At 73.0% G+C, this 42564-nt stretch carries 37 protein-coding genes; 16 read left to right on the top strand and 21 right to left on the bottom strand.

Features of this window, described 5'->3' with window-relative positions:
- Positions 1 to 729 (bottom strand): hypothetical protein (locus tag ABZS51_RS31965; RefSeq protein WP_355448807.1); only part of this gene is annotated, 729 nt, incomplete at its 3' end.
- Between the two features lie 178 nt (positions 730 to 907).
- On the opposite strand from ABZS51_RS31965, the gene ABZS51_RS31960 reads away from it, so the two are divergent.
- Positions 908 to 2665, top strand: a complete 1758-nt coding sequence (locus ABZS51_RS31960) for a long-chain fatty acid--CoA ligase (RefSeq protein WP_355448804.1) — start codon at positions 908 to 910, stop codon at positions 2663 to 2665.
- 9 nt (positions 2666 to 2674) lie between these two features.
- Here the strand turns inward: ABZS51_RS31960 and ABZS51_RS31955 are convergent, their stop codons facing one another.
- From ABZS51_RS31955 to meaB, 4 genes are all read right to left on the bottom strand, one after another.
- Positions 2675 to 3799, bottom strand: coding sequence for an acyltransferase (locus ABZS51_RS31955; RefSeq protein WP_355448801.1), 1125 nt, complete (start codon positions 3797 to 3799; stop codon positions 2675 to 2677).
- On the bottom strand, positions 3796 to 4413 hold the full coding sequence (locus tag ABZS51_RS31950) for a TetR/AcrR family transcriptional regulator (RefSeq protein ID WP_355448798.1): 618 nt from the start codon (positions 4411 to 4413) through the stop codon (positions 3796 to 3798). Before ABZS51_RS31950 ends, ABZS51_RS31955 begins: the two co-directional genes overlap by 4 nt.
- Before the next feature lie 47 nt (positions 4414 to 4460).
- The gene (locus ABZS51_RS31945; RefSeq protein ID WP_355448795.1) at positions 4461 to 5405 is read right to left on the bottom strand and encodes an acyltransferase domain-containing protein; all 945 of its coding nucleotides are present in this window, start codon (positions 5403 to 5405) and stop codon (positions 4461 to 4463) included.
- Between the two features lie 80 nt (positions 5406 to 5485).
- Positions 5486 to 6466 (bottom strand): methylmalonyl Co-A mutase-associated GTPase MeaB, encoded by a 981-nt coding sequence (gene meaB, locus ABZS51_RS31940; protein ID WP_355448792.1) that lies wholly within the window; start codon positions 6464 to 6466, stop codon positions 5486 to 5488.
- Between the two features lie 135 nt (positions 6467 to 6601).
- Between meaB and ABZS51_RS31935 the strand changes: the two genes are divergently transcribed.
- Positions 6602 to 8650, top strand: coding sequence for a protein kinase (locus ABZS51_RS31935; RefSeq protein ID WP_355448789.1), 2049 nt, complete (start codon positions 6602 to 6604; stop codon positions 8648 to 8650).
- Positions 8651 to 8741: 91 nt separating this feature from the next.
- On the opposite strand, the gene scpA is transcribed toward ABZS51_RS31935, so the two are convergent.
- The 5 genes from scpA to ABZS51_RS31910 form a co-directional block, all read right to left on the bottom strand.
- The gene (gene scpA / locus ABZS51_RS31930; protein ID WP_355448786.1) at positions 8742 to 10889 is read right to left on the bottom strand and encodes a methylmalonyl-CoA mutase; all 2148 of its coding nucleotides are present in this window, start codon (positions 10887 to 10889) and stop codon (positions 8742 to 8744) included.
- Positions 10886 to 12664 (bottom strand): methylmalonyl-CoA mutase subunit beta, encoded by a 1779-nt coding sequence (locus tag ABZS51_RS31925; protein ID WP_355448783.1) that lies wholly within the window; start codon positions 12662 to 12664, stop codon positions 10886 to 10888. Before ABZS51_RS31925 ends, scpA begins: the two co-directional genes overlap by 4 nt.
- An 83-nt stretch (positions 12665 to 12747) precedes the next feature.
- Positions 12748 to 13506 carry a peptidoglycan-binding domain-containing protein gene (locus ABZS51_RS31920; protein WP_355448780.1) on the bottom strand — a complete coding sequence of 253 codons (759 nt, stop codon included), beginning with the start codon at positions 13504 to 13506 and terminating at the stop codon, positions 12748 to 12750.
- A 1221-nt stretch (positions 13507 to 14727) separates the two neighbouring features.
- A complete protein-coding gene (mtnA, locus tag ABZS51_RS31915; protein ID WP_355448777.1) occupies positions 14728 to 15678 on the bottom strand; it encodes an S-methyl-5-thioribose-1-phosphate isomerase in 951 nt (316 codons plus the stop codon).
- A 68-nt stretch (positions 15679 to 15746) separates the two neighbouring features.
- Positions 15747 to 17600, bottom strand: a complete 1854-nt coding sequence (locus ABZS51_RS31910; protein ID WP_355448774.1) for a potassium transporter TrkA — start codon at positions 17598 to 17600, stop codon at positions 15747 to 15749.
- Positions 17601 to 17836: 236 nt separating this feature from the next.
- On the opposite strand from ABZS51_RS31910, the gene ABZS51_RS31905 reads away from it, so the two are divergent.
- The 5 genes from ABZS51_RS31905 (at position 17837) to ABZS51_RS31885 (ending at position 23924) form a co-directional block, all read left to right on the top strand.
- Entirely contained in the window at positions 17837 to 18946 is a 1110-nt protein-coding gene (locus ABZS51_RS31905) for a DUF5925 domain-containing protein (RefSeq protein ID WP_355448771.1), read from the top strand.
- 70 nt (positions 18947 to 19016) lie between these two features.
- Entirely contained in the window at positions 19017 to 20093 is a 1077-nt protein-coding gene (locus tag ABZS51_RS31900; RefSeq protein WP_355448768.1) for a C39 family peptidase, read from the top strand.
- A gap of 4 nt (positions 20094 to 20097) precedes the next feature.
- Positions 20098 to 21954 (top strand): prolyl oligopeptidase family serine peptidase, encoded by a 1857-nt coding sequence (locus ABZS51_RS31895; protein WP_355448765.1) that lies wholly within the window; start codon positions 20098 to 20100, stop codon positions 21952 to 21954.
- Positions 21951 to 23213, top strand: coding sequence for a M20/M25/M40 family metallo-hydrolase (locus tag ABZS51_RS31890; RefSeq protein ID WP_355448762.1), 1263 nt, complete (start codon positions 21951 to 21953; stop codon positions 23211 to 23213). The genes ABZS51_RS31895 and ABZS51_RS31890 overlap by 4 nt, the downstream gene beginning before the upstream one ends.
- Positions 23214 to 23321: 108 nt before the next feature.
- Positions 23322 to 23924, top strand: coding sequence for a TIGR03086 family metal-binding protein (locus ABZS51_RS31885; RefSeq protein WP_355448759.1), 603 nt, complete (start codon positions 23322 to 23324; stop codon positions 23922 to 23924).
- Between the two features lie 87 nt (positions 23925 to 24011).
- Here ABZS51_RS31885 and ABZS51_RS31880 read toward each other — a convergent pair whose 3' ends face one another.
- The 5 genes from ABZS51_RS31880 to ABZS51_RS31860 all read right to left on the bottom strand — a co-directional run bounded on the left by ABZS51_RS31880 (position 24012) and on the right by ABZS51_RS31860 (position 28106).
- Entirely contained in the window at positions 24012 to 24506 is a 495-nt protein-coding gene (locus tag ABZS51_RS31880) for a GNAT family N-acetyltransferase (RefSeq protein ID WP_355448756.1), read from the bottom strand.
- Between the two features lie 75 nt (positions 24507 to 24581).
- Entirely contained in the window at positions 24582 to 25304 is a 723-nt protein-coding gene (locus tag ABZS51_RS31875) for a hypothetical protein (protein ID WP_355448753.1), read from the bottom strand.
- 144 nt (positions 25305 to 25448) lie between these two features.
- Entirely contained in the window at positions 25449 to 26045 is a 597-nt protein-coding gene (locus ABZS51_RS31870) for a hypothetical protein (protein ID WP_355448750.1), read from the bottom strand.
- A 101-nt stretch (positions 26046 to 26146) separates the two neighbouring features.
- Positions 26147 to 26998: a response regulator gene (locus ABZS51_RS31865; protein ID WP_355448747.1), complete on the bottom strand. Its 852-nt coding sequence runs from the start codon at positions 26996 to 26998 to the stop codon at positions 26147 to 26149.
- Complete coding sequence (locus ABZS51_RS31860; protein ID WP_355448744.1) at positions 26988 to 28106, bottom strand: ATP-binding protein; 1119 nt, start codon at positions 28104 to 28106, stop codon at positions 26988 to 26990. The genes ABZS51_RS31865 and ABZS51_RS31860 overlap by 11 nt, the downstream gene beginning before the upstream one ends.
- Before the next feature lie 284 nt (positions 28107 to 28390).
- On the opposite strand from ABZS51_RS31860, the gene ABZS51_RS31855 reads away from it, so the two are divergent.
- Positions 28391 to 29251 carry a glycerophosphodiester phosphodiesterase family protein gene (locus ABZS51_RS31855; protein ID WP_355448741.1) on the top strand — a complete coding sequence of 287 codons (861 nt, stop codon included), beginning with the start codon at positions 28391 to 28393 and terminating at the stop codon, positions 29249 to 29251.
- Between the two features lie 35 nt (positions 29252 to 29286).
- Here the strand turns inward: ABZS51_RS31855 and ABZS51_RS31850 are convergent, their stop codons facing one another.
- Positions 29287 to 29874 carry a hypothetical protein gene (locus tag ABZS51_RS31850; protein WP_355448738.1) on the bottom strand — a complete coding sequence of 196 codons (588 nt, stop codon included), beginning with the start codon at positions 29872 to 29874 and terminating at the stop codon, positions 29287 to 29289.
- A 119-nt stretch (positions 29875 to 29993) separates the two neighbouring features.
- Between ABZS51_RS31850 and ABZS51_RS31845 the strand changes: the two genes are divergently transcribed.
- A complete protein-coding gene (locus ABZS51_RS31845; RefSeq protein ID WP_310713987.1) occupies positions 29994 to 30965 on the top strand; it encodes a LuxR C-terminal-related transcriptional regulator in 972 nt (323 codons plus the stop codon).
- 10 nt (positions 30966 to 30975) lie between these two features.
- On the opposite strand, the gene ABZS51_RS31840 is transcribed toward ABZS51_RS31845, so the two are convergent.
- Positions 30976 to 31458, bottom strand: coding sequence for an ATP-binding protein (locus ABZS51_RS31840; RefSeq protein WP_355448735.1), 483 nt, complete (start codon positions 31456 to 31458; stop codon positions 30976 to 30978).
- A 158-nt stretch (positions 31459 to 31616) separates the two neighbouring features.
- Between ABZS51_RS31840 and ABZS51_RS31835 the strand changes: the two genes are divergently transcribed.
- The 4 genes from ABZS51_RS31835 (at position 31617) to ABZS51_RS31820 (ending at position 35757) form a co-directional block, all read left to right on the top strand.
- A complete protein-coding gene (locus ABZS51_RS31835; RefSeq protein WP_355448732.1) occupies positions 31617 to 32084 on the top strand; it encodes an adenylyltransferase/cytidyltransferase family protein in 468 nt (155 codons plus the stop codon).
- 216 nt (positions 32085 to 32300) lie between these two features.
- Complete coding sequence (locus tag ABZS51_RS31830) at positions 32301 to 34262, top strand: TRAP transporter fused permease subunit (RefSeq protein ID WP_355448729.1); 1962 nt, start codon at positions 32301 to 32303, stop codon at positions 34260 to 34262.
- Entirely contained in the window at positions 34259 to 35212 is a 954-nt protein-coding gene (locus ABZS51_RS31825; RefSeq protein WP_355448726.1) for a TAXI family TRAP transporter solute-binding subunit, read from the top strand. The genes ABZS51_RS31830 and ABZS51_RS31825 overlap by 4 nt, the downstream gene beginning before the upstream one ends.
- A 47-nt stretch (positions 35213 to 35259) precedes the next feature.
- On the top strand, positions 35260 to 35757 hold the full coding sequence (locus ABZS51_RS31820; protein WP_355448723.1) for a DUF1850 domain-containing protein: 498 nt from the start codon (positions 35260 to 35262) through the stop codon (positions 35755 to 35757).
- On the opposite strand, the gene ABZS51_RS31815 is transcribed toward ABZS51_RS31820, so the two are convergent.
- Together ABZS51_RS31815 and ABZS51_RS31810 are read right to left on the bottom strand one after the other, a co-directional pair.
- On the bottom strand, positions 35735 to 36709 hold the full coding sequence (locus ABZS51_RS31815) for a magnesium transporter CorA family protein (RefSeq protein WP_355448721.1): 975 nt from the start codon (positions 36707 to 36709) through the stop codon (positions 35735 to 35737). The genes ABZS51_RS31820 and ABZS51_RS31815 overlap by 23 nt on opposite strands.
- The gene (locus ABZS51_RS31810; RefSeq protein ID WP_355448718.1) at positions 36710 to 37423 is read right to left on the bottom strand and encodes a DUF72 domain-containing protein; all 714 of its coding nucleotides are present in this window, start codon (positions 37421 to 37423) and stop codon (positions 36710 to 36712) included.
- 38 nt (positions 37424 to 37461) lie between these two features.
- Between ABZS51_RS31810 and ABZS51_RS31805 the strand changes: the two genes are divergently transcribed.
- Positions 37462 to 38790 carry a YibE/F family protein gene (locus tag ABZS51_RS31805; RefSeq protein WP_355448715.1) on the top strand — a complete coding sequence of 443 codons (1329 nt, stop codon included), beginning with the start codon at positions 37462 to 37464 and terminating at the stop codon, positions 38788 to 38790.
- Here ABZS51_RS31805 and ABZS51_RS31800 read toward each other — a convergent pair.
- Positions 38736 to 39593 (bottom strand): NAD(+)/NADH kinase, encoded by an 858-nt coding sequence (locus tag ABZS51_RS31800; RefSeq protein ID WP_355448712.1) that lies wholly within the window; start codon positions 39591 to 39593, stop codon positions 38736 to 38738. The two genes, ABZS51_RS31805 and ABZS51_RS31800, sit on opposite strands and share 55 nt — an antisense overlap.
- A gap of 164 nt (positions 39594 to 39757) precedes the next feature.
- On the opposite strand from ABZS51_RS31800, the gene ABZS51_RS31795 reads away from it, so the two are divergent.
- On the top strand, positions 39758 to 41113 hold the full coding sequence (locus tag ABZS51_RS31795) for an MFS transporter (RefSeq protein WP_355448709.1): 1356 nt from the start codon (positions 39758 to 39760) through the stop codon (positions 41111 to 41113).
- Positions 41114 to 41180: 67 nt separating this feature from the next.
- Here the strand turns inward: ABZS51_RS31795 and ABZS51_RS31790 are convergent, their stop codons facing one another.
- Complete coding sequence (locus ABZS51_RS31790) at positions 41181 to 41651, bottom strand: hypothetical protein (protein WP_355448706.1); 471 nt, start codon at positions 41649 to 41651, stop codon at positions 41181 to 41183.
- 527 nt (positions 41652 to 42178) lie between these two features.
- Between ABZS51_RS31790 and ABZS51_RS31785 the strand changes: the two genes are divergently transcribed.
- Complete coding sequence (locus ABZS51_RS31785) at positions 42179 to 42529, top strand: hypothetical protein (RefSeq protein WP_355448704.1); 351 nt, start codon at positions 42179 to 42181, stop codon at positions 42527 to 42529.
- Positions 42530 to 42564 lie beyond the last annotated feature (35 nt).

Genomic DNA, 42564 nt, shown 5'->3' with positions numbered 1-42564 from the left:
CGTCTTCGAGCCGCCCTTGACCATGGTGACGACCGCGTCGCGGGTGCCGCCGTTGTCGATCTGCAGCGAGCTGCGGCCGTTCAGGGTGCTCCGGCGGATGAACGTGCCGTTGCCGAGGCGCCGGGTCTTCTTGGCGCCGGCCTTCACGGTGACCACGTCGGCCGGGTAGTCGCCCGCTTGCTGCAGGGCCTGGCCGGCCTGGTCCAGGGCCTTGAGCGCGCCGCCGACGTCGGTGAGGGCGGCCGAGGAGGTGCACAGGTCGCGGCTGCCGACCTTGCCGGCGGTGCCGCCGAGCGCGGTGGCGAAGTCGCGCAGGCTCGCCACGTACGCGTCGTGCTGGGCGCGCACCTGGTCGGGCGGGGTGACCGCGGCCAGCGCGGCGGCGCCGTCCTCGATCGCCTCGGTGGCCCGCTGGGCGCGCTGGCCGAGGGTCTTGGGCTTCCGCGCCGCCACCATGGAGTCGAGGGCGCCGGCCATGGCCTTACGCCGCGTCGCCAGCTCCGTCTTGTACGCGGCGGGGTCGAGGGCGGACGCGCTGGGCGCGGCGGTCTGGGAGGGGCCCGTCGCGGTGCCGGAGGAGGGGGCGCCGGAGGAGGAGGTTCCTGAGCCGCCGCCCACGCCGCTGACCACGGGCTGGCCGCCCGAGGGCCGGGGAGTGGCGGCTGAGCAGGCGCCGAGCGTCAAGGTCGCCAGGGCGAGGACGCAGGAGATCATCCGGGGGGCTGCCACCTGTCCCACTATCGCCGTCTTGATCCCCCATCGTCAATCGCGGTCCCCTCCCCCGCGCCGCCCGCCCCGCCCCCGCGTCCCGTCGCCGTCGCCCGCACCGACACGGGACGATCACGACTGTCGACTCGCGCGGTGCGCTCCGCCTAGAGTCGGCTGCATCACACCCAGGAGGACAGGCATGTCGAGCATTCCCTCCCTGCTGCGCGACCGGATCGCCGCCACCCCTGACGCCGAGGCGTACCGGACGCCGTCGGACGACGGCTGGGCCTCGCTGTCCTGGCGGGAGGTGGGCGAGCGGGTCCGCCGGTTGGCCCTCGGCCTGGCGCAGATCGGCGCGGGCCCCGGCACACGGGTGGCCATCCTCAGCTCCACCCGCATCGAATGGATCCTCGCCGACCTGGCGGTGCTGTCGACGGGCGCCGCCACCACCACGATCTACCCGTCCAACACGGCCGCCGAGTCGGCGTTCGTCATCACCGACTCCGGCAGCACGATCGTCATCGTCGAGGACGACGACCAGGTGGCCAAGGTCAGGTCGGTGCGCGAGGAGCTGCCCGACGTCAAGCACGTGGTCGTCATCGACGGCACCCCCGACCAGGACGGCTGGGTGGTGCGGCTCGACTCGCTGAGCGGCGAGGGCGACTACGACGCGATGGTCGACGCCATCGGCCAGGACGACCTGGCGACGCTCATCTACACCTCCGGCACGACCGGCCGGCCCAAGGGCGTGGAGCTGACCCACGACAACTGGCTGTACGCCGGCGGCGCGGTCCGCGAGCTCGGCATCATCTCGGAGGAGGACCTGCACTTCCTGTGGCTGCCGCTGTCGCACTCGTTCGGCAAGCTGCTCCAGGTCGTGATGATCGACATCGGCGTCCCGACGGCGGTGGACGGCCGGCTCGACCGGATCGCCGAGAACCTGGGCGTGCTCAGGCCGACGTTCATGGCCGCGGCGCCGCGCATCTTCGAGAAGATCCACAACACGGTGGCCGCCACCGTGCAGCGCGAGGGCGGGGCCAAGCTGCGCATCTTCCGGTGGGCCCGCCAGACGGGCCTGCGGGTGGTGCGGGCGCGCCAGCGCGGCGCCGCCGTGCCGCTCACGACACGGGTCGAGTACGCGCTGGCGGACCGGCTCGTGTTCGCCAAGCTGCGCGAACGGTTCGGCGGCCGGATCCGCTTCTTCATCTCGGGCTCCGCGCCCCTGTCGCGCGACATGGCCGAGTTCTTCGACGCGGCCGGGCTGACGATCCTGGAGGGCTACGGGCTGACCGAGTCCTCGGCGGGCAGCTTCTTCAACCGGCCGGAGTCGGTGAAGTTCGGCACGGTCGGCCCGCCGCTGCCGGGGACGCTGGTGCGCATCGCCGACGACGGCGAGGTGCTGATCGGCGGCCGGGGCATCATGCGCGGCTACCACGGGCTGCCGAAGGAGACGTCGGAGGCGCTGGAGGACGGCTGGCTGCGCACCGGCGACATCGGCGAGCTCGACGACCAGGGCCGGCTGACCATCACCGACCGCAAGAAGGAGCTGATCAAGACCTCGGGCGGCAAGTACGTGGCCCCGACGTACCTGGAGGGCCGGGTCAAGGCGGCCTGCCCGTACGTGTCGCACGTGTTCGTCCACGGGGACCGGCGCAACTACTGCACGGCGCTGGTGACGCTGGACATGGAGGTCGTCAGGCCCTGGGCCGAGTCCGAGGGCCTGCCCGCCGACCCCGCGGAGCTGCGGGAGCACCCGCGGATGCGCGAGGAGGTGAGCAGGGCGATCGACCAGGTGAACGCGGGAGAGGCGAGCTACGCGACGATCAAGAAGTTCGTCATCCTGGGCGAGGACTTCACGGTCGAGTCGGGCGAGCTGACGCCGAGCCTGAAGATCAAGCGCAAGGCCGTCGAGGAGCGCCACGGCGACGTCCTCGACGCCTTCTACGACCAACCATGAGGACGGCCCCTACAGGACGCGCCTGGCGCCGGGGATCGACCTGACGAGGTAGGCGAGCCCCCAGCACAGCGGCAGGGAGACGGCGGTCACCAGCGCGAACTTGACGACGGCCGCCGCCTCCAGCCCGCGCAGCGCCACGGCGACGCCGACGAGCACGACTGGGTGGACGACGTACACCGTGTAGGCGTGCGCCGACAGGAACCGGCCGAGCGGGCCCTGCCCGTCGAAGCGCTCCCGGAAGAGCACCACGAGACCGGCGATGAGCCCCACGGCGAAGAACGACTGCCAGAGCGCCGTGGCGGCCCAGGACGGCGCGCCCGTGGTGAGCACCGACAGCGGCAGCGGCACGGCCACCGCGACGGCCGCGATGACGAAGCCCAGGCGGCCGGTACGGCGCGGCAGGCTCTCGAACCAGCCGCGCCGGAAGGCCACGGCGCCGGCGGCGAACATCGCCACGTACTGCGGCAGGTAGTCGGGGCTGGGCAGCCCGAGGAAGGGGACGTACGTGCCGGTGGGCACCGCGAGCCGCCACAGGAACGTGACCGCGGCGAGCCCGGCGGCGAACAGCGCGAGCGACCGGACACTCGGCGGCGACTGCCGCGCCGTCACCTCGGGCCTGCCCTCCGGCGCGCCCTCCCGGTCGCCCTCCCGCCCGGCGCGCATGCGCCGCCACAGCGCGTACGCCAGCGCGAAGACGATCAGCACCTCGGCGAACCACATCGGCCCCGGGTCCCAGGTGCGCAGGTAGAACTCGGCGTACGACATGTCCCGGCCCTGGGCCAGGTACTGCGGCAGCGTGACCAGCGGGCGCAGCAGCACGAGGAAGACGAGCAGCGGAATCCCCAGCCGGACCAGCCGGTCGCGGACGAACGCCCGCCCGCCCTTGCGGTCGTGGGAGCCGGGGCTGAAGAAGCCGGAGACGAGGAAGAACAAGCCCATGAAGAACGCCTGGTTCAGCGTGACCAGGATGTCGAGGGCCAGCCCGGAGGGGTCGCGGGCGGGCTCGACGTAGAACCACACCGGGATGTTGCCGTAGGTCACGGCCACGTGGTGGATCACGACGAGCGCGGTGAGGACGACGCGGAGGTTGTCGACCGCTAACAGGCGGGTGGCGGATCGGGTCTCGGTGGTCATGTGCAGGCCCTTTCGAGGAGGTCGGCGAGCTGCCTGGCGTGGGCGTCCAGATCGTGGTCCGGGTGGGCCTGCCAGTAGGCGAACATGGAGTCCACGGCCGCCTGGTGGGTGACGGCCATGACGCGGACGTCGAAGACGCGGAACTCCCCGCGTTCCTGCCCGTGGCGGTAGATCCCCTCCAGCGCCTGGTAGAGCTCGTCGCTGGTCAGGACGCCGTAGCGGGGAGTGCCGTCGGCCGCGCGCAGGTTCGTGAAGATCTCACCGAGGGCCCGGAGCTGGACGCGGTTGGACCGCATGTGCTCGGCCACGGACAGGACGTGCGTCCTGAGCAGGTCGGTGGCGGACTCGGCGCCCTCCATCCGAGCGACGACGAACTCGGCGATCTGCGTGTAGACGCGGGTGACCACTTCCTCCATCAGCTCCTCCTTGCCGGCGAAGTGGTAGGAGATGACGCCCTTGCTGATGCCGGCGTGCTGGGCGATCCGGGCGAGCGACGCGCGGGCGAAGCCCACCTCGGCGATCACCTCGACGGCGGAGCGGACGATCTGGTCCCGCCGCGCCTCCTCGATGAACGACCGCGCTTTCTGGCCGCTCGGCTTGTTTTCTGACCGCATGGCCAAAAATTAGCACAGGCGGACAGAAGATCGGTAGGACCGGGGAGTCAGAGGGGCAGCCAGCCGGCGCGGCCGTACCAGGTGCCGCCAGCCGCGAGGTGGTCGGCGATCGCCCGCTCCAGCCGCGTGCGGCGCGGCAGCTCCGGCCCGTACGCGTCGGCCCCGAGGACGAACGCCAGCATGTCGCTGCCCTCGAACCGGTGCAGCAGGTGGAAGCGGCGCTGGAAGGCGACGATGTTGGAGCCGGCCGGCAGGTAGCGGGCGAGCTGGTCGTCCAGCAGCCACGAGTGGCAGGTGACGACCCGGGGGCGCTCCTCGGGGAAGTGCCGGGCGAAGAAGGCGCGGGCCCGCGCGAACGCCGCGTCGCACGCCTCGGGCGTCATCGGCCCCTTGGAGTCGGGGACGTGCACGGCGAGCGCGGCGTCTCCCGGGGCGACGGGCAGCCCGGCCCGGGAGACGCCCTCGGCGGTGGTGCGGCCCAGACGGGTGCGCTCGAACTGGAGGCGGCCCAGGTCGTACATGAGGCCGCGGGCGTGCAGGGCGAACCACCAGGGCGCGTGCAGGCCGGGCCCGCCGTGGCGCCTGCGGTGGGCGGCCATGGTGCGGCCCAGGTCGGTGAACGTCGCCCACGACACCGCTTCGGGGACGCCGCGCTCCCGGTGGTAGCCCCTCGTGTACGGCAGGGCGCCCAGGAAGACGTGCGTGAACACGTACGGGCCCAGCTCAGGGGGCAGCCGGTCGGGGAACGCGGGGCCGCGCTCGACCAGGCCCATCGCGGCGACGAGCGAGTGGACGCACCGCTCGACCAGCCACCACTGCGGGGTGCCGCGCTCGGGCAGGGTGGAGACGACGCCGTTGACGTCCTCGTGCGGGACGGCCAGCCGCAGCAGCTCGGCGACGGGATCGCGGGGGAACTGCACGTCGATGCCGCCGAGGGACTCCAGGTGGTCCAGCCAGCCGGGATGGTCCCGGAGCAGCGCCTTGATGTCCATCGCCGTCCAGCGTAGCCCCGAGCCCTGCGATGACCGGCGGACGAGGCGTGGCACGGCGACGAGCGACGTTCAGGGGCTGATCAGGAGCGTTCAGGGGCTGATCGGGGACGGGTGAAGGCGGACAGGAGGCGGTCGGCGGCGAGCGACGGGGTGAGGGTGCCCGCGAGGACCTCCTTCTCCACCTCCTCCGCGATGGCCGCGACCCGCGGGTCGTGACGCAGCTCCGACAGCAGCCGGTCGCGCACCAGCGTCCACGTCCACCCCACCTGCTGGCGGCGGCGCTTGTCGTCCAGGTCCAGGCCCTCCTGGTGCGCCAGCACGTGCTCCCACAGCTCCGCCAGCCCGTCGCCGGTGAGCCCGCTGCACGTCAGCACGGGCGGCGGAGTGCTGTCGGAGCGCAGCATGCGCAGCGCCCCGGCCAGCTCGCGCGCCGCCTTGCGCGCCGCCGTCGCGTGCTCGCCGTCCGCCTTGTTCACCGCGATGACGTCCGCCAGCTCCAGCACGCCCTTCTTGATGCCCTGCAGCTGGTCTCCGGTACGGGCCAGCGTGAGCAGCAGGAACGTGTCCACCATGTCGGCGACCGCCGTCTCCGACTGCCCCACGCCCACGGTCTCGACCAGGACGACGTCGTACCCGGCCGCCTCGACGACGACCATGGCCTCCCGGGTGGCCTTGGCGACGCCGCCCAGGGTTCCGGAGGTGGGCGAGGGCCGGATGAACGCGGCCGGGTCGGCCGCCAGGCGCGACATGCGGGTCTTGTCGCCCAGGATGCTGCCACCCGTACGCGTCGAGGACGGGTCCACGGCCAGAACGGCGACCCGGTGACTCTGTCCGGTGAGCATGGTGCCGAGGGCGTCCACGAATGTGGACTTCCCCACACCCGGCACGCCGGAGACCCCGACGCGGCGCGCCCGGCCGGACAGCGGGGTCAGCTCCACCAGCAGGCGTTGCGCAAGGGCGGCGTGGTCGGGCCGGGTGGACTCGACCAGCGTGATCGCGCGGGCCGTCCAGGTGCGGGAGCCGTCGCGCACACCCTCGGCGTAGTCCTCCAGCGACCGCACGCGCCCTCCCTGCCCCTGCCGGCCCAACCTGCTAGGAGTTTCCCGTTTGATCAGCTTAACTCCCGCCAAGTCATAACTTTTGACGCTAAGGTGCAGAGCGTAGTCGTCCCACCCGTCACAGGAGTCACTCCCCTCATGCCCCATGTCGAACCCCTGCGCGAGGGCGACCCGGCATCGGTGGGGCGCTACCGGCTCGCCGGCCGTCTCGGCGCCGGCGCCCAGGGCGTCGTCTATCTCGCCCAGGCGCCGAACGGCGCTCCGGTGGCTGTCAAGGTGCTGCACGAGGGACTCGCCGGCGACGACCGCCTGGCCCGGGAGATGGCCGCCGCCCGCCAGGTCGACCCGGTCAACGTCGCCCAGGTGCTCGACGCGTCCGTCAGCGGCCGGCCGTACGTGGTGAGCGAGTACGTGGACGGGCCGTCGCTGCAGCAGGCGGGACCGCAGGCGGGCGCGGAGCTTCAGCGGCTCGCCGTCGCCACCGCCACGGCGCTCGCGGCGATCCACCGGGCGGGCCTCGTCCACCGCGACTTCAAGCCGGCCGGCGTGCTGCTGGGGCCCGGGGGGCCGCGCGTGATCGGGTTCGGCGTCACGGGCGCGCTCGACTCCAAGCTCTCGGCCACCAGCAACGTGGTCGGCACCCCCGCGTACATGGCGCCTGAGCAGCTCGCGGGACAGGCGGTGGGGCCGGCGGCGGACGTGTTCGCGTGGGGGTCGGTGATCGTCTTCGCGGCCACGGGGGTGCCGCCGTTCGGCGACGACTCGCTGCCCGCGGTGATCAACCGCATCCTGCGGGCGGAGCCGCACCTCGGGGAGCTGCCGCAGCCGCTGCGCGCGGCGGTGGCCCGCTGCCTGACCAAGGCCCCGGCCGGGCGCCCGACCATGCACGAGGTCCTGCTCCACCTCCTCGGCGACCCTGCGTCCTCATCCAGCTCTCACGGCTCACCCGGCTCTCCGGTCTCCGCCGGCTCGCCGGGCTCTCCCGGTACGGACCCGCACGGGACGCACGGGGACGCGTGGCACACGGCGCCGCAGACCGCGGTCCGGCAGGAGCCGATCTCCCAGTCCACTGACCCGGTCCGCCCGGTGACGGGCCCTCAGGCCCCCGTCTGGCCACCCGCCGCCACCACCCAGGACCACTCCTTCGACACCCCCCAGCCCTCGGCCGCACCGGGCGCGCCCCGCCCGAGCGCGTCCGGCCCGAGCGCGTCCGGCCCGAGCACATGGGGTCAGAACGCACCCGCCACGGGCGCGGCCGGTTCCGCTGGGACGGGTGTCGCGCAGGCGGCCTCGTGGGCCCGTACCGCCGATCATGGTGAGCGGTGGCCGGCCGACGGAGGCCCCGAGGACCCGTGGCCCCAGGACGGAACGCGACGCGGCCCGCGGCCCCAGGACGAAGCCCGGCGTGACTCCTGGCCGCAGGACGGAGCCGGGCGTGACTCCTGGCCGCAGGACGGACCCCGGCGCGAGCCGTGGTCCCAGGAAGGACCCCGACGTGACTCCTGGTCCCAGGACGATTCGGTGGCCGGGCCGGGTATGGCCGGGGAGCGGCAGCCGGAGCCCGGCGGGAAGCCGGCCCCCGCGGCGCCACGGAGGCGGCGCGGCAAGACGATGGTCATCGCCGCGGCCTCCGGCCTGACCGCGCTCGCCCTGGGGGCGGCCATCGTCTGGCTGACCCCTTCCTCACCGCAGCCGAGGTCGCAGAGCCTGGTCGGCACCTCCTCCAGCACCTCCCCCACCGCGTCGCCGTCCCCGTCGCGCAAGCGGCCCACCAGGACCCGCACCCCCGCCCCGGCCCACCCCGGCACCGCCGACCCGGTCACCACCCGCTCCGCCGATCCCGACGGCACCGACTCTCCCACCGCAGGTCCGGTGACGGGACGGCTCACCCTCACGTACGTGCGCGCCGTCGGCACCAGGGAGGGCACCTGCTGGGCCGGTGACCACGTGGCTCTGACCGCGCTGGTGGAGCGCGCCGGCGACCAGCTTCCGTTCGGCTACGTGTGGATGGTCGACGGGCGCGTCACCGGCCGCGCGACGACCATCGTGGCCCCGGACGGCCGGCTCGTCCTGAACGCGCCCCGCACCCTGGCGGCCGACGGCGGCACCCACCTGGTCACGCTGCGCATCACCACCCCGGTGAGCCGCCAGCGCTCGCTGTCCGTGACGTTCTGCCGGCAGCCGTAGAGGGGCGCCTCCCCACCCGCGGCCGGACGTCACGCCGGCCGTACGACGACGTCCTGTTCAGTCCCACCCGTCCGACCGGCCCGGGAAACACCTACGCGTGGCGCTCGCGGAGGTCGTTCAGCAGGTCCAGGGCCGCGTCGGCGATCACGGTGCCGGGCGGGAAGATGGCCGCGGCCCCGGCGGTTCGCAGGGCGGCGAAGTCGTCCGGCGGGATCACCCCGCCCACCACGATCATGACGTCGGAGGCGTCCAGGTCCGCCAGGGCCCGCCGGAGCGCCGGCACCAGCGTCAGGTGGCCGGCCGCCAGCGACGACACGCCGACGATGTGCACGTCGGCCTCCACCGCCTGCCGCGCCACCTCCTCCGGCGTCTGGAACAGCGGACCGACGTCCACGTCGAACCCCAGGTCGGCGAAGGCCGTGGCGATCACCTTCTGGCCCCGGTCGTGGCCGTCCTGGCCGATCTTGGCCACCAGGATGCGCGGGCGGCGGCCCTCGGCGCGCTCGAAGTCGGCGCACGCCTGCCGTACCCGCTCGATGTTCCCGGCCGGGCCGGCCTCGTCGCGGTACACGCCGGAAATGGTACGGATCTGACCGGCGTGGCGCCCGAAGACCCGCTCCAGCGCGTCGGAGATCTCGCCCACGGTGGCCTTGGCCCGCGCCGCGTCGACGGCCAGCTTGAGCAGGTTGTGGTCGAGCCCCGGCCGGGGGTCGGCCGCGGCCTCGGTGAGCGCCTCCAGCGCGCGGCCCACCGCCTCGGAGTCGCGTTCGGCGCGCAGGCGGCGCAGCTTGTCGAGCTGGCTGGCCCGTACGGCGCTGTTGTCGACCTTGAGCACCTCGATCGGCTCGTCGGCGTCGGGCCGGTACTTGTTCACGCCGATGACCGGCTGGCGGCCCGAGTCGATACGGGCCTGGGTGCGGGCCGCGGCCTCCTCGATGCGCAGCTTCGGCAGCCCCGCCTCGATGGCGCGGGCCATGCCGCCGGCGGCCTCGACCTCCTCGATGTGCGCCCAGGCGCGCTCCGCCAGATCGTGGGTGAGCCGCTCGACGTAGTAGGAGCCGCCCCACGGGTCGATGACCTTGGTCGTGCCGGACTCCTGCTGGAGCAGGATCTGGGTGTTGCGGGCGATGCGGGCGGAGAAGTCGGTGGGCAGCGCGAGCGCCTCGTCCAGCGCGTTGGTGTGCAGCGACTGCGTGTGGCCCTGCGTGGCGGCCATGGCCTCGACGCAGGTGCGGGCGACGTTGGTGAAGACGTCCTGCGCGGTCAGCGACCAGCCGGACGTCTGCGAGTGCGTGCGCAGCGACAGCGACCTCGGGTTCGTCGCCCCGAAGCCGGACACCAGCTTCGCCCAGAGCAGCCGCGCGGCGCGGAGCTTGGCGACCTCCATGAAGAAGTTCATGCCGATGCACCAGAAGAACGACAGCCGGGGCGCGAACCGGTCGACGTCCATGCCGGCCGCGATGCCGGCCCGGAGGTACTCCACGCCGTCGGCCAGCGTGTAGGCGAGCTCCAGGTCGAGCGTGGCCCCGGCCTCCTGGATGTGGTAGCCGGAGATGCTGATCGAGTTGAACTTCGGCATCTTCTCGCTGGTGTAGGCGAAGATGTCCGAGATGATCCGCATGGACGGCGCCGGCGGGTAGATGTAGGTGTTGCGGACCATGAACTCCTTGAGGATGTCGTTCTGGATGGTCCCGGCGAGCTGCTCCGGCTCCACCCCCTGCTCCTCGGCCGCCACGATGTAGAGCGCCAGGACGGGCAGCACGGCCCCGTTCATGGTCATCGACACCGACATGCGGTCCAGCGGGATCCCGTCGAAGAGCTGCCGCATGTCGTAGATCGAGTCGATCGCCACCCCGGCCATGCCCACGTCGCCTTCGACGCGCGGGTGGTCGGAGTCGTAGCCGCGGTGCGTGGCCAGGTCGAACGCCACCGACAGGCCCTTCTGACCGGCCGCGAGGTTGCGCCGGTAGAAGGCGTTGGAGTCCTCGGCGGTGGAGAAGCCCGCGTACTGGCGGATGGTCCACGGCTGGTTGACGTACATGGTCGGGTACGGGCCGCGCAGGTACGGGGCCGCGCCCGGGTAGGTGCGCAGGAAGTCGAGGCCGTCGAGGTCGGCGGCCGTGTAGAGCGGCCGGACGCCGATGCCCTCGGGCGTCTCCCACACCCGCCCCTCCGCCGGCGGGGACGCCTCGGGCGGCGCCTTGCCCTCCAGCGGCACGCCGGTGAAGTCGGGGATCATCGGGCCACCTCCAGGACGTCGAAGGTCGTGCGGAGCACGCCGAGCGCGTCGCACCCGGTGTGGAGGCAGGCGTCCACGCCGTCGTACGAGCCCTGGCCGGCCAGCCAGACCAGGCGCGCACCAGCCTTCCTGAGCGCGGCGGCCACGGCCTCGGCGTGCTGGGCGTACAGGCGGTCGGTCGAGCACAGGCAGGCGACGGTGGTGCCGCTGACGGCGAACGCCGTGGCGATCTGGTCGGGCTCCGCCCCGGGCCCGGCGGTCTCGGTGGCCAGCCCGCCGGCGTGGAAGAGGTTCGCGGCGAACGCGGCGCGGGCCGAGTGGGCGGCGACGGGGCCGATCGTGGCGAGGAACACCTTGGGCCGTTCGGGCAGCGCGTCGGCCACGTCACGCAGCTCCTCGAACTCCTGGGCGTACCGGATCACCGGCAGACCCGCGGGAGTCCCCTCCCGGGAGGAGGCCGGCCACGGGCCGTCCCGCCGGGGGCGGCGCGGGGGCCTCTCGCCGGGCTGCGGGTACTCGCTGACGCCCGTGATCGGGAAGCGGCGGTGCGCGACGTCGGCGGCGCGGCGCTCGCGGGTGGCGGCGACCCGCCGCGCCACCAGGCCGGCCGCCGGGTCGATGCCGCCCGCCGCCTCGATGTCCTGGAACCACTCCCAGGCCCGCTCGGCCAGGTCGGCCGTGCGCCGCTCGACGTACCAGGACCCGCCGGCGGGGTCGGCCACCCGGCCGACCCCGGCCTCCTCCAGCAGCAGCGCCTGCGTGTTGCGGGCGATGCGGCGGGAGAACGCGTCGGGCGGCCCCAGGCAGGCGTCGAACGGCTGCGCGGTGACCGCGTCGGCCCCGCCCACCCCGGCGGCGAAGCAGGCCACGGTGGTGCGGAGCATGTTCACGTACGGGTCCCGCGCGGTCATCATCGCGGAGCTGGTCACCACGTGCTGGAGCTGCGCCCCGGACGCCCCGGCCGCCGGGGTGCCCGTCTCGACCCCGCACAGCTCGGCGATGCGCGCCCACAGGCGGCGCGCGGCCCGCAGCTTGGCGATCGTGGCGAACTGGTCGTCGGTCGCGGCGTAGCGGAACTCCAGCTGCCCGAACGCCTCCTCGACGCTCAGCCCGGCGTCGGTGAGCGCGCGCAGGCAGGCGACGCCCAGCGCGATCGAGCAGCCCAGCTCGTCGGCGTCGCCGCCGCCCGCGTCGTGGTACGGCGTGGCGTCCACGGTGACGGCCCGCAGCCCCGGGAACTCGGCGGCGCACCGCCGGGCGAGCCGCACGGCGGTGTCACGGCCGCCGGCCGTACCGGCTCCGAGGTTGCCCCGGGCGGGGGTGCCGCGCTCGGCGGCCAGCGCGAGCAGCGCCTCGGCCGCCTCGGCGGTGCGGTGACCGGCGTCCAGCGTGATCGGCGCGAGGTCGAGGTGGACACCCTTCAGCACCCGGCCCAGCTCGCCCACGGGGATCGCGCCGTCGCCGACGGCCAGCCACAGCGAGGTGACGCCGTTCTCCAGGTCGGCCAGCACGGCCTCCGGGTCGGGGACGGCGTGGCGCTGCCGCACGTCCCAGCCCCCGGCGGCCCGCGCCGCGTGCGCGGCGCGGTCGAAGGGCGGGGCGGCCGGCAGGTCGTCGGCGTCGTACAGCGGGGAGAGCGTCACCCCGTCGTACGTCGGGCCGGACAGGGCCTCCTCCGGGGACGCGGCCTCCACCCCCGACCTGCGCAGGACGGCGAGCGCGAGCGCCCGCCAGTCGTCGCGAGTGGTCGCGGGAAAACCGGCTGCCAGGTCCATGATTCGGATAGTAGGCGGAACGCCGCGAACCGGGTAACCCCAGGGGTCCCCCAGCGAAACGCCCGGCCGCCCCGGTGGGCCGGTCAGGAGCCGGGGGCCTCCCAGGCCAGGCGCCAGGTGACCGGGCCGACGACGCCGTCCGCGTCCACCCCCTGCTCGCGCTGGAAGCGGAGGCAGACGTCGCGCGACGCCGCCCCGTACGCGCCGTCCACGTCGAGGTCCCACCCGCGGGCCTTCATCTGCTGCTGCCAGGTGCGCACGTCCTCCCCGCGTGTCACCGGCGGATAGCGCAGCAGCCGGCCGGGGAACGGGGGCGCCTCTGGCTGCTCGCCGTCGCCGCCGTTCTCCCCGTCGCCGCCGTCACCGTCGCCGCCGTCACCGCCGGGCCGCGGCGCGCCCCGGCGCACCCACGCGTACAGCGGCTCCCCGGGGCAGTCGGTCGCGTACCCGTCGCGGTGCCCCTTGATCTCCAGGCCCGCGTCGCCGTGCTGACGGACGTACTCGACGGCGTCCAGGATGGCGTGCAGCACCCCGTCGGGCGGCTCCACCAGCCCGGCGTTGCCCACGAGGCCGAGCACGGCGTAGTGCCCGGAGTTGAGGCCAGGACCGTTGGCGGCGGGCAGGTGGTGCAGGCCCCGCCCCTCGAACACCTTCCTGTGCGGACAGGCAATGTAGGTGTTACCGGTGAAGTAGACCGTCCCGTCGCGGCGCGCCAACCAGGTCTGGTTGTCGGTCCGTGGACACCAGATCTCTCCTTGATACTCCTCACGAGTGATCGTGAAGCTGGCCTGGCGCTGAGCCGCCGAGCGAGGAGCCAGGTACCGCTGCTTCCTGATCGTCACTTGCCACATGTCCGTTTTGCAGCTGTTCGTGGGCGGTCTCACACGCAGCGAGGCTCCGTTACCCGCGAGGATAACCGCGAACATGAACGCCTCTGCTGCTGCTCTGCTCTTCTGCGCGAGCTTGTCCTTGCCTGCGTTGTCGGCTGCAAGAGAGGTTTCGATGAAGAGAGATAACTGCGCCCTGGTGAGAGTGAGAAGGAAGTCAAACGACGGAACCCGGCCTGGAGCGGCTTCGACAAGCCGCCTACCGGCATCGGCGGAAAGATGGAACTCCACGAGGTGTCTGTTCTGCGTCTCTCTCCAGCGTGGGACTCCGTCAGTTCGTCGGCCGAGGCGCGGGAATGCCTCGCTCGGGGGACCGAACACTTCCCTCAGCGCGGCACGGATCCTGGCCACGTTGGCGCCGTTGACCGAAGACTGATACAAAGCCGCGCTTGTGGCCGCTCTCCCTCCGCGAAGGGACATGATGTGGCCCTCGGTCCAGAACCACGCCACGAGCTCGACAAAAGCGTCGGACCACTTCGGCTCTGCTGGAAGATCCACGCACGGCGCTGCGAGCGGAATCCTGTCCCAGTAGCCAAGTGTGTCGGTGGTGGCCCATAGACGCTCGTACCCGGTGACGTCACGCTTGGCACGCCCGGTGCCCAACCACTGCCCGGCCGGTCCTCGCTGCCGGATGGTCCCTGTCCGTCTCCGGGATCTTTCCACCGGCCATCGATGGTGAGGCGTGGTGAGCGACGAATGCGAAAACCCCCGCATCCGCACCATCTCGCGAGGCTGGGCAGGAAAGACACACACCTCCAGCACGGGCTGCCACTCCGAGGCACCATGTTCATGGTTCAGAGTGAGTGCGACATCTCCAACCCGCAGATCCCGGTACGATTTCCATCCTTGCTGCGTGAGGATCTCTGTCTCCTCATCCACGCAATAACCGATGTCCAGCCAACCGTTCCCGTCCATGTGGGAGCCCTGGATGGACTGCACGAGCGACACACAGCCGGCGTGGTCGTCCACGATGCCGGGCTGCACCAGTCCGCCCGTGTAGTGGACCTTGACTCCTCTTGTGGAGCCCAACTGGGTATAGGCACCGCGGGGCGCTCTGGCGCCCCAATCACGCCGTAGTACGAGGTCAATGGCCACGTCTACTCTCCGGGGATCGAAACGGACCACCGAGCGTAACGTGTCCTATCCGCGCAGGAACGCCTTTCCCGAAATTTCGCTTTATGGACGGATCACTCGCTTGTCGGTGACGATGGCGGTGATCAGGTCGTGCGGGGTCACGTCGAACGCGGGGTTGACCGCGTCCGTGCCTTCCGGCGCCAGCCGCATCCCCCGGACCGTGACGATCTCCTCGGCGCCCCTGTCCTCGATCTCGATCCCGTCGCCCGTGAGAGTGGCGAAGTCGATCGTCGTCTCGGGCGCCACCACGACGAACGGCACCCCGGCCCGCGCCGCGCCGAGCGCCAGGGCGTACGTGCCGATCTTGTTGGCGGTGTCGCCGTTGGCGGCGATGCGGTCCGCGCCGACGAGCACCGCGTCCACGCCGCCCCTCGCCAGCAGGTACGGGCCCGCGCCGTCGGCGACCAGCCGGTGCGGCGCGCCCATGCGGGCCAGCTCCCACGCGGTGAGCCGGGCGCCCTGGAGCAGCGGGCGGGTCTCCAGTGCCAGCACCTCGGCCAGCCGGCCGCGTTCGAGCAGCGTCTGTGCGACGCCGAGCGCCGTGCCCCGCTCCACGGCCGCGAGGCCGCCGGCGTTGCACACCGTCATGATGCGCAGCCCGCCGCCGGGACGGCCCTCGGTGAGCAGGTCGGCTCCCCGCTCCCCCATGGCCAGGCAGGCCGCGATGTCCTCGTCGCGGATGCGCAGGGCGGTCTCCAGGACCGCCTCGCGGCCCTTCGGCAGCCAGGCGGCGGCCTGGTCCACACCCCAGGCGAGGTTGACGGCCGTGGGCCGGGCGGCCCGCAGCCTGGCGATGGCGTCGCGGTCCCCGCCCGCCAGGACGACGCCGAGCGCTCCGGCGACGCCCAGCGCGGGCGCCCCGCGCACGGCCAGCCGCCGGATCGCGTCGATCAGCCGGTCGACGGTGGTGATCCTGACCATGACGCACTCGTCGGGCAGCCGCGTCTGATCGACCAGCTCGACCGCCCCGTCCACCCAGTCAATGGTCCGCACTCTCCGCACGCTAACCGACTACGGTCGATTCGCCACCATTCCGGGATCAAACGGCTCGGATCGGGTGGTCAGTGTTCGGCGAGGACGATGACCGAGTCGCCGTCCGCGAGCACGAGAGCCTGCGACTTCGGCGGGTTGAGGACGATGCCGTAGTGCGGCGGCGTGTTGCGCTCGCCCGCGTCCCGGTAGCCGATCGCCGTCTCCCCGCGCCGCCGCGCCGCCTCGATGATCGTCGAGAACGTCACCTCGGTGCCCGTCTTCACGTAGTCGCCCGCCGGCCGGGGGTAGATCTCCGAGCCGTGCGAGTCGAACAGGTAGCTGAAGACGTCCGCCAGGTGCCGGTTCTCGGCGAGCTGGGCGAGGAGCAGGCCGATGACCGTGTCGCTGATGACGATGTCGTCGGCCTCGGTGACCTCGGCGAGGACGCGGTTGCTCTCGTCGTGCATCTCGCTGACGATCGAGTAGTGCTCGCCCCGCGCGGTCTGCATGTCGCGCAGCTGCAGCAGCGTCATGAGGGTGCGGGTGTCGGCGTGGTGGGGGTCGAAGCGGTCGTCCGACAGGACGATGACGTGCTGGAACAGGCCGAGGCCGAGCGCCTCCAGCTGGTAGCGGTCGGTGGTGTCGCACTCCTTGACGTTGACCGTGAGGTTGGCCAGGCCGTCCAGGCCCGCCCCGGCCTTGGGGTGGTCGGCGGCCACCTCCAGGGCCGAGCCGGGAGCGACGTAGCCGTCGAGGTAGCGGACGATGTGCTCGGCCCGGCCGTTCCAGTTGAGCACCAGCGTGCGCTCGGGTTCGGGCGCGGTCGGCGGGGCGCAGACGACGGCCTCCTCGTCGACGACGGGCTCGCCGGTGGCCAGGCGGACGTGGGAGTCGTCGTGGGCGATGACGACGACCTGGTCGTCGCCGCCGATGACGGTGTCCGGCGGCGGGTTGAGCACGACGCCCGATCGCCCGCGCAGGCCGAGGACGCTGGCCGTCTCGTAGGCGTGCAGCGCCTCGCCGTAGGTCCGCCCGGCCAGCTCGGCGCCGGAGCGCAGGTAGATCTCCCCGCCGTCGAAGTTGAGCAGGTCCATGCAGACGACGGACATGCCGGACTGGCGCGAGGACTGGACGATGAGCCGGGAGGCGGTGTCGTCGGCGTCGACGAGGTGGACCTCTCCCCCGCCGGCCAGGCGGGCGGCGGGGATGTTGCCGGAGGCGGCGACGGCGGCCACGACCGGCGGGTGCGCCCCGGCCCGCTTGGCCAGCGCGAGCAGGATCTTGATGACGTGGGCGTCGGGGTCCTCGCCGTCGGGCGAGAGCACGACGACGGAGCGGGCGCTCTGGAGGTTCATGAGCGCGAGGTCGCGCGGCTCGGTGGGCCGCCCGGTGCGGCAGACCAGCCGGGTGCGCCCGAGCTCGACGTGCTCGCGGATCTCCTCCTCCATGTCGAGCTTGTCGCGGTCGGCGAGGACGGCGATGACGGAGCCCGGCTGGCTGGCGTGCGCCTTGACCAGCTCGCCCACGATCGTGAACACCTGGTCCGACCAGCCGAGCACGACCGTGTGGCCCTTCTCGACGATGCGCGAGCGCCCCCGGCGCAGGCGGTCGACCTTCAGCTTGAGGCCGTTGGACAGCAGGCCGACGAGCATGCTGACGACGAACAGCCCGCCGAGGGAGCCCGCGAACATGACGGTCATGTACGCCGTGGAGCCCTTGTCGCCGGCGACCTTGCCGGGGTTGAGGGCGTGCATGAGCGCGACCCACAGCACCTCGCCGGCTCCGCCGACGCCCTCGGGCTCGTGGGGGGCCAGCCAGAGCGTCAGGCCCGCGACCGCCACGACCAGGGCCACGGACAGGACGGCCAGCAGGCCGACGAGCGAGGCGGTCCCCCGGGACATCGTGTTGTCGAACCAGTAACGCGCACGCTCGCGGAACGTCACCCCTGCCACCCCGGTTTACCTCCACCATTCGCACACGTGACCGACACAACACCGACGCAACAAGGTACCGGTGGATCGGCCCGTCCGCAGCGTTACCGGTGACCTGGCGATATGCCCCGCCCCGGTGTCCCCCCCGCTCCGGGGCCGGGCGCCATGACATATCGGTATGGCTCCGGGATGGCGCCAGATCGCAAAACCCTTCGACAGACCGCCACCCTGAGTGGATCATTATCCTCATGTCCGTGATGAAGGAGGTGCCGTTCCCGAGCCCGGAGTCGCCAGACCTCCCGATGAACATCTGGATCGACGACGCCGACTCCGCGATCGACGTCATCGACGCGCTGGCGCTGTCGCCGTTCGCGACCGGCGTGCAGCCCTGGTCGCGCCTGGCCAACCTGGAGCGGGTGCGCCCCGACGCCACGCTGAGCCCGGCCGAGGGCCGGCTCGTGCGCACCGCGCAGGTCCAGGACGGCTCGGAGTCGCGCCTGATCTGCGGTGAGGGCTGGACGTTGCGGATCGTACGGCACCGCAACCGCACCGCGACCGTGAGCGTCACCGCCGTCACCGAGGAGCTGGCCCGGTCGGTGCTCAAGGAGAGCACGGACGGCGCCGTGGAGCCGGAGCCGGAGACCGACCACGTCGACATGGGCTTCTGGTGGCGCGGCATGCACGGCGGGACGCGCTCCGAGAAGCCGATCACGGCCCAGCCGTGGGAGGAGATCAGCGGCAACTACTCCGCGCAGGTCCGCCGCTCCCTCGACGCGCTGATGACGGTCACCCCGGCGGACGTGCACGGCCGGCTCATCCTCATGCACGGCCCGCCCGGCACCGGCAAGACGACGCTGCTGCGCTCGCTGGCCAAGCAGTGGCGCGAGTGGTGCCAGGTCGACTGCGTGCTGGATCCGGAGCGGCTGTTCAACGACCCCGGCTACCTCATGGAGGTCGCCGTCGGCTACGACACGGACGAGGACCGGCACCGCTGGCGGCTGCTCGTGCTGGAGGACTGCGACGAGCTGATCAGCTCGGCGGCCAAGTCGCAGACCGGGCAGGGCCTGTCGCGGCTGCTCAACCTCACCGACGGGCTGCTCGGCCAGGGCCGGGACGTGCTGGTGGCGATCACCACGAACGAGGACCTGGCCCGCCTGCACCCCGCCGTCGTCCGTCCCGGCCGCTGCCTGGCGCAGCTGGAGGTCGGGCCGCTGACGCGCGACGAGGCGGTCGGCTGGCTCGGCTCCTCCGAGGGGGTCGGCCCGGCGGGGGCGACGCTGGCGGAGCTGTACGCGGCCCGCTCGGGGCGGGCGGTGCCCGTCCACGCCTCGGACGAGTCCACCGGCCTCTACCTCTGACCCTCGCCCCGGCGGCGGTGCGTACGTAAACCATCCGATGCGGGCGACCAGGCCGGGGACCACAATCGGCATGGTGCTCACCGTCGATCCGGCCCGCGTCGCCTTCCGCCGTCTGGCCGTGTCCTTCGGGACCGCGACCGGCGTCCCGGGCGGGCTCCCCCCGTGGACCGGCGACGAGGTGCCGATCGGCTTCCCCGCCACCCAGCTCGTCCCGTCGTGGACCGCGCGCACCCCGCCCGGCTCGTGGGTGGAAATCGAGCTGCGGGCCAGGACGGCGGCCGGGGCTCTCACCAAGTGGTACGTGATGGGCCGCTGGTCCGAGCACGGCGACCCGCGCACCTCCGTGCCCGGCCAGGGCGACGACGACGGTGACGTGGCTGTCGACACGTTCGTGGCGCGGCGGCCGGTGACGGCGTTCCAGGTGCGGGTGACGCCCTGCGGCCCCGGCGTCCGGATGGGCTCGCTCGGGGTGATGGCCTCGGCCGTGCCGCCGTTCCCGGTCGTCGCCACGTACGAGCCGGGCCGGGACGGGGCGGCCGCCGTCGAGCTCGCGGTCCCCCGCCACTCCCAGCACGAGCACGCCGGCCACCACCCGCACATCGACGGCGGCGGCGCCAACTGGTGCGGCCCGGCCGCGGTGGCGATGGTGCTCGGCTACTGGGGGCTCGGCCCGGCGCCCGAGGAGCTGGCCTGGGTGGGCGCGGGCGACCCGTCGCCGCTGGTGGACCACGCGGCCCGTGACACCTACGACTCCAGCTACCAGGGCACCGGGAACTGGCCGTTCAACGTGGCCTACGCCGGCCGGTTCGGGCTGTCGGGGTTCGTCACGCGGCTGCGCTCGGCGGCCGAGCTGGAGGCGTTCGTCCGGGCCGGGATCCCGGTGGTCACCTCGCAGTCGTTCAAGGCGCACGAGCTGCCCGGCTCCGGCTACTCGACGGACGGGCACATCATGGTCGTCACCGGCTTCACCGCCGGGGGCGACGTCGTCGTCAACGACCCGGCGGCGCCGAGCGACGCCGACGTGCGCCGGGTCTATCCGCGGGCCGCGTTCGAGAACGTGTGGCTGCGGGGCTCGGGCAGCGGGGGCATCGTCTACGTGCTCCATCCGCCCGGCCATCCTCTTCCTCCCTCCGATGGCAACTGGTGAGTCCATGAGCATTCGACCGATCGACGTGGCCCGTACCGACGGCGGCCCCCTGTGGGTGGAGGCCGTCGCCACGCCCGCCGGGGTGGAGGTGTGGTGGGACGAGCCGCGCCCGCACGAGGGCGGCCGGCGGTGCGTGGTGCGGCGCCTGCCGGACGGGTCGCGCGTGGACGCGCTCCCGGCCGGCTGGAACGCCCGCAACCGCGTCATCGAGTACGGCGGCCGGTCCTGGCGGCCGCTGCCGGGCGGCGGGCTGGTGTTCACGAACTGGGCGGACCAGCGCCTGTACCGGCTCGACGGCGACGGCGAGCCGGTGGCGCTGACGCCGGAGGGCCCGGCCCGCTACGCCGACCTCTACCTGGCGCCGGGACGCGACGAGGTGTGGGCGGTGCGCGAGATTGGCACGACGCGCGACCTCGTCGCCGTGCCGCTGGCCGGCGGGCCGGTGCGGGTGATCGTGCGGGCGCAGCACTTCCTCATGTGCCCGCGCCTGTCGCCCGGCGGCGGCCACGTGTCCTGGATCGGCTGGGACCACCCGAACATGCCGTGGGACGGCACGGAGCTGTGCGTGGCGCCGCTCGGCCCCGACGGGACCGCCGGGCCGCGCGCGGTGGTCGCGGGCGGCCCGGCCGAGTCGGTCGTGCAGGCGGAGTGGCGCGACGAGGATTCTCTGTACGCCGTCACCGACGCGACCGGCTGGTGGAACCTCCACCTGGTGGGCCGCGAGGGCGGGCCGGCGCGCAACCTCACGCCGCGCGAGGAGGAGTTCGGCGACGCGCCGTGGAAGCCGGGCGCGTCCTGGTTCGCGGTCGCCGACTCCGGGCTGGTGGTGGTGCACGGCACGGCGGACCGCCTGTTCCTGTCGGTGCTGGACCCCGCGACCGGGGAGCTGCGGGACGTGGGCGGCGAGGCGACGTACTGGGCCTCGACGGTGTCGGCGGCCGGCGGCAAGGCCGTGGGCGTGTCGGCCACGCCGTACACGCCGCGGGAGGTGACGCTCGTGGACCTGGCGAGCGGCGCGCGCGAGGTGGTGTCGGCGCCCAAGCCGCTGCCCGAGCGGGCGCTGCTGCCCGGCCCGGAGGCGTTGACGATCGAGGGCGTCCACGCGCACGTCTACCCGCCCGCGGGGGCGCCCGGGCCCGCCCCGTACGTCATCTTCGTGCACGGCGGGCCGACCGGCACCCGCCCGATGGTGCTCGACCTGGAGATCGCCTACTTCACCAGCCGGGGCATCGGCGTGGCCGAGGTCAACTACGGCGGCTCCACCGGCTACGGCCGGGCCTACCGGGAGCGGCTGCGCCACCAGTGGGGCGTGGTCGACGTCGAGGACTGCGCCAAGGTGGCGCGCGGCCTGGTCGAGCTGGGCAGGGCCGACGCCGCGCGGATCGCGATCCGGGGCGGCAGCGCGGGCGGCTGGACCACGGTCGCGGCGCTGGTGCACAGTGACGTGTTCGCGGGCGGCGTCGCCCACTACGCGATCACCGACCCGGAGAGCTGGGCCGCCGAGACGCACGACTTCGAGTCGCGCTACCTGGACGGGCTCATCGGGCCGCTGCCCGAGACCCGGCAGCGCTACACCGACCGCTCGCCGCTGCTGCGCGCCGCGCACGCGTCCGGCCCGTGCCTCATGCTGCACGGGCTGGAGGACGCGATCGTGGACGTGAGCCAGGCCGAGCGGTTCACGGCCGAGCTGGACAGGCACGGCAGGCGGTGGGCGCTGCTGACCTACCCCGGCGAGCAGCACGGCTGGCGCCGGGAGGAGACCATCGTCTCCGCGCTGGAGGCCGAGCTGGCGTTCTACGGGCTGATCTTCGGGTTCGAGACGCCCGAGGTGCCGCCGCTGAAACTGGAAGGAAGAGCGTGAAGAGCGTTGCCGAGATCTGCTCGGACCTGATCAGGTTCGACACCACCAACCCGGGCTCGGGCGAGCGGCCGGCGGCCGAGTACGTGGCCACGTTGCTGGCCGACGCGGGCCTGGAGCCGGAGGTGTTCGAGTCGGCGCCGCGCCGCACGACCGTCGTCGCCCGCCTGGAAGGCGCCTCGCCCGACGCGCTGCTCGTGCACGGCCACCTGGACGTGGTCCCGGCCGATCCGGCGGAGTGGCGCATGCACCCGTTCTCCGGCGAGATCGTCGACGACTGCGTGTACGGCCGGGGCGCGGTCGACATGAAGGGCTCGTGCGCGATGACGCTCGCGACCGTGCTCGGCATGCGGGCGCGCGGGGAGCGGCCGAGGCGCGACGTCGTGCTGGCGTTCCTCGCCGACGAGGAGGCGACCGGCGACTACGGCTCGCGGCACGCGGTCACCGAGCACCGTGACCTGTTCGACGGGGTCACGCAGGCGATCAGCGAGTCGGGCGGCTTCAGCGTCGCCTCGGGCGAGCACCGGGTCTACCCGGTGGCGGTGGGCGAGCGCGGCACGGCCTGGATGAGGCTGACCGCGCACGGCGTGGCGGGCCACGGCTCGCGGCCCGCCGTGGACAACCCCGTCGCCGCGCTCGTCCACGCCCTGTCCCGCGTCGCCTCCCACCAGTGGCCGGTACGGCTCACGCCGTCGGTGGCGGCGCTCATCCAGGAGCTGTCGGAGATCACCGGGCAGCCCGTGGACCTGGACCGGCTGGATGAGGAGGCGGCCCGGCTCGGCGCTCTCGGCACCCTGTTCAAGGGGCAGATCCGCAACTCCGCCAACCCGACCATGCTGGACGCGGGCTACAAGGTCAACGTGGTGCCGTCCACGGCCCAGGCGCACGTGGACGGGCGCTACCTGCCGGGGCTGCAGGAGGAGTTCCTGGCCACGATCGACGAGCTGCTCGGGCCGAAGATCACCCGGGAGTTCGTGAACCTGGAGGACGCGCCGGCCGCGTCGTACCCGTCGCCGTTCTTCGACGAGCTGGCGGGGGCGCTGGTGGCCGAGGACCCGATGGCGCGGCCGGTGCCGTACGTGATGAGCGGCGGCACGGACGCCAAGTCGTTCGCCCGGCTCGGCATCGAGGGCTACGGGTTCGCGCCGCTGATGCTGCGGCCGGACCTGGACTACTTCGGCATGTTCCACGGCAAGGACGAGCGGGTGCCGGTCGAGGGGCTGGAGTTCGGCACGCGCGTCCTCACCCGCCTGCTCACCTGAGTCCGGCCGTGCCGCGACAGGTCCTTGGAACGGTTCGCCACAACAGTGGAACAAAGCATTCCGTTCTGATATGATGATGACATCACCGAAACGGAAGGGCTGCGGAACATGAGCGAGATCGTGAACACCGGCTGGGACGTGCTGGACCTCTCCCACGAGGCGCTGCGCCGGGTCGTGCGCGGGGTCCCCGCGGACGCGTGGCACCTGCCCACCCCGTGCGCGAAGTGGGACGTGACCCAGGTGCTCCAGCACGCCGCCGGCGACCAGGTGGGCTTCGCGGCGTTCCTCACCGGCGAGCCGGGCCCCGCCGAGGACCCGTTCGCGCCCTCGGGCACCCTGGCCGAGGACCCGGAGGCGTACACGGAGTCGGCCCTGGGACGCTCGGCCGCGGCCTGGGCCGGCGTGGACCGCGACGCCGAGCAGGTGCCCGTGCCGGTCCCGCCGAACGCGATGGAGCCGTCGCTCGGGGCGGGCGCCTGCGCGCTGGACGCCGCCGTGCACGCGTGGGACATCGCCGTCGCGACCGGGCAGCCGTCGCCGCTGACCGCCGGCATGGCGCGGGAGCTGCTGGAGGTGGCCCGGCGGATCGTCGAGCCGCTGCGCGCCTGGGGGGCGTACGCGGCGGTGCTGCCGGCGGCCGAGGGCGACGACGACGTGGCGGCGCTGCTGCGCTACCTGGGCCGCGACCCCCGCTGGGCCCCCGCGGCCTGATCCCCGCCCTGTGCGGACGGCCGTCCCGCCGGCCTCCTGACGGGACCCGGGACGGCGCGGCGCCGTCCCGGCCGCCATGCCGGGGCCCTAGAGCTCGTCCAGCACGAACATGATGTGCTCGTCCTCGCCGTGCAGGACCGTGCCCTCGCGCCGGAACCCGCTCTTCTCCAGCAGCCGCACCGACCCGGTGTTGCCGCTGAAGGGGTCGGCGTACAGGGGACGGGCCTTCTCCTCGCGCAGGAACAGCGCGAGCGCCCGCGTGCCGACGCCTCTCCCCCAGAACGCGCGCCCGAACCAGTAGCCGATGAACCGCCGCTCGCCCTCCCACCAGGCGACGACGTTGCCCGCCACCTCACCGTCCACGACGACCGCCCGGACGAGGACGGTGGGGTCGCCCAGGACCCGCGTCCGCCAGTGGGTCATGAACCTCTCACGCTCCCGCGCCGGAAACCTGGAGCGCCGGGTCGCCTCCGGGTCCCGCTCCTGCTCGAAGAAGACCTCCAGGTCGGCCTCCGTCACGGCCCGCAGGCTCACGTCCACGGCCCTGGGCCCGCTCATGCGGCCGCTCGTGTCATCGCTCATGCCGGCCCAGCGTGCCATCCGCCACCGACAGAAATCACCCCGGCCAGAATCAACCCAGGATCAGCCGGGCCAGGATCAGCCGGGCTCGTGCAGCCCGACCGGGTTGCGCCTCTCCCACAGCTCCAGGGCCTTGCGCAGCTCCCGCTCCACCGCCGGCGAGCGCGTGGCGGCCAGGCCCTCGCCGAGCAGGCGGACCGGGGCGGGCCCGGCGATCCACCGGTCCACCTCCGCGTACCACGCGCGCTCGGCCGCCGTCCGGACCGGCCAGTCGCGCATGAGGCCCGCCAGGTGCCGGGCCGCCGCCTCCTCACCGGCCGTCTCCTCCCATACGGCCAGGTACGGCAGCGGGTCCAGCCGGTAACCGTCGCCGATGAGCGCGATCAGCTCCGGGGCGCCGAGCTCGCGGGGGTAGGCGCTCAGGGTCACCTGCCACCACGCGCCGACGGCCGCCACGACGGCCTCCCTCTCGTCGTCCGGCCAGCCGGTCCAGGCCCGCGCCGTCCGCGCGGCCAGGTCCGGCGCGACGAACCAGCCGTCCATCTCCTCGGTGATCAGCAGCTCCAGCAGGCGTGGCAGGTAGTGCTTGAAGTCTGCCTCGTCACCCCACGTCCCGTGGTTCCAGGCGTACGGTTCGAGGACCTCCGCGCCGAGGGAGCGCAGCGGCCCCGTGCGCGCGGCCCGCACCACGTCCGGGGAGACGCAGTGGTCGCAGACGACGGTGTGCTCCGGCAGCGGGTGCCGGGCGAAGGTCTCGTACAGGTGGTCCAGCGCCGTGCGCGCGTGGGGGTCCGTGCTCACCTCACCGGATGGTAGACCGCCCGGCGCCGCGCCACGCGCACAGCGCGCCGGATTCGCGAGATCACTGAACGTGAGAAGTTGGAACGGGGGCGCGGGCGGTCCCCTCCGGCCGTCCGCGCCCGTCCCTCGGCGGGTGCCGCGGGGTCAGCCCTGCACCACGGTGACCTGGGCGTGGATCTGCGACGAGGCGCCCGTCCCGAACCTCGTGCCGTTCACGACCGCGCCGTACCCGGCCCCGCTGGCCCAGTCGAGGGTCATCACCCCGGGACGGGACGAGAAGTCGATGCTCCCGATCAGCTCGGTGAAGGCGCTGCTGCCACCGATGCGCGAGGACCCGTTCGCGGCGAAGCTCACCCGGTTGCCGTCGATCCGGTAGCGGCCCCGCAGCGGGTACAGGTCGGTGCGGACGTCCGTGGTGGTGAAGGCGAAGGTGCCGTTCTCGAAGAACGTCAGGACGGCGTTGGCGACCCGGGCCCGGGCGCGGCTGCTCGGCGCCCCCTTGACCTGCTGGAACCGCAGGATCTGCCCGGCCCGCAGCACCACCACCGCCCTCGCCGCCGCCGATGATGCCGCCGCCGATGCCGCCGCCGACGATGCCGCCCCCGCGTACGCCGTCGCCGGTAACGCCCGCGCGTTCGCCGGGGCCGGCGCGACCGCCGGCACGCCCAGTCCCGCGATCAGCGCCACCCCGGCCAGGATCCGCCGCCCGCCCGGCCCGCGCCTCGCATGCTCCGTGCCCATGTTCCCCTCCGGTCCAGCCGTCGTCACTCTCATGGGTACCGGCCCTTGGAACGGTCCGGTAGCCCCGGAAAGCCGGGTATTGCCGGCCGCGCCCCGCCGTGCTAAGGAAGGATTCCCAGCTCGTTGGCCCAGCGGATGGCGGCGCTCAGCGGCGCCAGGTTGCGGCTCTCGCCGGGATGGCAGGCCACGTACTTGTCCCGCACGCCCGCCAGCAGGTCCGACAGCCGGTCCTCGCCGACGCCCAGCTCGCGGGCCGACTCGTGGCGGGTCATGCCGAGGTGGCCGACCAGCCGGACCACCTCCCGCTCGCGCCCGGTCAGCCGGTAGCGGCGGTCCCTGCGACGGCGCCGTACGACCTCGAAGACCCTGGCGACCAGCGCGTGCAGCTCGGCCTCGGGCACCCCGGCCCGCAGCGCGGCCTCCACGGCGCTGTCGCCCTGCGCGAACGCCCGCACGACGCTCAGCTCCACAGCGCCCAGCTCGCCGTCGGCGAGCGGGCGGCGGCGGACGTCCTCCAGGATGTAGCCGGCCAGCCGGGCCGAGACGTGGTGGCGGCCCTCGACGACGGCCGCGACCGCCGAGACGAACTCCGCGGGCATGGACGTCTTCTCCACGAACCCCCGCGCCCCCTGCTCGATCGCGTCGAGCACCTGCTCCGGCGTGGCCACCCCGGACATGGCGAGCACCCGGCAGCCGTGGCCGGCCAGGTGCCGGATCGCGCCGCCCCACGACAGACCGGGCAGGAGCCGCAGGTCGCAGATCGCGACGTCCGGGGTGAGCGCCCAGTCGATGTCCTCCACGTCCGTCACCGCGGGCAGGACCGCGAAGCCCGCGTCCAGCAGCCGCAGCGTGATGGACTCCGTGACGGACGGATGGTCGTCCACGATGATCAGCTTGGCGGTGGCCGCGCCCGGGGACGCGCCGGGAGGTCCGCCCGGGGCGCTATCCGGCATGGGCGGCTTCCGGCCAGCGGATCGCGACGCGGGTGCCCGCGCCGGGCTCCGAGGTGACGTCGCAGACGCCCCCGTGCCGCGCGACGGCGGCGAACGTGCGCAGGAACCCGCCGCCCGGCCGCGCCCGCCCCGTCGCGAACCCGCGCCCCCGGTCGCGGATCACCACCTCCAGCCGGTCGGGCCCCGACTCCACGAACAGGTTCACGCGGGCGTCCTCGCCGGCGTGCTTGAGCACGTTCGTGAGCGCCTCGCGGGCCGCCGCGGCGACGGCCTCCCCCACCTCCTCGGGCGGGTCGCCGTCCACGAGGATCACCGACGTCAGCGCGAGCCCCCGCGCGATGTACGTGTCGCAGACCTCCTCCATGAGCTGCTCGAACGGCAGCTCGTCGGCGGCCCGCGGGTCCATGATGAAGCGGCGCGCCCGGTTCGCCCCGAGCCGCGCCTGCCGCGCCAGCCCGGGATCGACGTGCTGGCCGGCGGCGACGTGGTCCACGATGGGCAGCAGGTGGTCGTGGATCTCCCGGTGGGTCAGCTCGCGATGCCGGGTGATCATGTGAAGGCGTTCCTGCTCGGCGAGCAGGCGCTCGGCCCGCCGGGTGGCCTCCTGGGCGCTCTGCGCGGCCCCGGCCAGCGTGCGCAGCTCCCGGCCGATCAGCACCGCGATGCCGTACCAGAGCACGAAACCGAGCAGGTCCGAGACCAGCTTCAGCGCGTAGTGCGGGTAGAGCGCGGCCACCCACGACAGGCACAGCGCCACGAGCCCCGGCACGGCCCGCGCGGCGAACCCCAGCCCGAACCCCATCGCCGCCGGCGCCACCAGGCTGAACGGCAGGAACTCCGTCGTGATCACGTTGCGGTCCGCCGGGAACGCGGCCCGCGTGCCGGCGAGCATGAGCACCACGCAGAACGCGACGTCGCCCCAGACGAGCAGCGGGTCGCGAAGGTCGCCGGAGCGCCAGGCGCGGCGGACGAACCAGGCGGCCTCGGCCGTGGCCGCCGCGGCCGAGACGACGGACAGGGCCGGGTGCTGGAGGTGGTGCCAGCCGAGCAGCGGGATGTAGACGAACGGCGTCGTGCCCGCCCGGGTGTAGGCGATCATCCTGGCCATGCGCGCCTCGGTATGGCGCCTCACGCGCTCCGACACCGCACCCCCTCGCCCAGCCCCTCCTTCCGACATCGCCCTCAGTGCACTGTTGGTTACGGAAGCTGGCCAGGTGAAACCATTTTTCGCACCATGTCATGACGGATCGGGGTGCCTCGCCGGACACGCTCTGGAGACCTGAGCGCCACATCCTCCACTCGACATCTCGGAGACACCCGGAACTCAACAGCAGGTCATGCAGGATTGTCAGGTTCAGAGGCGGAACCGCTCCCCCGGACCCGAGGAGACTCATGAGCCGACGACCCGGTCTCGTCATCGTGACCGCGCTGACCGTCCTGGCCGCCGTCATCCCTCCGCCCGCCGCCTCGGCGGCGGGACCCGCCCCCGTGCCGTCCGTCGTCGCGCACCGCGGTGCCTCCGCGTACGCGCCCGAGAACACCATCGCCGCCTTCGAGCTGGCCGCCGAGCAGGGGGCCGACCTGTTCGAGCTCGACGTCCAGGAGACCCGCGACCACCGGCTCGTCCTCATGCACGACGACACGCTCGCCCGCACCACCGACGCCGAGAAGGTCTTCCCCGGGCGCGCCCCGTGGCCGGTGTCCGGCCTCTCCCTGGCCGAGATCCGCAGGCTGGACGCCGGCTCATGGTTCGACGGCGACTACGCCGACGAGCCGGTTCCCACGCTCGCCGAGACGCTGCGCGCGATGAGCGGCAGCGGGCTCGGGCTGCTGCTGGAGATCAAGGCGCCGCACCTGTACCCCGGCATCGAGTCCCGCGTGGCCGCCGAGCTGCGCCGCGCCCCGGCGTGGCTGGAGCCGGGGCGGCTGGTGGTGCAGTCGTTCGACTGGGACTCGATGCGCAGGTTCCACGCGCTCATGCCGGACGTGCCGATCGGGCTGCTCGGCAAGCCGTCCACGGGGCGGCTCGCCGAGGTGGCGGGGTTCGCCGACGAGGTCAACCCGCCGTACCAGGACGTCACGCCCGAGTACGTGCGGCTCGTCCACGCGCGGGGCATGCGCGTGCTCGCCTGGACCGTGGACGACCCGGCGGTCATGCGCCGGATGCTCGGCCACGGCGTGGACGGCATCATCACCAACCGGCCGGACGTGCTGAGGGACGTGGTCGGCGAGGACCGGCGCCGAGCCGCCTGAGAGTCGGCAAGGCCCGCGGGGAGCACCGGTGACGCTCAGCCGACGCCGAAGGCCGCCAGCGTGGCCCAGGTGGCGGCGACGCCCACCAGGGCTCCCACCGCGACCTGGGCCGCCGTGTGGTGCGCCAGCCGTACGCGGGCCCAGCACACCAGCGCCACGACGGCCGCCCCCGCCAGCGCGGTGGGGACGGCCGGAAGGACGTGGGCCAGCACCACGACCGTGCCCGCCGACACGGCGGCGTGGAAGGAGATCTTCCAGCGCAGCGTGACGGGCACGGTCACGGCCAGGGCGACGAGCATGCCGGCCACGGTGGCCACGAGCAGGGTCGGCGCGCCCAGCGCGATGAGCAGCACGAGCGCGACGAGCACGGCCGCCACCGCCGACAGCAGTGGCCCGGTGCGGCGGGCCCGGTCGACGATGTGGTGCGAGTCCAGCCGCCCGGACCGGACCCCGAGCGCGATCACCAGGGCCGGCACGCCACCGCACAGGACGGAGGCCAGCAGGCCCCACAGGGCGCCGGTCCAGCCCTGGGCGATCAGCCCCACGACGGGAGGCATGGCGATCACCAGCACCTGCGGCGCCAGCAGGTCCGTCACCCTCCGCGCCATCCGGTCGGCCGTCATGCCAGCAAAGATTACGCGATCATGTGGGCCGTGGCCCGCCGGTGCCGGCGGTGTGGGAGAGGTATCCGGGTTCCGCGTGGCTGGGCGAAAGGTCAGGGCCTCGTGGGATATAAAGAACCGTGGCCGAGATCACCCTGAACGTCCGCCAGTTGCAGGCGTTCGCCGAGGTCGGCTACGAGGTCGCGGGAGGCGGCGGCGCGCACGCCGCGATGGCCGCGCTGCGCCGCGTGGTGCCGCTCGACGCGTACGAGTTCGTCGCGTTCGACCCCGCCACCGGGAGGCATCACAGCGTCGTCTCCGACGGCCACCACCGCATCGACGGCGACGCGGCCGAGGAGTACACCGGGCTCGACGCCTACCGCCGGGCCATGGCCACGCGCGCCCCGGTGAGCATGCCCGAGCCGGGCACCGAGCGCTACTTCCGCCGCCACCTCGCCCCGTACGGCTGGACGGCCGGGCTGACCACGCCCCTGTTCCTGTCCGGGGGACGGTACACCGGCCTGCTGCACCTGGCGTCGCGCGGCGCGTTCCCGGAGCTGGCCGAGCCGCTGGTCACGGCCGTCGCGCCGATGCTGGCGCACGTCACCGACCTGACGCGGTGCGTGATCGACCCGGTGGGGTTGCCGCCCGGGTTCAGCGCGGTGACGTTCGACCGGCTGGGCACGCGCCGCGACGTGCCGGGGTTCACCGCGTCGCCGGCGCTGACCGGGGAGCCCGGCCTGGCGGCGCTGGCCCGGGCGTTCATCGACGCGAGGGAGCTGAACCGGCACGGGCTGTGGCTCGGGCGCGACGGCCGCTGGCACGAGCTGCGGCTGCTGCGCGCCGGGGTCGGGTTCCAGGGGTCCATCCAGGGCGCGGTGGTCGCCGAACGGCCGTGCGCCCTGCCGTACGAGCTGACGGGGCGGGAGGTGGACGTGCTCACCCGTGTCGCGGCCGGCGACTCCAACCCGCAGATCGCCGCCGCGCTGGTGCTCAGCGTGCGGACGGTCACCACGCACCTGGAGCACATCTTCACCAAGCTGGGCTGCGACAGCCGCACGCGCCTGACCACCAAGGCCCTGGCCGAGGGCCTGTGCCGCCTGGACCTCTAGCCCTGCGGTGTCAGGCGGGGGTGAGCTCGAACCACACCGTCGTGGCCCCGTTGGCGCGGCTGAGGCCCCAGCGATGGCTGAGCTCCTCCAGCAGCGGCAGGCCGCGCCCGTTCGTGGCGTGCGCGCTCTCCGGGTCGTCCCCGTCCCCCGTCGTACGGCAGGCGCAGGGCGGCTCCTCGGAGCCGGCGTCCGCCACCCAGACCCGCACCGCCGGCCCGGAGGCGCGCACCCCCACCGTGAACCAGCCGCCCGCCCCGGACCGGGAGTGCAGGATCGCGTTCGTGGCCAGCTCGCTGGTGAGGAGCGCGCAGTCGTCGTAGAGCGGGTGGTCGCGGCCCAGGACCGCCGCGACGAGCCGCCTCGTCCTGGACACCTGTGACGGCACCCCGGGGAAGTGGACGAGCAGGTCCCGCGTGCCGGGCGGTCGCTTCGTGCCCGTTTCCTGCTCCGGGTGGACTCCCTGGTGGGCGTTGCGTGCGTGCGGTGGCGTCACTGCGGCCTCCCCCATTCCGGCGACGTCATAAGACGCGCCACCCCAAGCACTGAGATATCGCCAAAAGGTAGGAATGCCCTTTCCGTCGGTCGCCAGCGCGGCCCGTCCGGATGACCGAGTAGTCTGCGATCGACGCATCGACGAAGAGGAGTGCCCACGTGAGCAGCCTGGAGGCCGTCTGGGTGGAGCCGTACGCCCAGCCAGGGGCGGCGGTCGTCACCGGGGTGTTCGACATCCTGCACGTGGGTCACGTGCGCTACCTGGGGGAGGTCGCCGAGCGTGGGCTTCCCCTGGTCGTGGGCGTGGAGGACGACCCGCGGGTGCGCGCCTGGAAGGGGCCGAGCCGGCCGCTCAACCCGGCCGCCGAGCGGGCCGAGGTGATGGCCGCGCTGCGGTTCGTGGCGGGCGTGTTCATCGTGACGGGCCCGCCCGAGGCGCACGGCCCCGAGGACTACATCGACCTGCTCGCCCCGATGCGGCCCGGCGCGCTCGCGCACACCGCGGGCGACCCCCACGCGGGCGGCCGGCGCGCCGCCGCGGCGCTGCTGGGCGCCGAGTGCTGGGAGCTGGAGGCCATCCCCGACCGCTCGACCACCCGGATCGTGAACGCGGCAGGCAAGGGCTGAGTGCCACTCTGACGCTCCTGCGGCGCGACTTCGTCACGCTGACGCGCGGTGCTTTTCCGGTCGGCCGGCATTGATGTTTTCGGTCATTGAACCGCCGTCCCGAACGGCGTTTTGGACTGATGCGTGATCTTTGTTGTCAAGGAAGGGTAACGGCCCCTTCCCTGGACCGGTAACGGGAACGTACATTCCCCGAGACGCCGTGTCGGGGAGGGCCCTGTGACCGAGGTGAGCGATCGCGCGCCGGAGCCGGCGGCGGCCCAGGAGCAGGAACGCCCGGCCCGGGTGCTCACCGGCCCCCTCTGGACGGGTGTGCGCGTCGTGGGCGCGGCGCTGTCGGTCTACTCGCTGGTCGTCGTGTTCCGGCCGGTGGAGGCGCTGGAGCAGCGGATGACGTTCCTGGCGGTGGCGCTGCCGCTGGTGTTCCTCTGCTACCGGTCGGGGCGGCCGTGGCCGGCCCGGCGGGTCCGGGTGCCCGAGGAGGAGGGCGTGCGGCGTGGCGAGCGGCCGACCGTGGCCGACTGGGCGCTCGCCGCGGCGTCCCTCGCCGTGCTCGTCTACCCGCTGCTCGGGATCGACGCCTTCCGCGACCGCGGCTCCGGCTCGGCCCTGACGACGCTCGACCTCCTGGCGGGCGTGGTGCTGACCGTGCTGCTGCTGGAGGCCGTACGGCGCACGGTCGGTTGGTCTCTCACCATCATCTGCGCACTTTTCTTGATTTATGCCTATTTCGGGGCATATTTGCCTATCAGTTGGCCGATCGGGCACCGCGGATTCGACATCTCCCAAATCGTGTCCCAGCTCTACACCGGCACCGAGGGATTCTTCGGCGTTCCCCTCCAGGTGGCCGCCAGCTACATCATCCTTTTCACCATCTACGGCGCGGTCCTCGACTTCTCCGGCGCCACCAGATTCTTCATCGACCTCAGCTTCGCCGCGTTCCGCCGCTCCCGCTCCGCCCCCGGCCGGACGGTCACCATGGCCGGGTTCCTGCTCGGCACGGTGTCCGGCTCCGGTGTGGCGACCACGGTGAGCCTGGGCAGCGTCGCCTGGCCGGTGCTCAGGCGCGCCGGCTACCCCAGGGAGCCCGCCGGCGGCATCCTGGCGGCGGGCGGCATCGGCGCCATCCTGTCCCCGCCGACGCTCGGGGCGGCGGCGTTCATCATCGCCGAGCTGCTCCAGGTCAGCTACCTGGAGGTGCTGCTCTACGCGACGATCCCGACACTGCTGTACTACCTGGGCATCTTCCTGGCCATCGAGGTCGACTCGCGGCGCTTCGGCACCCGCGCCGTCGAGGTGGACGCGCCCAGCGCGGGCCGGCTGCTGCTGCGCTTCGGCTACCACTTCAGCTCGCTCGTCCTCATCATCGTGCTGATGGCGCTGGACCGGTCGGCCTTCCAGTCCGTCGTCATCGCCACCGCGATCGCGTTCGCGCTGTCGTTCCTGGACCCGGCGCACCGCATGGGGCCGCGCCGGGTCGGCGAGGCGCTCGCCAAGGGCACGCTGGAGGTGCTGCCGGTGACGGCGGTGTGCGCGGCGGCGGGCATCATCGTCGGCGTCATCACCCAGACCGGCCTGGGCCTGAACCTCAGCTCGATCATCGTGGACGTCGCCGCGGGCAGCCTCGTGCTGACGACCGTCCTCGCGGCCGTGGCGGTCATGCTGCTGGGGCTGGCCGTGCCGGTCACCGCGAGCTTCATCATCGCCGCGGTGATCATCAAGCCGGCGCTCACGCAGCTCGGCGTCACGCCCGCCGAGGCGTACATGTTCGTCTTCTACTACGCGGTCCTGTCCGAGGTGAGCCCGCCGACCGCGCTGTCGGCCGTCGCGGCGGCCGCCATCACGGGCGGCAACACGTACAAGACGATGATGATGACCTGGCGCTACACGCTGCCGGCGTTCCTGGTGCCGTTCGCGTTCGTGCTCACGCCCAACGGCCAGGCGCTGCTCGGGCAGGGCCCGATCGGGACGGTGCTGCTGATGGCGGCCGTCTCGGCCGTGGCCGTGGCGGCGCTGGCCATGGCGACCGGCGGGCTGCCCGGCGTGCCGGAACGGCTGCTCGCGGCGGTCGCCGCCGTGCTGCTGCTCTTCCTCGAACCCGTCCCCATCGCCGCGGGCCTCGCCGTGCTGGCGGTCGCGGCGGCCGTCCACCTCATCAGGCGAAGGAGACACCGAACGTGAAGCGGATCATCGCGGTGCTCGCCGCGGCCGTCCTGGCCGCCGGCGCGGCCGGCTGCGGCGGCGGGGCGGGCGGCGGGCGGGGCAACCGGCTGTCGATCGCCACCGGCGGCACGACCGGCGTCTACTACGTGTACGGCGGCGGCCTGGCCAAGCAGCTCAGCGACGGCATCGCCGACACCCAGGCGACGGCCTCGGTCACCTCGGCCTCGGTCGAGAACATCAAGCTGCTGGCCACCGGCAAGGCCGACATCGGCTTCTCCCAGTCCGACACGGCCGCGGACGCGGTCAACGGCACGGGCACGTTCACCGCGAAGCAGCCGGTCAAGGCCATCGCCCGCATCTACGACAACTACGCCCACGTCGTGGTCGCCCCCGGCGTCAAGGCGGACAAGGTGGCCGATCTCAAGGGCAAGCGCGTCTCCCTCGGCCCGCCGAACTCCGGCACCCAGGTCGTCGCCCGCCGCATGCTGGAGGCGGTCGGCCTCGCGCCCGACACCGACGTCAGCAAGCAGCAGCTCTCGATCAACGAGTCGGTGCAGGCGGTCAAGGACGGCACCATCGACGCGTTCTTCTGGGTCGGCGGCCTGCCCACGGCAGGCGTCGTGGACCTGGCCAGCAGCCGGCCGGACATGAGGATGCTCGACACCTCCGACGCCCTGGCCGGCATGCGCGCCAAGTACGGCGAGGAATACGTCGGCCTCGACATCGACCTGTCCGTCTACAAGCTGAAGGGCGCCATCAAGACGGTCGGCGTCGCCAACGTGCTGCTGGTGCCCGACTCCATGAGCGAGCAGCTCGCCTACGACATCACCAGAGTCCTGTTCGAGCGCAAGGCGCAGCTCGCGGCCGTCCACCCGGAGGCGAACAAGCTGGACCCGAAGCTGGGGCAGCAGGTGGCGCCCGTGCAGTTGCACCCCGGGGCGGCCCGCTACTACAAGGAGAAGGCCTGACCCGCCCGCGGGGAGGGCTGACCCGCCTCCTCCTCGCCCTGGCGTGCGTGCTCGCGCTCGCCTCCGCCGCCGGAGCCGGGCGCCCGGCCGTCGGCGGGCTCGTGCTGCCGCCCTCGGGCGTCTTCGCCCTCGCGTACGTCCACTCGGTCTACCGGGCTCCGTCGGCGGAGGTGTTCACGGCGCGCGGCGGCCGGTTCACCATGCGGGCCGTGGTCTCGGCCAGTGGCGGGGTCCTCGACTACTACGCCCTGGAGGGGACGCGGGGCCGAACCCCGGACGGTGACTGGGTGCTGCGCCTGGCCGTCCCCGCGACGTACGAGGAGCTGCCGGTCATCGCCACCCCGATCGGCCGCAGGACGCTCGTCGCCGGCGGGCGCTGCCTGCCGCTCCATCCCGCCTCGGGGGCCAGGGAGCTCCGGCTGACGGTACGGCTCGTCCTGCGGGACCGGGGAGGGCCGTGTCCGCCGCACTCATGGTTGGCCGCGTTCGGCGGACGACTACGAGCCGCCGACGCATCGGCACTCACAACCAGTCCCGTTTCTTGAACGCGGCGTACAGCCCCACGGAGATCCCGGCGATCAGCACGGCCGACAGCCAGAAGCCCCACTCGGCCCCGTAGCCCGGGTAGGGCACGTTCATGCCGTAGAAGCCGGTGATCAGGGTGGGCACGGCGATGATGGCGGCCCAGCCGGTGAGCCGCTTCATGATCTCGTTGAGGCGGAAGCCCTGCTGGGCCAGCCGGGTCTCGCGCAGGTTCGCGACCTGGTCGCGGGTGGACTCCAGCCACTCGTCGACGCGGATCACATGGTCGTAGACGTCCTCGTAGTAGGGGGCCATGGCGGTGCCGGCGACCAGGCCGTGGTTGCGGCGCAGCAGGGTGCCCAGCACCTCCCGCATGGGCATGGCGATCTTGCGGAACCGGGTCAGGCTCCGGCGCAGCTCGTAGATGGCGCGCTGGAGCGCGGGGCCGTCGATCGGCCGGCTCTCGTCGAAGAGCTGCTCCTCCAGGTCCTCGACCCGCCCGTCGATGTCCTCCACGTAGTCGAGGTGGCCGTCGACCACGTAGTCGAGCAGCCCGTGGAGGAGGAAGGCGACGCCGTTCCCGCCGAGGGTGCCGTTGGTGGCGTCCCAGCGCCTCATCACCTCCTGGATGTCGAAGCGCTCGTTCTCGCGGATGGTGACGAGCGCGTTCGCGGTGACGAAGATGTCCACCTCGACGGGGTCGATCCGCCCGTCGTCGACGTGGACCCCGTAGACGGTGATGAACAGGTGCTTGTCGTACATGTCCACCTTGGGGCGCTGGTGGCCGGAGACGACGTCCTCGACGGCCAGCTCGTGCAGGCCCAGCTCCTCCTCCAGGACACCCAGCTCCTCCCGCGTCGGGGAGCACAGGTCGAACCAGACCGTGTTGTCCGGGTCGCGGACGTAGTCGGAAACGTCCTCGACGGGAAACCCTTCCTTTTCGAGGACACCGTTGCGGTACAGGCGTGTGTGCACCTAAAGGAGTCTCGCAAAGCGGGTGGCGTTCCGCACCGCCGCGCCCCCCGGATCGTTGTTGAAGTAGACGTAGGCGTCCTGCCAGCCCGCGTCCCGGACGCGGCTCGCCCAGGTGCGCAGCGACGTGTCGCCGTACGAGGGCCGCGGCGTGGCGCGCCCCTCGTGCAGCCGCACGTACCCCCAGGGGGCCGTCCGCCAGAGCGGCGCCACCGGCCGGCCGAGGCGGTCGGCCCAGCACAGCGCGGCGCCGCGCGCCTGGAGGAGGTCGCGGACCTCGGGGGTCCACCAGGACTCGTGCCGGCACTCGACGGCGACGCGCACCCCGCCGGGGAAGCAGGCCAGGCAGCGGTCGAGACGCTCGGGGTCGGCCCTGAGCGTCGGCGGGAGCTGAAGGAGGACCGGGCCGAGCTTCTCCTTGAGCTGGGAGGCCGCGGTCATGAGCCGCTGCACCGGCTCCTCCGGGTCGGCGAGCCGCTTGATGTGGGTGAGGAACCTGCTGGCCTTGACCGCCATCACGAACCCGTCGGGGGTGCGCTCCCGCCAGCCGGCGAACGACTCCGGCGAGGGCAGGCGGTAGAAGGCGTTGTTGCTCTCGACGGTGCGGAACGTCTCGGCGTACGTCTCCAGCCACAGTCGCTGCGGCACCCCGTCGGGATACAGGCCGCCGCGCCAGTCCTTGTACTGCCACCCCGAGGTGCCGACCCAGGTCGTCATGAGCTGCGCCTACCCCGCGCGGCGGCGAATACCCGGCCGTGGTTGCAGTACTGTCACTGATCGCGGTGGCGGAAAGCGACAGGTGGCGGCACGGGACAGGGGTGCGGATGGGCGCCGGGCACGGGCACGGGCATCACCACGGCGGGAGCGTTCCCGCTTCGCGGCGGGCGGTGACGGCGACGCTGGCCGTGCTGGTGCCGCTCGCGGTGGCGACGCTCGTCATGCTGGTCTGGCTGTGGCCGTCCGGGCGGAGCGCGGAGCCCGCGGGGGCGGGCTTCGACCAGCTCGGCGGCACGGTGACGGCCGTCCTGCCCGGGAAGTGCGCGCAGGTGCCGGAGGGCGCCGCGCCACCGGACCCCGCGACCTGCGGCCACGCCACCGTACGCGTCGACGAGGGCCCCGACCTGGGGCGGGAGGTGAAGCTGGCGCTGCCCACGGGACCGGGGACGCAGCCTTTCGCCGCGGGTGACGACGTCGTGCTCATCCGCGTCAGCGGCGGTGAGGAGCCGGACGACGAGCCCGGCTACCAGCTCTCCGACCACGACCGTACGGACGCTCTGTGGCTGTCGGCGGCGGCGTTCGCGCTCGCGGTGATCGCGTTCGGCCGCTGGCGCGGGGTGACGGCCCTGGTGGGGCTGGCGATCACGTTCGTGCTGCTGCTGGCGTTCGTGATCCCCGGCATCCTGGAGGGCGAGCCGCCCATGCTGGTCGCCATCGTGGGCGCGGCGGCGATCATGCTGACCGTGCTGTTCCTGACGCACGGGTTCACGCTGACGACGTCCATGGCCGTCCTCGGGACACTGGCCAGCCTCACGGTGACGGGCCTGCTCGCGTACGGGGCGATCGGGTTCGCGCGGCTCACCGGCGTCACCGACGACAGCTCGTTCATGCTCGGCCTCAGCACGAGGATCGACACGCAGGGGCTGCTGCTGGCCAGCGTCATCATCGGCGCGCTCGGCGTGCTGGACGACGTGACGGTCACGCAGGCGGTCACGGTCACCGAGCTGGCCGCCGCCAACCCGTCGTACGGCTGGCGCCGCCTCTACCGGGCGGGCAGCCGGGTCGGGCGCGCCCACATCGCCTCGGTCATCAACACGATCATCCTGGCGTACGCGGGGGCGTCGCTGCCGCTGCTGCTGCTGTTCAGCGTGGGCGCGCAGCCGCTCGGAGAGGTGCTGGGGACGCCCGTCATCGCCCAGGAGATCATCCGGAGCGTGGTGGGCACCCTCGGGCTCATCTCGGCCGTGCCGATCACCACGGCCCTGTCCGCGCTGGTGGCCTCGCGGCGCGGCGCGTTCCCGGGTGAGACGGCTCAGCCGACGGCGCTGCTGCCCTCGACGCCCAGCTTGCGGCGCGCCCGCTCGTAGAACGTGGTGCCGAGGCGCACGACGTTGGCCGCGCCGGGCACCGCGACGATCGACACCTGGTCGCCCGGGCACAGGTGGGCGTGCACCGCGCCGTCCACCTCGACGGCCACCCGCCCGCTGGTCGGCATGACCTCCAGCGTGACCTCCTCGTCGGCGGGCAGCACCAGGGCGCGGTTGAACACCGAGTGGGCCGCCGCCGGCACCACCAGCACCGCCTCGACGCGCGGCGACACTATGGGCCCGCCGGCGGAGAAGCTGTAGGCGGTGGACCCGGTGGAGGTGGCCACGATCACCGCGTCGGCGGCGTAGCGGACGAACGGGTCGCCGGCCGGGGTGACGGTCACGGCCGCCAGGCCCTCACCGGGGATGCGGGCCAGCGCGATGTCGTTGAACGCGGTGACCTCCTCCTCCCCCAGCTTGGCGCGGATGGCCATGCGCGGCTCGACGGCGTAGGCGTGGCCGTCGATGGCCGAGAGGGTGGCGGGCAGGTCGCGCACGTCGATCTCGGCCAGGAAGCCGAGCCGGCCCAGGTTGACCCCCAGGACCGGGGTGGGGCGGCCGGCGATGAGCCGCATCGTGCGCAGCATGGTGCCGTCGCCGCCCAGGCTGACCAGCAGGTCGGCCCGCTCCACGAGGGCCTCCGCGTCGACGGCCACGGCGCTGCAGTCGATCCGGCCCACCTCCTCGGGGAGGCCGAGCACCGTGACATGGCGCTCGTCGGCCCAGCGCAGGATGTCGCCGATCGCCTCCTCCGAGTCGCGTCGCGGATGCAGCACCAGCCCGACCGTTCCGACCATTCCCATGGAAACCACCCTAGACGCCCCCTCCAGCCGTCCGTCTACGTGCGCCCCCGTAGACCCGCTCCCGCCGGGGACCCGGCCGCGCATCCCGTTTCGCCGGGCGCGGAAACCGCAATCGGCGGGCCTCCGGCGCTGCCGTGCCGCTCCGGCGGGGGAGGAATGCACGAGTGAAGCAGGAACGCCATCCCCCGTCCCAGCCGCCCTCGGCAGGCGGCGCCCCCCACTCTCCCGCGCCGGCCGGCGGGCACGCCGGCACGCCGAGCGGGGTGCGCCACTCCCTGCGGGCCTTCCGGCACCGCGACTTCACGATCTTCTGGTGCGGCGCCCTCGTCTCCAGCACCGGGAGCTGGCTGAGCAACCTCGCCGTGCCGTACGTGCTGTACCAGATCACCGGCAGCGCCTTCTGGGTCGGGCTGGTGAGCGTGGCGCAGTTCGTGCCCAGCGTGTTCCTGGCGCCGGCGGGCGGGACGCTGGCCGACCGGCGCTCCCGCAAGCGGATCCTGCTGGCCACGCAGTCGGGCATGGCGGTCTCGGCGCTGCTGCTGTGGGCGGTGTGGACGTCCGGCCAGCGGGACCCGGCGGTCATGCTGGTGCTGGTGGGCGTCGGCGGGGTCTTCGCCGGGTTCAACATGCCGACGTGGCAGTCGTTCGTCAGCGACCTGGTGCCGCGCGGCGACCTGCACTCCGCGGTGACGCTGAACAGCCTGCAGTTCAACACCGCCCGCTCCCTCGGCCCGGCGATCGCCGGGCTGCTGCTGGCCGTGCTGGGGCCCTCGTGGACGTTCCTGCTGAACGCCGTGTCGTTCCTGTTCGTGCTCGCGGCCCTGGCGGCGATCCACCCGCGCGCCGGCCGGCCCCAGCAGGCGGCGCCGGCGGGCATGACCCGGCAGTTCCTGGCGGCGCCGCGCTACATCCGGCGCCAGCCGGGGATCGTCATGTCGCTGGTGGTGTCCGTGCTGGTGGGGATGCTCGGGCATCCGATCTTCCAGTTCACGGTGGTCTTCGCGGAGAGCGTCTTCCGGGCCGGGCCGGTCGGGCTGGGACTGCTCAACGCGGCGCTCGGGCTGGGCGCGGTCGTGGCGGCGCCGCTGGTCTCCGGCTGGCACCACAAGCTCCGTCTCGGGCCGGTGGTCCGCTGGGGGCTGATGCTGTACGGGCTCTCCATGATCGGATTCGCGGCGGCGCCCGGGTACGCCTGGGGGGTGGTGGCGCTGATCGTCGTGGGGGGCTCGTTCCTGGCGGTCATCTCTTCGGTGAACACCTCGATCCAGGTCATCGTGGCCGACGGCATGCGGGGGCGGGTGATGGCGTGCCGGATCGCGTGTTACACGGCGTCGCTGCCGGTGGGCGGGCTGCTCCAGGGGCTCGCGGCCGACTGGCTGGGGCCGCGCTGGACGGTGTGCGGCGCGGGGGCGCTGCTGGCGGCGGCGGCGGTGACGCTGATGCGCCCGCGCGGCCGGGCCGGGCTGGACCGGCTCGACGATCCGCACGACGACGCCCACCTGTGCACCGCCGCCACCTGATCCGTTCATCCCGCGGACACGAGGGCGGCCACGGGGGGCCGTCGGCCGTGCCGCGCTGCCAGAGCCTCTAGCAGAAGGGATTGGCGGACTTGTAGCCGCGCCGGAAGGGCTTGGGCATGCCCCTGAAGTTCGACCTCACGCACTGGCCGAAAGTCTGCGCGTCGGAAGCTCCTTGCGCCGCTCCCGCCGATCTGAGCTGAGCCTTCCTGGACGAGCTTCCCTGGCCGCCACAGCCTCCGCGAGTCCGGCCGGCCGTGTAACCGACGTCGTAGCCATAGGTGTAGTCCGGCTGGCCCGAGTCCGGAGAGCCGTGCGGGTTGGAGGGCTGGCACCGTACGCCGTCGGCATAGCCGTCGGAGTAGCCCTTGGAGCAGCCGTGGCCCTTGCCATCGCACGGGTCCAGCCGCGTCTGTAGAGCCGTCACGTCCGCGTTCGCTTGGGACGGGGCGGCCAGGGCCTCCACGGCGAAGCCCTGGGAGAGCGTGAGGGTGGCGACGAGCGCCGACCCGAGGACGATGAATGAGCGGGTACTGTGCATGACTTCTCCACTCCGGCGATGAGCACGAGCACGTGTCTCGCCTCGAAGAACGAGCGCCCATGGACGCAAACCGGAGAATTCCCACTTATCTGTGACAAATAGCCGCATGACGCACTATTCCCCACAAGTCTCACCCAAAGGGATCAATCTTGGCTTTGTCTGTCGTTCGAGTCGATGGACGTTCTCGCGACCGAAAAACAGCACGCCCCTCCCCATGCCCCCAAACCTTCCGGGGATCGGAATTTACGCTCCCCGGGAGATCCCTTGGCCGTATACGGTGGCCACACCACCACGTGGAAGTGCACATAAGCCCTTAAGTCAGGACATAGCAGAAGAAGTCAGGCTGTGTAGTGATATATGAGGAAATAAGGCTTTGCCTCTTGCCGGGAGACTCCGCCCGAACCCCGCTATTAGCCTGATTCCAGTGCGCCGCATCCGGCGTATCCCGGGAGAAACCGAATTCGACGCTCCAGCCAGACCGCCTCGCACATCCGGCGGGCGGCCCTCATCTCAGGGAGTGATCTCTGATGCTCAAGCGTCTCATCATCACCGCCGCTCTGGCGGGTTCCACGCTCGTCGTCGGCGGCGCGGCCAACGCACAGGCCGCCAGCGCCGCCCCCAAGTGCGCGACGCCCATGTCGCAGCACGTCACTACCGCCAGCTCGGCCAACAGGTGCCGGTGGCGCTTCTGGAACGGCCGCAAGTGCTGGTTCTGCTGGCGGCACGGCGCTTGGGAACTCCAGTGGTGCAGGGGCGGCAGCGGCGGCGGAAGCGGCGGCTGGGGCCACGGCAACTGGCACCACTGGGGCAAGTGGGGCCACGGCGGCAGCGGCGGCGGCAGCGGCGGCTGGGGCCACGGCGGCAACTGGAACCACTGACCGCACGATGACGGGTTGCCGCCCCGCGAGACGCG

Source organism: Nonomuraea sp. NPDC005501, assembly GCF_040605905.1.
Lineage (GTDB): Bacteria > Actinomycetota > Actinomycetes > Streptosporangiales > Streptosporangiaceae > Nonomuraea.
Note: the sequence above shows the minus strand (reverse complement) of the source record. Positions and strands in the feature narration are given on the sequence as shown.

Coding starts and splice junctions, on each gene's coding strand:
- ABZS51_RS31960 (WP_355448804.1), top strand. CDS start 908: ATGTCGAGCATTCCCTCCCTGCTGCGCGACCGGATCGCCGCCACCCCT.
- ABZS51_RS31955 (WP_355448801.1), bottom strand. CDS start 3,799: ATGACCACCGAGACCCGATCCGCCACCCGCCTGTTAGCGGTCGACAAC.
- ABZS51_RS31950 (WP_355448798.1), bottom strand. CDS start 4,413: ATGCGGTCAGAAAACAAGCCGAGCGGCCAGAAAGCGCGGTCGTTCATC.
- ABZS51_RS31945 (WP_355448795.1), bottom strand. CDS start 5,405: ATGGACATCAAGGCGCTGCTCCGGGACCATCCCGGCTGGCTGGACCAC.
- ABZS51_RS31935 (WP_355448789.1), top strand. CDS start 6,602: ATGCCCCATGTCGAACCCCTGCGCGAGGGCGACCCGGCATCGGTGGGG.
- scpA (WP_355448786.1), bottom strand. CDS start 10,889: ATGATCCCCGACTTCACCGGCGTGCCGCTGGAGGGCAAGGCGCCGCCC.
- ABZS51_RS31925 (WP_355448783.1), bottom strand. CDS start 12,664: ATGGACCTGGCAGCCGGTTTTCCCGCGACCACTCGCGACGACTGGCGG.
- ABZS51_RS31905 (WP_355448771.1), top strand. CDS start 17,837: ATGTCCGTGATGAAGGAGGTGCCGTTCCCGAGCCCGGAGTCGCCAGAC.
- ABZS51_RS31900 (WP_355448768.1), top strand. CDS start 19,017: ATGGTGCTCACCGTCGATCCGGCCCGCGTCGCCTTCCGCCGTCTGGCC.
- ABZS51_RS31895 (WP_355448765.1), top strand. CDS start 20,098: ATGAGCATTCGACCGATCGACGTGGCCCGTACCGACGGCGGCCCCCTG.
- ABZS51_RS31885 (WP_355448759.1), top strand. CDS start 23,322: ATGAGCGAGATCGTGAACACCGGCTGGGACGTGCTGGACCTCTCCCAC.
- ABZS51_RS31880 (WP_355448756.1), bottom strand. CDS start 24,506: ATGAGCGATGACACGAGCGGCCGCATGAGCGGGCCCAGGGCCGTGGAC.
- ABZS51_RS31870 (WP_355448750.1), bottom strand. CDS start 26,045: ATGGGCACGGAGCATGCGAGGCGCGGGCCGGGCGGGCGGCGGATCCTG.
- ABZS51_RS31865 (WP_355448747.1), bottom strand. CDS start 26,998: ATGCCGGATAGCGCCCCGGGCGGACCTCCCGGCGCGTCCCCGGGCGCG.
- ABZS51_RS31860 (WP_355448744.1), bottom strand. CDS start 28,106: ATGGCCAGGATGATCGCCTACACCCGGGCGGGCACGACGCCGTTCGTC.
- ABZS51_RS31855 (WP_355448741.1), top strand. CDS start 28,391: ATGAGCCGACGACCCGGTCTCGTCATCGTGACCGCGCTGACCGTCCTG.
- ABZS51_RS31850 (WP_355448738.1), bottom strand. CDS start 29,874: ATGACGGCCGACCGGATGGCGCGGAGGGTGACGGACCTGCTGGCGCCG.
- ABZS51_RS31810 (WP_355448718.1), bottom strand. CDS start 37,423: ATGACGACCTGGGTCGGCACCTCGGGGTGGCAGTACAAGGACTGGCGC.
- ABZS51_RS31800 (WP_355448712.1), bottom strand. CDS start 39,593: ATGGGAATGGTCGGAACGGTCGGGCTGGTGCTGCATCCGCGACGCGAC.
- ABZS51_RS31790 (WP_355448706.1), bottom strand. CDS start 41,651: ATGCACAGTACCCGCTCATTCATCGTCCTCGGGTCGGCGCTCGTCGCC.
- ABZS51_RS31785 (WP_355448704.1), top strand. CDS start 42,179: ATGCTCAAGCGTCTCATCATCACCGCCGCTCTGGCGGGTTCCACGCTC.